This window comes from Flavobacterium fluviatile (assembly GCF_010645065.1).
GTDB classification, from domain to species: domain Bacteria; phylum Bacteroidota; class Bacteroidia; order Flavobacteriales; family Flavobacteriaceae; genus Flavobacterium; species Flavobacterium fluviatile.
In genome coordinates this window covers 1-57,671 of sequence record NZ_JAADZW010000009.1, presented here as the reverse complement: position 1 = coordinate 57,671, position 57,671 = coordinate 1, and the positions used below count along the sequence as shown (strand labels likewise).

Sequence of the window (57,671 nt, the reverse complement as noted above, 5' to 3'; positions counted from 1 at the left end):
TATGGTCATCTTTATCTAATTCAGGATCATAATTTTCCCTGATGTACCAGTCCTGTTTATGGACGATCGTGAAATCAGGCAAGGTCTTAATGGCCTTGTGCCAGGCAGAATGAATCGCTTCATACTCGGCGGAGGCCACCGTGAAGAGTTCCGGCAGCCGGACTTCAAAGCAGGCGGTAATATCGGCATCCTTGGAAAGGATGCAGTTGTTCTCTACTGCCAGCAGCGGAAATCTGCTTTCCAGTGTTGTGGTCTTGGCTGTATTTCTCATACCGTAGTGGGTTTAGGAGTTGACCTTAAACAGCGACGTGGTGGTTTGCGGCAGATGATGTAGCAGGGATGCCTTTTTTTTGCACCGATTTTCATCAGTCCGTGTTCACCGTACTTTCTGTTGAGCGAGAAGGTCTGCCATACAATCAGCGAAGCACCGCCTGCCCCAAGAAAAAGACAGATATAGGAACTGGTTCCGGCCATATACAGGATCATGACCAGGATAAGTATTGCCAGCAGTCCGCCCGCGAAAATGAAAAGGTACTGCGCCTTGAGCCCCCTGAATTCAACTGTCCTTCCAATACCTTTGTTAATGTTGTACGTATCCATAGTGCAGGGTTAAAGGAAGAAGGAGCGCAATATTGTAGCCGCTACAATAAGGAAGATACAGGCCCCGAACCAGCTTGCCGCAGTTTTTGAGGTGTCGGGATCACCGCTGCTGAATTTGTTATACACTTTAACCCCGCCAATTAACCCTACTACTGCGCCTATGGCATAGATAAGCTGAGTGGCAGGGTCAAAATAGGAGGTGACCATCTGGGTGGCTTCCGTGATACCTGCCGTACCATTTCCCTGTGCAGATAACTGAAAAGATGACAGCACAACGATTGCTGCCTGCAGGATTTTTTTTCTTTGTTTTTTCATCATTAAACACTTTAGATTGTTACTGTATTCCCGCACTATGCGGGCTCTGAGGACAAAAGTGTGATGAAAATTGAATGCCCACAGTGAAGTGGCTTTCTGTGGAACTAATTGGCAGCCAGATGTAGGAAATGTAATTTTGAGGCAAAAAAAACGCCGAAACTACAGCGTTTCGACGTTTAAATTTTTATTTAAAAGCAAGTGATAAAATTAGCATTGTTGTGTCCTTTAGCACTTAATTCCCCTAATAAATCAATCATTAAATAATAAAGGGGATTTTGTCCTCAGACAAAATCCCCAATATCAAAATCATTGAAATCATTTTTCCGCAGATAAGAAGAACCGGAATCCTTTTCAGAGGAAAGGCTACCGTCCAGCAGCTCTGCTATTTTTCGGGAAGCACTTTCCATGGAGTTTTCCAGCAGGCTGAATAATTCGGTTCCTTGTATTTTTTGAACTAATGCAATGGCTGTTTCCTTTTGGGATGGCTCCAGCCTGTCCTTTATTAGCAGCATCCCTACAGCGCTTAGTTCCTCGAAGGTAACCCCTTGGGCAAAACCGTCATTCCATGCCGACATTCCATAACCGTTCCATTCTTCTTCCTCCTCTTCCAAATCGGGCTGATTTCTGAAAACATCGTCCAGTTCTTCCTGCGGAATTTCTATATCAAAATCTTCTTTGTCGATTTCAATATCAAAATTACCGGTTTGTTGTTTCTTGCTGCTGCTTGGGCGCTCAGGGACACTTTTTGGCGTCGAAAGGCATTGTACCGTTTTAGGCTGTCCCATAACATTGGGCAGTTTATGATTGGGTTCCCCCCGAACAGGCTTTTCCTTTTTCCTTATCTGAATACTAATTTTATCATGCAGCAGCAAGGCTATTACAACCAAAAGGCATATCAGAATCAACGTTTCCATAATTAAAATATAGGTTTATACTTATCATTAAAACTTGAGATAATCTGCTCGCCAAACTCCTGAAAATGATATTCGAGCAGATTGTCCAGATACGCGTAAATGCTGATCTTATCCTCTCCAATAACCTGCACAATACGGGTAAGCTTCTCATGAAAATCTGGCCGAATATATACTGTTTTTCCTTCACGGGCATTGGTTTCGGACTTTTTAAAAAAGAGGCTTTCGTAATTTTCTTCAGCTGGTTTTTTGATTTTGGCGCGCTCTTTTGGAAAATCTTTTTCCTTGGATTTTTTTATCACGTCTCTAGGTTGCTCGGAAGGAAGCTGCAAACCTTCTTTTTTTACGCCCTCTACCATCAAGTTCATCATCATCTCCTCGTTTATTTCAGGAATGGCTTTTTTGTTATTGTATTTTTCCATGATGCTATAATTGGGTGATTTGTAAAAATTCTTTCATAAACTGGTCCAGACGGCAAGTGCTCATCAGCCGCTCATCAGGGGGCATCAGGGTGGAACGAAAAACAGTTCTGGCATCTGCTTCGCTTTCTTTGCGAAAACGTGTGCTGTTCATGATCTGGCAATCCATTAGGCTCAGGCCCAGCTCATCAATAAGTTTGTTATAGACCTCGTACAGAGGGGAGCGTTCACGGCCGTCTACCTGATTCCAAAACAGGTTAATTGTTTTTATGGACGTATCCCCTTTTTTCATAATAACATCCTTCATAAGCTGGGTAAAAATAAGGGTGCTTTCCATCACCACACGGTCCGCTGTGATCGGCGTAAAAATGTGATGCATACCCGCCAGGGCTTTCAAAATGCCAGTAGTGTTTACTGTTCCCGGAAGATCAAAAAAGATATAATCAACAGGAGCTGATAGAGAATCTACAAAGTCATGTGCCGCCTGAAGCACTCCTTCGGCTTTATGCTGAAAGATCGGATACGCTTTCTTGTTGATAGCTGTAAACTGCCTGAAAGCAGTCTTTTTTAAAAACTCATTTTCCATGACCATTGCTAAATCACGTTCTTTCATTTTCATGAGACTGTGCTGCGGGAAGTCGGCGTCGAATACCGCCACATTGTAGCCAAGGCGGTAATGAAGGGTACTGGCGGCAAGCGCCGTAAATGTACTTTTGCCTACACCTCCCTTTTGGGAGGAAAAAGCAACGAATACGGGTTGGTTTTCTGTTTTCATTTTTTATGTATTTAATATTTACTTATATCTGTGCGCACAGTTGTATGTACCTTGGTGGACCTTTCAGTGTGCACTTATGCACTTGGCCGTATGCTTGCATGATGTGGTATTTATGTATTTACAAGAGTAGATGCATTTTTATCGAGTTATATACATTGGTATGTATTTGTGATTCTATTTAAATACAAACCCAAATCTGTAAATCTGGCCCTGTGCAGCTGCTTACATAATTGATAAATTACGTCCCAACATACTTACATCCCTGCGCCTTTTTGCACATACAAAGAAATGCAGGTATATATGTGCTTCATTTTAGATGGCACTAATTGGCGTTCAAAGACTTTTTTTGGTATTCTGTTGATTTATAGTGCTTTGATAGAGAGTGCTTTCTTTTGTACTGTGATATTAGTAACGGACTTATGCAAAAACAAATAAACATTTCTGGCAATAAAGAGGACAGCGTCAGGCTGTCTTTCCCTCTATATTTAATCCGTCCCGAAGGGCGGATTTTTGTGTTCGCCAGAACACGGCAAGTTGTGTTTTGAGGCACTCGAAACTGAGTTCGTGCCCCAAAACAACTTGCCCTTCCGGGGGCTGGAAAAACCTTCCGAAGTCAGGTTTTATTAAAGAAGTTATAATCGATTTAAGATGAAAGAAGAAAATAAAAGAAGAGGCGGCAAAGGGGGCAGGAATCCGAAAATTGATCCCAGCATACACAGACATGTTTTTCGTCTGACTGAAAAGGAAAATGCGAAACTGTTATCGCTATATGAATCGTCGGGAATGCACAATAAGGCAAAATTTATCATCTCACTTTTATTTGGAAAAGAAGTGAAGACAGTTAAAATAGACAAGGGAACAGTTGATTTTTATATGCGGCTGACCTCATTTCATAGCCAGTTCCGGTCAGCAGGAGTAAATTATAATCAGGTTGTGAAACTTTTGTACCGTAATTTTTCGGAGAAAAAGGCGGCAGCGTACTTGTACAAGTTGGAAAAACAGACTGCCGAATTTGCCGCATTGTGCCAAAAAATTATCCTGATAGTACAGGAATTTGAAGATAAACATTTTAAAAAGCACCCTTAAAATGATAGCAAAAATTGGAAGAGGCAGCAATTTGTATGGAGCATTGGCATACAATCAGCTCAAAGTACAAAAAGAAAAAGCACAGGTCCTGTTTACCAGCAAGATGATTGAAACTGCAACTGGCACATATTCAACTGCACAGTTGGCACGGTCCTTTGAGCCTTATTTGCTGGCCAACCGCAATACGGAAAAACCAGTACTGCATATTTCACTTAACCCTGACCCGAAGGATAATGTCAACGATGAAAGATTTATCGCAATAGCAGAGCACTACATGCAGGAAATGGGATACGGGCAGCAGCCTTTTGCAGTATTCAAACACACCGATATTGAGCGTGAACATATCCATATAGTAACAATCTGCGTGGATGAAGAGGGCAAGAAGATTTCGGATAAGTTTGAGAGGAGAAGATCTATGGCTGTTTGTCGCGAACTGGAAAGAAAATATGAACTGATATCCGCGCAGGACAAAGCACATAGACAGCAGGACAAAATTTTCAAGCCGGTAGATTACAGGGCAGGGAATGTCAAAAGTCAAATAGCATCGGTAATCAGGCACCTTCCCAAATACTACCAATTTCAGACTTTGGGCGAATACAATGCCCTTCTTTCGCTGTTTAATATCACTACAGAAAAAGTGGAAAGCCAATTACACGGAAAAATCAGGCAGGGCTTAGTATATCTTCCATTAAACGAAAATGGAGAGCGGGCAGGACATCCGCTGAAAGCTTCCTTATTTGGAAAGAATGCAGGACTTTCCGCTTTGGATGTCCATTTTGGCAGATGCAAAAAAGCTTTAAAAGAAAATTCAGGAACATTAAAACTTAAAGATACAATACGGATTGCATTACATTCAACTGATAACGAAATGGATTTTAAAAATAAGCTAATCCAGCAGGGCATAAATACAGTAGTTCGCAGAAACGAAACGGGACGTATTTATGGCATCACTTTTATTGACCATAATTTCAGGACAGTATGGAACGGTTCGCGCTTAGGAACAGAATTTTCAGCTAACCCTATTAACAAGCATTGGAGTAATAACTTAAAACAAAATGCAAAGGAATCGGCAACAGCCAGTTCAAAAAAAGTTGCACATAATTTTGATGATCTTCCTTATGAAAATCCATATAAACATTTAAAGTTTCTCAATAATGAAACTGGTGTTGTAAGCCAGGAAAACAATTCTTCATTAGAAGCTTTCGGAGGGATGCTGCCCGAAGCGCATGGGGAAGATTATGCGGAGGATGCTTTTGCTGCTAAAATGAAGAAGAAAAGAAAACGGAATAGGGATAAATAAATATAATGTTATAGTAAACATGCAACTATAAAGATACTCTCAATCCCAAAGCATAACTCCAATACAGGATCCTCGGCGGCATGTGTCTTAAACTGGTATATACCATAGATATATAATGAACAAATTATAAATGCTCCCCAGGTAAGTCCAATGTAAAAAGCACCCTGTTGTTCTCCATAATCGAACATTGATGAGACTATTGCTTTTAGCACTAAAGCGGGTATAATGCAAGATATAAGTACACAGAATGCCCATGGCAATATCCAAAGCTTGTTGTTCTTTGCGCGCAGACCTATGACAGTTCCTTTGAAGAAATAAATGATGCAGAAAATAAGGTAGGTAAATAACAGAGCAAAACCCAAAATTCTAAATTGGCGGGTTTCTTCTCCTAACAGATTTTGGGACAATACAAATCCGGCATAAAAAGAGATCCCGACAATAACAGCAATTTTTAACACAAAAAATAGTAGGGAGGCTATCCCAAACATTAATCCCATTGCAGCCTGGCTTTCCTTTCTTGCCAGAACCTCATATTCTTCATCAGTTTCTCCCGGTAATGCATCCCGATTATCGTAACTCATCTTAATTGTGCTTGTCAGTGAATATTTAATAATTGTAAATGGTTGATTTACATTGCTGTAAAATTAATAAAAAAAGCAATATGAATTCTGAATCTCATTTTATAGAATAAGCAACAGACGGTCAAACAATTCCAATATCTGCCTCAATAGGAAAGCGGCATGTCCCAGCATTTAAATTCACTCCCCAAACATTAAATATTTTAAAATGCAGGGTGAAGATGATTTAAGAGGGCTTGCCAAGATAATGGCTTTTATGAGAGCAGTAAGTATTCTGATAGTACTGATGCATTTATACTGGTACTGCTATGGCTTTTTTCTGGAAAGGGGATGGGCAATAGAAACCATTAATACCATTTTAGGCAGTTTCGACCGTAAGGCAGGTTTGTTTGCTGCTACACTTTATACGAAAATTTTTGCGGTATTATTATTGGCTTTAAGCTGTCTGGGAACAAAGGGAGTAAAAAATGAGAAGATTACCTGGCCGAAGATCTACAGTGCTTTTGGCATTGGCTTTGTACTTTTCTTTTTAAATACCCCGCTTTTGAGGCTGCCAAACCAAACAGCACCTTTCTTTTATATTCTGACTCTGGGATTGGGCTATGTAGCTTTAATGCTGGCGGGAATCTGGAGCAGTCGTCTATTAAAAACGAATCTAATGGATGATGTCTTCAACAACGAGAACGAGAGTTTTCAGCAGGAGACCAAACTCATGCAAAATGAATTTTCGGTCAATCTTCCCACCAGATTTTATTATAAAAACAAATGGAATGACGGTTGGATTAATATTGTAAATCCATTTAGGGCAACAATTGTCCTGGGTACACCCGGATCTGGTAAATCATATGCGATAATTAACAATTATATCAAGCAGCAGATTGAAAAAGGCTTTTCAATGTATATCTATGACTTCAAGTTTGACGACCTTTCCACAATTGCCTACAATCATTTATTAAAACATCATAACAAGTACAAAGTCAAACCAAAATTCTATGTGATCAACTTTGATGACCCAAGAAAAAGCCACCGGTGCAATCCCCTGAATCCCGATTTCATGACCGATATTTCGGATGCCTACGAGGCTGCATATACCATAATGCTTAACCTTAACAGGAGCTGGATACAGAAACAGGGGGATTTTTTTGTAGAAAGCCCGATTATACTTTTGGCCGCCATTATATGGTTTCTTAAAATCTATGAAAATGGAAAGCACTGTACGTTTCCGCACGCCATTGAGTTGCTGAATAAAAAGTACTCAGACGTATTTACTATCCTTACCTCATATCCAGAGCTGGAAAATTATTTATCACCATTCATGGATGCTTGGCAGGGCGGGGCGCAGGACCAGCTGCAAGGCCAGATTGCTTCGGCCAAAATACCACTGTCACGTATGATCTCCCCAAGCCTTTACTGGGTTATGACCGGAGATGATTTTTCGCTGGATATTAATAATCCCAAGGAGCCGAAAATTCTATGCGTAGGTAATAATCCCGATCGTCAGAATATTTATTCTGCAGCATTAGGATTGTATAATTCACGTATTGTAAAACTGATCAATAAAAAAGGGCAGTTAAAGAGTTCGGTTATCATAGATGAGCTGCCAACTATATATTTTCGCGGTCTCGATAATCTTATAGCTACTGCCCGTAGTAATAAAGTTGCTGTCTGTTTAGGATTTCAGGATTTTTCACAATTGAACCGGGATTACGGGGACAAGGAAAGTAAGGTTATCCAAAATACAGTGGGCAACATTTTCAGCGGTCAGGTGGTGGGTGAAACAGCGAAGAGCCTTTCGGAACGTTTCGGTAAAGTATTGCAGAAAAGACAAAGCATGAGCATCAATCGAAATGATACGTCTACCTCAGTATCTACCCAGTTAGACAGCCTTATACCGGCTTCCAAAATTTCTACATTGACGCAAGGTTTTTTTGTCGGAGCTGTGTCGGACAATTTTGACCAGCGAATTGAGCAGAAAATTTTCCATGCTGAAATTGTTGTAGATAATGCAAAGATTGCCGCTGAAAACAAAACCTGTCAAAGGATACCACAGATCTTATCCTTTGTTGACGAAAGCGGAACAGATGACATGAAAAAAGAAATTGATAGCAATTATAAACAGATAAAAAGAGATATAATTATCGTTATTGAAATGGAACTAGACCGTATTAAAAACGACCCCCAATTACAGCATTTAGTGCAAAAAGAGCAGAAAAAATGACCATCAATAATTTGATGGTCATTCCTGCGTATCTACCTTATATTTTTATAAATCATTATAAAACTTATCATTTACTGAAATCAAAAAAGCTTCCCGCTTTTTCGTTTAATGCGATGCAGGCATTGAATTTCTTTCCTGTTTTGCTTTTCATGTCCTTTATTAGGGATGTTTTACCTTTATTGACAAGATTGTCAATTTCAGATAAGCTTAAATGAACTCCACAAATATTTCTGAACTGTATCCAGTTGCATGCTTCATCTTTGCATTTGACAATTTTATCACTAATAATAAGTTGGTGGATTTTGCACTTTGGACATACAAGTTGGGGGATGTTGCTCTCTGCAATAGAAGTTTGTAGTAATTCAGAAGTGATCAAGACTGTGTATGTTCTGATATCGTTTTGAAAAGCTGCTGCATCATTGTGGTTATTCTCAATTTTCTCTAAGGCAGCTTCCCAATCTACCGTCATACTTACATCGGCAATTTTCTTGTCTTTTACCAGTTCATACACTTTTAGTCCTTTCGGAGTAGGTACCAGTGATTTTCCTTCCCGTTGTATGTAATCACGAGAAAAGAGTGTCTCTATGATGCCAGATCTTGTTGCTGCCGTACCAATACCCATATTTTGTAAAGGACTGTATTGTTCCTTGTTCTCGACTTCTTTACCGGCAGTTTCCATTGCAGATAAAAGTCCTGCCTCTGTGAAGAGAGCCCGAGGGTTCGTTTGCTTTTCCAGAACGCTAGCTCTTTTTATTTTAAGTTCATCACCAATATTCAATTCGGGAAGTTCTTGCTGAGGGTCATTGTCATAAAAACTGCCCCTGATCGCACGCCATCCTGATTCTAGAATTCTGCTTCCCCTCAGGCTGAAATCATAATGTAAAACCTGTAATGCAATTTGGGTTACTTCCTTGATACATGGCTGTGAAATTGCTTCGAGCATTCTAAAAGCAATCATATTATAAACTGCGTTTTCCTTTGCTGGCAGGGCAGAAGGTATTTTCTCGGTAGTCAGCAGGCCATGATGATCGGTTACACGCAGGTCATTCACTATGCGTTTGTTGAATTGGCCCCATTTAACTTTGGACACTGCCTGCCTGAAGGCTTCGCGGTCCAGCAAAACTCTGATCAGTCCGGGAATTTCTGCCCACATATCTTCAGGAAGGAATCTGCTTCCGGTGCGTGGGTAGGTAATAAATTTCTTTTCATAGAGGCTTTGTGCAATATTTAGCGTTTCCTCCGCAGAAAGATTAAGTTTTGTACTTGCTTCTTTTTGCAGGCCAGTCAGATCAAACAGTAAGGGTGGATGTTCAGCCATGTTTTTGGTTTCTGCAGCTGTGACAAAAGCGGTATTTCCAATCCTTGCGATTGATTTTAACACGTTGTCTGCCGCTTTTTTATCTTCCCATTTGTTTTGTGACAGGCTTTTAAAGTCAGTGAATTCTTTGGAATGTAATAATTCTAACTGCCAGAATTTCTTTATTGAGAAGTTTTTATTTTCAAGATAACGCCTGCATATCAAACCGAGTACAGGAGTCTGTACCCTTCCAAGTGAATAGATTCCATCACCTGCGGCAATGCTCAATGCCTGCGACGCATTGATCCCTAATAGCCAGTCAGCCTGGCTTCTCACTTGTGCACATTTATACAGCGCGTCAAAATCACTGCCGGGCTTTAGATTGTCAAATCCCCGCTTAATAGCTTTTTCAGTAAGTGAGCTAATCCATAGTCGCTCAAATGGCTTACTGCATTTGAGGAACTCGTAGATGTTTCGGAATATTAATTCACCCTCACGTCCGGCATCAGTTGCTGCAATAATCTTTTCACTCAGGCCAATAGCACGTTCTATTATTCTTAGCTGCTTTTTCGCTCCTGGATCAACAGCATGGCCTTTGTTATTTTTTGTTTTACGGATCGTCAACAAAAAAGGGTTTGGCATTATCGGGAGTGCTGATTTCTGAAATCCTGAAATTCCGTAATCTGCCGGCATACCCAGTTCTAATAAATGTCCGAATGCCCATGTAACAAAATAGCCGTTACCGGTCAGGTAGCCATCTTTTTTTTCGGTGGCTCCGAGCAGTACGGCTATTTCCCTTGCTACACTGGGCTTCTCTGCAATAATTGTTATCATATGTTATTACATTTTACGCCCTTTTGATTTAGCAGGTGCATCGGATTCTTCCTGATGTTCCTGCTGTTTTTTTTCATCAGGAACTGTTTGCCCTGATTTTAAAGGTTCCTTTATGTTCTTAGTTGCTTCGTTCGTTTTGCCTTCGGAATTGACTGCGGTTTGTGTTTTATGTGCTTCCGAAGGTTTTATTTGTTCTTTGATTTTATCTGGATTTTGGAATGAAAATTCTGTTTTATTGGTTTCTTTGTTGTAAGTGATATATCCATTATATTCCTTGCCTTTTTTATCCACGAGGCCGCTGATATAAACCGTGTGGCCCTCTTTGAGCTTTTGATATTGTTCATTATCGAGTTCCTTGTCCCTAAAGTTTTTTGGTGCTCCCTGAGTTTGGTTCTGCTGGTTGTTAGGAGTATTTCTGTCAAAGAGAAATTCTACAAAGCGTTTATCGGCATTGAACTGAACCGATGCATCAAACGTTTTTCCTTTATTGGAGACCATACCTTCTATTGGAAGCGGTTTACCTTCCAGCAATGTTTGCTTTTGCTCTTCGTTAAGCTTTACTCCTTTAATTTCATCAGGGATTTTAATGAAATCCGTGCGCAGGGCCACCACTTCATTGGTTAGTCTGTCTATACTGATAATGGAGGGGCTGATTTCATTGTTTTTCGGATTGGTGAGATTTACTATTCGTCCCATATTGCCACTTTGCAGAAGATTGTCTTTATCTTCCTTGCTGAACTCATGACCGAAAAAAGGAAAATTCAGATTGGGTGATTTTCGGATGCCGTGAATGGCCAGCACGACCTGTCCTTCGTCGTTTTGTTTAAGGGATAGGCGTGCATCCATTCGGGTTATGGCAGTACCCAGGTTAAGGCTTACTGGTACAAGCTCATTTGTTTTGTATCCCTTTAGTAAAGGATCAAGCAAATTTAGTTTTTCAAGTTTCTCTTTGCTTAAGCCAAGATTGTTTAATGTTTCCCAATCGATCTGTTCCGGTTTGTATTTGTATTCGCTGGTTTCCGGATTTGTCTGTGTTGTTTCCATATTGTTTTTATTTTCTTGTTTATATTCCTTTTTTACTTCGTGCTGTTTCATTAATTGTTCACCTTCAGGTGTGGGATGATCTAAGTGTTTCTGCATATCTTTTGAAGTATCAACAGCCAGCAGCGCCGGGATTTTGAAAAACGAAAAATTAGTTGGGTTTTTCAGCTGGCTTAAAAAATTCGAAAAGAAATTCGAAAACAAATCACCCTGTTTATCTACCCGCATAAACTGATTCTCATTTTTCCGGGTAGGATCAACGGTTTCCAGATTGCCATCTTGGTCAATGCCTTTTACGGCCAGGATTTTCTTTTTCTCTTTATCGAAAACCAGCAGTATATCCGATAATTCTTCGTGAGTACTAAGTGTCTCTTTAATTTGTTCACTCATAATTTTAAATTTTAAATTCATTGGCGAAATTAAATAGTGAAAAAGTGCTGACTAAAAGCTGGAACCTTTTGGCGCCATTTTTCATTGGCTGTCATATGTTTTTGGCATTCGCAGATTAAAACTCTCTCGGATGAACTGGTGTACGTCAGATAATTTATAATAGATTTTTCCACTGATAGTGTAATAGGGCAGCCTGCCCGAAGATCGATACCGCTGAAGTGACCTGGAACTTATTTTCAGCATTTGCAATATATCCTGATTGTCCAATAGCTCTTCTCCGTCAACACTTCCGCGCTTTTTTTCAAGTTCATTTATATGCGCGCTCATAAGATCGAATCGTTCTATGATTCGTTCCATCCAGGAAATGAATTCCATTCTGTCTATATTCATGGCTGTGTGTTTTGCATTAGTGAAGCAAAGTTGCTACGTGCAAAATTTTTTCATTGCCAATGCCAGCCAATGTAAAATGCTGTTTTGTGAAAATTTTAACGGTTACACTAATTATACAACTATGTTGATTTGTTGGGACAGATGAACATGCAGAAGCGATTATGTATTATTGGCCACTCAATGCCAATTGCATCACATTGGTAGAGAATTGCAAGTTTCAAAATGCGCTACAGCTCTTTTTCCATGTGCTGTTTAAGCGATGATTTCAGCTGATCCAGAAATATACTTTTGCTGTCGGTCCTGTCTTTCATCCTATGGAAGGCATGATGGACATCACCGAGCTGTATCCTGAACAGCAACTGAAAGACCATACTAATTTTACGAATTCCCGCTTTTCCGTGAGAAATGCTGCCCGATGCATGAAGTGCATAAATTAATTCGATCAGAGCATTCTTTGAATCTGTCCAGAAAAAATCTCTGTTAGCTGTGTTTCCATCTGAAAAAATACTGGTTTGCTGGGTGTCAGGTTCAATTTTAGAGATCAGGTAGCTGTAAAGAAGTTCATTGGCAATTATCCGCGCTACTTTATAATCGTAATAGGTAGAAAATTGAGTGTCAATTTCAAACACAAAACTATTAACTCCTTCATGAAGATCTATTTTTCCCAGACAAAAAAAATGGTGGTCCCATTCGGTTCTTCCTGAGCGATAGTACCGATAGAAGTCAGTAGTATAAAAGTGGTCTTTATATTCCTGTTTTAGCAAATTAAGCTCGTTTGAAAAATATTTGTGATGCATTTTGCCGCTTACAACAGGACAGGATGCTTCAATGCGGAAGACTTTATTATAGAATATGAGTTTTCCGAGTATTTGGGGTTTAATACTTTTAAAAAAATTAATTTCTTCACTTTCATCAGAGAATCCATTTTCTAAAACATTTTTTTTTACCGTACTAAGCAAGTTTCGAAGTACAGTAGTCATATGGTAGGATTTTTCAATTATATGTTCAGGATCTAAGCTGAATTGCTGTTCTGCTTTTCGAATAACCTGAAGTGCGTTCTCACATGTAGATCTTATCATGACAACAGAATTTAGATTTATTTGAACAAGGAAAAGCTGGGGCATTGCTGCCCGGAAATTTATGACGACTTTTCGCTGGAATTATAATTTAGCTCGATAAGCGCGGAATATTGGTTTCATTCTGCAGTGTCTGCATAAGTTCCATAGCGTAGTTATCCCTGGCCTGCACATAAGCCACTTTAGATTTTATAGAAGCACCAATTTTTTTCTTCTCAAAGGTTGCAGATATACCAAAATCGATTCGTCCAATTCCAAGCTCTCTTGCTCGTTTGATCGTTTGGTACAAAAGCTGTCTGTACAAGTTGAAGCCGTCGCCAGCAATGTAGTCCATACCGATAAGTTCAGGCACATACACAATTCCTGAATTTTTATAGCAGAACATTATCCCGATGAAATCTTTTTCAGCTGAATCCTTTAGGGTCAAAATTATGAACTCCCAGTTTGAACAGCTGTTCATATTTTCAAATATTTCCCTACTGTACGAAAAGGTATTTATGGCTAGGTTGCGGTCCTTTACATTGCAATATAACTCGTAAGCCCTTTCTAACTCTGTTTGATTGAGACAATCTTTTATTTGCACATCGTAGAATTTTTCATACGGTACTATTTCCCTATTGAAATGCTGACGGGAACGGGTTGAAAGCAGAGAAGCATAATTGTCAATTGCTGGCCAGTTTTCATTTTCTATAACACATGATTCGGGCATATCAATTCTAAAATACCCTTGGTTTCTTATCATTTCATCCCAGTGGAATCCGGGCTCAAAATCACGCAGAATGAGCATATCCGCCCCTAGAGAGTTGTATGATTCTTCCAGCTTAATCAGGAGCATTCTCAGTGATTGCCCTGCCAGCGTATGACTCTCGTCAATGTAGCAGTGCTGCCCCTCGGTAAATAGCGATCCTATACTTAGTACTTTGGAAGTCATGTGCATAGCATCGGTTTTCCGAATTTCTTCAAGGTGTCTAGATACCGACTCAGTGGACAGCATATCATCTTTCCAGATTCCGAATGTGCAGAAAGTCATTAGGACAACCTGCATGTTTTGGTCGCGGATTATATAATAAAAGAAATCCCATTTATTGGTCTGATCCTGGCTATTGGAGAACGTTTTCTCGAGATACTGCATTCCCTCCCAATCAAGGATATTATGAGTTCCCAAATACTTGTTCCACTCCTGTTTATTGATGTTCTGAATACTTGTTTGTTTTTCAATATGGAGCAGTTCTGAGTGCTGTTTTTTAGATGTGAGTTTTGTACTGATATCCATTCTAAAAGCTTGGCGTATTTTTTCATTACTGCTTCCTGTTTCTTCCACTGCTTTTTGGAAGTGGTAATCCATCGCACGGGCAAGTTCTGTTATATCTTTAATTTGATTATGTGCCGATATAGTGATACGGATTCCCGTATTTTTTATAGGCACAGCGGGATAAATACCAAGGTTAAGATAAAAGCCCTCCGTAAAAAGACGCTTGGTAAAATTATAAGCAGTAGCTGGAGTACCCATTCCTAGAAAGAAAACGGGGGAATCGTTTTCAGAGACTAAGGGCAGGCTGCTGTTTGAAAGAAGGGTACTGAAATGTGCTGTTTTTTTTGCAAGTTCAGCCTGGTGCTCATATATTTCCTCCGATAGATGTATGTCACAGGATGCGATTGCAGCGGCAACTGATGCCGGTTCAAGTTGCGCAGAGAAGGTTAGGGGGCCGCCAAAAGTCTTAATTTTTTCACGTAATTTACGATCGCTGCAGAAAAATGTAGCGCCGCTTGCACCAAAAGTCTTACTCAGCGTACTGACAACGACAATGTTTTCTTCCAGTGCACCAATAGCATCAAAGATGAAACCAGTACCATTTTTACCCTTCCAGCTCATTCCATGAACATCATCAAAATAGAGGTGGAACTGCGGATACTTTCGGGAAAGCTTCATAAGATCCTGTACTGGTGCATAGTCTCCGTACATAGAATAAACGCCATCGGCCATGTACCAGATTTTGCCGGATTTGCCACTGAGCATGCGAATTTTGTCTTCAAGCATTTCGAGATTGTTATGGCGTATCATTTCTACCGGTATTCCTCTAAGCTTAAGGATCTGACAGGCATTTTGCACACTCCAGTGCGACTGATGGTCTAGAATTACTGCATCTTCATCTCTTATCAGGGTAGGTATTATTGCCATATGGCACAGGGTACTGTTCTTAGTTATGATTGGCTGTATATTATACATCAATTCAATCTTGCTTTCAAGTTCTGCATACAACGGATGTGAAAGGTAAGTTTTAGAAAGCGGGAACTGTGTTCCATAATTATTGATAGCGTTTATTGCAGCCTCTTTTAGCCTTTTATCCTGTTCAAGACCCAGATATCCGGTAGTACCGAAATGGAGCATTTCGCTTCCTTTAATTTTTATGGTTCGCCCATTTAGAGATGTACCTTCTGCATGAAGATGTAATAGGCCTTGATCCTTTGCGCTGGAAAAAACAGTATCTACTGTGTCGATAAAATTGTTGTGTTTTATTTTTGCCATTTCTATAAATTTTTTAGTTTAGATTTGTGTTTTTGTAAATGTCTGAAAATTAGATATCTAAAATTCATTATAAAAATTGAAAGCGCTTTTACTTACAGATATTTTATTCCCAATTTGGCAAAGGTAATTCCCGATTTGACAACAAATCACGATGTTTTGCAAGAAATAATCCACATTTGACAATGATAATGTTTCTAAATCTTTATATTTTTGTTAAATTTCAAGTTTAAATAAAACAGGTCATGATCGCCTCACATGAATCTTTTGAAAATCAAAATGCACGTTTTTGGATTGAAAAGGGAATCCTCTTTTTCGAATATAAAGCTAATACAGCAATAGATTTACAAGTCGCCGTGCGTGTAGTTGCAGACAGGATTGCATTTCAAAATGAAAGGCTGCTTCCTATATTTTGTGATACAAGGGGGATAGCTTCTATTGACAAGGCAGCCAGGGATTATCTAGCCAAATCGGGATCTCTGCTTGCCAAAGCAGTAGCTCTCATTGGCGGTGAAAATGTTTCTATGACTATGAGCACATTTTATCTTGAAATAAGCAAGCCTTCGGTGCCAACCCGAATTTTTGACAGCAAGCAAGAGGCCTTGGATTATCTTAAGGGCTTTCTCTAAAAATAAATCTAGTAGCAAGTCGTACATAACTAAAGTTAGAACTAATGAAACGACCCCACAATCGCCAGCGGATTATATCCATGCACAAAATGCTGTTTGAAATGGCACGGGGAAATTTCAATGGACAGATACCTTTGAGCAGCTATGATGATGAGATCGAAACCTTAGTTGTGCTGGTCAATATGGTTGCTGAAGAGCTTAAAGAATCCGCGTTTCATTCAGGATTTGTCAATCCTTATATTACCCACAGGATGGTAACACCTGCAACCTTTATTTTAGATGAGAATCACTACATTCAAGATGTGAACCAAGGCGCCTTGCAAATTTTAGGTTATGATGCGACAGAAATGCTTAAAATGCCAATTCAGGATTTCTTGTGGGATGATTTCAGAAATATGTCTGATCTGGAGAGAAGAGACTTAGAAGATCTTCTTTTAGCAGGTGAAATCATTACGCTAAATTTTATAACCTTCAAAAAGCTGACTGTAACCGCTGTGTGTTCAGTATCCCGGTTATCGCAGGGTAAATTTACAGTCCTTAGTTTTGTTACTCCATTTCTGAAAATCAATGAAAGTACTTCGGAACCTTTCGAAATAAAATTAAACAAACATCATAACTTCCGAAAAACTGATGCACGCCTAATGCAAGGAGTATACGATTACGTATTAGCGAATCTGGCAGAGCCATTGCCTTCTATAAAAGAACTGGCCAGGCAATTCGGTACCAATGATTTTAAACTGAAAGATGGATTTAGATATTTTTTCCATACAAGCATCTACCAGTTTTATACAGAGGAAAGACTCAAAAGAGCATATCTAATGATAGAGCAAACAGATATTCCTTTAAAAAACATTTCGTTTATGAACGGTTTCAATAGCTATCCTAACTTTTCTAAGTCATTTAAAAAGCGATTTGGCTTTTCTCCAAAAGAACTCGGCCGCAACAAAACAGGTGACTTTTTTTCAGCTATTGATTTTAATCCTTCTTAATTAATTATCGCTCCCGATTGTATAAGTGTTATTCTTTTGAAATTCAGAATTTTACATTGTGGAACTCAACGAGCTTAGGTATGACACTTACTAAAAATCAAGAATTTAAAAAATATGTAGTAGAGGGTATTTGCCTTCTCTATACATTGCTTTTTGTTTATGCAGCGGTAAGCAAATTATTAGATTTTGAAAACTTTCAGGTACAGCTTGGACAATCGCCTCTCTTAAGTCCATTTGCAATATGGATATCGTGGATCGTACCAATTGCAGAATTAATAATTGCACTGGCCTTAATTATTCCAAAATTTCGTAGTATAGGTCTTTTAGCAGCTCTAAGTTTAATGATTATGTTCACTACATATATTTTTGTTATACTGCATTTTAGTTCATTTGTTCCGTGTTCTTGTGGCGGAATATTAGAAAAAATGACTTGGAATATACACTTAATTTTTAACGTTGTATTTATTGTATTGGCAGCTATGGCCATAGTTATGCATTTTAAAAACAGGCAAGAGGGTACATCAGGAAATATAAGATTCTTTCCGGTTAGAATCATTTTAATAATAGTTGTTTTCAGTACAGCTGCTATAGTTGTCTTATTTCTCTCCTCAGAAGAAATAATGCATCACCAAAATCCCTTTATCAGGAGGTATCCGCAACATCCCATAGCACTTAAAACGACGATAGATTTAAAATTCAACTCCTACTACTTTGCAGGACATGCCAATCAAAAAATTTATCTGGGCAATTTTACCGATCCATTGCATATGTTGGAGATTGATCCAATTTCTAACCAGAGAAAACGAATAAAAATAATAGTGCACAGCAAAGACAAACATTACAAAATGGTAAAGATTGTCATTAAAGGATCTTATTTTTATCTAATGGATGGCAATATACCTTTTATATTAAGAGGAGGTACAGCCGACTGGAGAATAACAAAAGAATTCAAATCCTGTCCTTATTTCTCCATTGCACAGCCCATAGATAGTTCCACTATTGCTTTTAGGTCAGGCAGGGGTAAAAATGCAGAACATGTTTTAGGTGTTTTTAATCCTGATAGTATTCCAAATAAGAACTATAATGAAAAGCTTTTGCAAAAGCAGTTAGATGGTGTCTTTGATACAGACGGAATACTTATGGGCAGTGAAAATCAGAAGGGCATGGTGTATCTGTATTATTATCGAAATGAGTTTATTGCAGCAGATAAAAAAGGAAACCTTCTTTCTCGGGGGCATACCATTGATACCATATCGAAAGCTCAGATTAAAGTAGCTTTTCTGAAAGATAGAGGAGAGCGAAAAATGGCAGCACCTCCCTTGGTTGTTAATGAATCGGCTGTTATCAGTCAAAATTTACTTTTTGTTCAGTCCAGAATACCAGGGCGTTTTGAACCGGAAAAACTATGGAAACAGGCAGAAATAATAGATGTATATAATTTAAGCAACAATACCTATTTACTAAGTTTGGCGGTATATAAAAGTCAGAATAAAAAACTGCAATATTTTTACGTCACGTCAACTCATTTTTATGCATTAGTAAGCAATGAGCTTATTATTTATGATTTGAAAAAAATAATAAGGAAAGAAATGAAAGATATTGGATTGAGAAAAATTCGATAGATAAAATATACTGGCCGGTATCAGGAATAAGATCGAATACCTGTATAAAAAAGTAGATCAAAGTTCTAATTAAATAATTATTATTATGAAAACGATGTTAAAAAAAATAATGCCCGTTGCTGTTTTTGCATTGGGTATTACCGGAGCTTTTGTAACAACTTCAATGCAAAGTGCTTCTACGGATGCTGCCCCTCAACTAGGGTACATCCTCGATGCAAATAATGAATGTAGTGATGTTGAAGTAACCTGTAGTGATATTCCTAAACAGGTCTGTAGACAAAACGTGACGTCCGGTCCTCAGGCTTTTGCCAAAGATGAGGATGGGAATTGTAATCAGGTTACTTACCGTCCTTAAAACAAATAAGTAACGTTTTTTAAAAAAGAGCAATGCAGTTCTGAAAAAGAACTGCATTGTTTTTTATTAGAATCAGTTCGTTCCATCTCTCACCCATTCAGCAGAATGGTTGTCCTTGAGATAATAATCAAACCATTGCTTTATGCGATTGGTTAAATCTGCATGTTGTAGCGGGTCGCTAATCACATGCCCCTGATTAGGATAAAGCAGCATAATATTTTTTTTGTTTAGCCTTCGCAGGGCAAGATAATATTCTATACTTTGATGAGAATCCACCTGTTCATCCTGTTTTCCTGACCATAGCAATAGTGGCGTGGTCACATTTTGCACATGGTCAATTGGAGAACTTTGCTGATAAAGTAACGGAGCTTCAAAAGGAGTTTTACCCATTCTCCATTGCTGGGTTTGAAAACGCCACATATCAGGTTTTCCGTTATTTTGATTTACCGTCAGGTAAAAGCTTTTTAAATCAGTAATACCGCCTCCTGCAACAGCGGTGGCAAAAAGTGGGGTTTGGGTAATAATAAACGAAGTTTCATATCCTCCAAAAGAATGCCCCGTAAGCCCTATCTTATTCGGATCTATAAGCCCGAGGGAAATCACCTTCTCTGTAGAACTAATAACACAATCCACAGTAGAAGGTCCTACGTTCTGTTTTTCATGCATGATATCAGGCAAAAGGACAAAATACCCCTGTGTAGTATAGTCCGTGATATTGAATCCTATACCATTTATATACCCGGGATTCGTATAATAATGTAGCTCCTTCGATAGTATTTCATAAATGCTTACAATCATAGGATACTTTTTTGTGGGGTCATAATTTGCGGGATAATACAATACACCTTTTAAGTTTTGCTTTTTAGAATTTTCATAGCGAATCAGTTCAGACCTCCCCCAATAATATTTTTTTTGTTGGGTATTGCTTTGCACAATTACTTTTGTGACTGAACCTTTCTTCATAAACAATACCTGCGGAGACAAATCAAACCGCTGTTCCCTGCAGAACAAGTTGCGCTGTTGGGTATCGTAATACAGTTGATCGATGTAGCTATCCTGATAAATAACTTTTTTTGCACCAGTGGCAGAAGTCCATTTAAAAAATCCCGTTTTCCCATCGTCTCCTTCGGCAGTTAAATAAAATCCTTTATTCAAATCAAAATAAGGAATAACCTTCCCCTCATACATAAAATCTAAAGGAGATATATTGGGTCTTGGAGCGATCCTGTATTTAATTTTCGATTCCTTTCCACGGGTTAACCTTCTGTGGGAACTTCCATCAGGAGCAACAGCCCACAGATCATATTGGTCATAAAGCAGAATTTCGCTTTCTTCTTTGCTCCAGCCAGGATTTCCGCAAAGGGCATCCGGTGCCAGGCTTTCTTCTTTCGCGGTAAATTTTCCGCCTATAGCCTGAGTGACATTAGTATGGCTGTCTTTGCTAAAGTTATAAACCCACCAGTTATCCTCTTTGAAATAGGCAATATATTTTCCCTGTGGAGAAGGGACAATAGAGAATGGATGAGGATAGTGTGCTTTCAAAAATAGTTTTTTCTCAAGTGTTTCAAGATTCACCAGATAATAATCCCTGAGTCCTTCCTGTTCATATTGGGGCTCATAAGCTTTTGGATTCGATAAAAGAGCGTATTGCTGTTTGCCCGAAAGAATGATTTTAGGTAAATCCGGGGTCGTTAATGGAACACAAATCCCAACTAAAGGTTTCCATAAAGCAATTCTGGTGCTTTTTTCAGGATCGCCGTTTCTGTATTGTTGAGGATAAATCCATTTGTCATTGGCGTTCCAGACTTCAACCGCTGGCTTTTCTTTTTGCTGTAAAGGATCACTTTGTTTTCTGATGCCGAAAAAGATGCGTTGTAGGTCGTAAGATATGACAAGCTTATAAAAAGAATGGGAAACAATATTGGTCTTAGTTGGAAAGCCCGGCTGTTCAGCTGGATCCAGATGATACAATTGTTTGTTTTCAAAAACATAGTAATAGAGCGAATTATGCGATGCGTTCTCAGAAATAGAAAAACAAGCCAGCGACTTTCCTTCTTTTTGCCACGTAAAATTGCTGAATCTATTTTCAGAATCGGAAACTAAATAGTGCTCGTTTTTGAGATTATGAAGATCAATCAGTAAAAGGTTATGTTTTTTATTAATAATTGTACTGCAAACTAATTGACCGCCGTCCGGACTTAAAGAAAACGATTCTACATTCTGAATTTCCTTCACTGTTTTACTTAATGGTGTTTTTAGTAAAAGCTGTTTCAAAGAGTTATGAATTAGCAGCAGATCATTTGTTTCTGAATAGCTATATTGACTCACCCAGTCTATACTTTCAGATTGTCCGGTTTTTAAATTCCGAATATATAAACCTGTTTTAGTAAGGCAGACAAAGCCATTATTTTTGGTAAAAGTCGAAAAATTGCCATTAGGATAACTATAAGTTTTGTTGGTAGATACATGGCGAACAAACAGCGTATCAATCCCGTTGTCATAGGTTATTTTGTAGCTTACCCAGTTTTCATCAGGCGAGACTTTATCGATACGCAATTCTCCCCATAACTTATAATCGGCTTGGGTCAATTGCTTTTTTTGCACCACCTGCCCCCATAAGGGACAGGCTACTAATGGCAAAATAAATAATAAAACTAGCATTGCGAATAGTCGCAAAATTTTAAACCCAATAAGAGCGATGTACTTTTCTATATCGTAATTGGACATTATTATTTTTTTAATACCCCGGGTTTTGAGGCCGTAGGTTAGGATTGACACTCAGCTCAGTTTGCGGAATTGGGAACAATTGATCTGTTGTTTGCCAGCCTGCCTTTATACCTGATAAAGCAGAATCAAGCTTGTCAAAGCGTTTCAAATCAAAAAAGCGATGCCCATACTCTGTAAAAAATTCCCATTTTCTTTCCTGTAATACAGCATCTAAAATCTCCTCTTTGCTCTCGGCAGTGGTATCCGACAGTCCGGCACGATGTCTGATGATGTTCAGGTCTTCCTTAGCGCCTATTAAATCTCCTTGTTGTGCTCTTGCTTCGGCTCTGATCAGGTATTGCTCTCCAAGGCGAAGTACGATTGAATATTCTTTAGAGGCAGTACTTACTAAACGTTCTTTATATTTATAAGCATGGTACCACGTTGAGGTACCTTTGGTAACGGTTTTAATCCAGCTTGTTTTGCGCAAATCAGTAGATGAAAAAGAATGTACCAAAGCAGGAGTTAAGGAAGTAAGTGAAGGAGGTCCTGCAACAAAAATAAAAGTAGTACCCTCTTTAGTGTTTTGTGTAGCAGTAGCCGATTGCAATTGCCAGATCGTCTCTTTAGAGCCAAGCAAAAAAACGTCGTCTGTTTTCTGCGTTAAGGTATAAACAGCATTTTGGTTAATCAGGGCAGAAGCTTCATTGGACGCTTCTGCAAATGAATTGTTATATAGATAGACCCGCGCCAGCAATGCCCTTGCTGCTAATTGATTGGGTCTTATTCTTAGGCTAGAAGTGTACGTTTCAGGCAATAGAAGTACAGCTTTCTCCAAGTCACTTATAATCTTTTCATATACTTTTTCGGTTGGCATCCGGCTCACAACACTGTTTATTTTGTAATCAGTTTGTGTAATGTACGGAACATCGCCATAAAGGTTCACAAGATAAAAATGCAGCAGTGCTCTTATAAAGAGTGCTTCTCCCTGCAATAGCTTTTTATGTTCTTCCGTTAGGTCAGTACTATTGGCTGTGCCCTCAAGAATCGAATTAGCGGCATAAATCTGATTGTAAGTAGTATTCCAATAATCGCTTACGGAAGAATTAGAAGCCAGAAGAATATTGTTGTAAAAGTTATAAGTGGCATTCGCAGGATTGCCGTAACAGATAAGCTCATCAGTATAATTGCCAAGCTGATTGGATAATCCACTACTAATACCTGTCAATAATCCCTTATCCCTTATTTTGGCATAGATATCAGTCAGGGCAGCAGTGGCAGTTGCATTGGTTTCAAAAACACTCTCGTTGTTGAGTTGGCTTTTAGGCAAATCAACTTCCACAAACGAATCGCAGGAGACAAACCAAAACAAGAAGAAAGGAAGCCGTAGTAAATGTACATAGGGTGGTAATGTCGTTTTCATATAATAGTGCTTTAAAAGGTTAATTGAATTCCGGCAGTTAGTACTTTAAGAGGGGGCAGATAGCCCGAACTTGTAAACTCAGGGTCACCGTCTTCGTATTTGGTAAAAGTCAAAAGATTCTGTCCCTGCAGCATTATTTTGCATTGGGTCTGTTTAGTTGACAACGGAATCTCATAAGACAAAGCAATATTTTTCAAACGGATATAAGAAGCATCCGTTATAAACGCATCACTTTGATAATACAGGTAATCTGCCGTAATGGCGCCAGCATTGGCACTCGTGGTATAGACCTGATAAGTGCTGTTATCACCCGGCGTAGTCCAGCTTTCCACCATTCTGGCAGGCTGATTAGACATTTGTCCGGCAAAACCCATTGGATAAGTAGTGTTTTTCTGTTTCACAAACTGAAGCAGGAAATCCAGTTTCCAGTTGTGATAGCCCAATTGGTTCTGGAGTCCCCCAAAATAGGTAGGGTTCAGGTCAGTTACAATTTGCTTGTCATCAGGAAAAGAAATAATCCCGTCATTATTAAGGTCAACAAAATCATAAACGCCCGTTTGCGGGTTGATTCCCTTGTACTGATAGCGGAGTTCAATGTTTAGTGGCTCACCAATTCGGTATTGCTGATTATATGCAGAACTTTCAAGACCCGGAAAACGAAGCAGTATATTACGGGCAAAAGTCAGGTTAAGGCTTGTAGTCCAATTAAAGTTGGCACCATTAAAATTGACAGTCCTCAGCGTAAACTCAAATCCCGTATTCTCCACGGTAGCATCAAGGTTAGAATTCAATACCGTAAAGCCTGTCGTACCCGCAAGCGGAACACCTGTCAACTGGTTCGAAGATCGATTCTGATACCACGCAGCAGTAGTAAAAATCCGGTCTTGCAAAAATCCCAGTTCCATTGCCAGTTCGAGTTTTTTATTGGTTTCCCATCCAAAATTTGCATTAAAAAGGCGCGTTGGTTGCAAACCTGCTGTATTGCTGTAGCTGGTCGTTGAGGTAGTATAGGTATTCAAAAACTGATAATCCCCAATCTGGTCATTTCCGGTTGTTCCGTAACTGCCTCGTATTTTACCAAAACTCAGCCAGGATGTATTTCTCAAAAAGTCCTCTTTCGAAAAAAGCCATGCAGCACCCACGGCACCAAAATTGGCAAACTGATTTCCGGGACCAAATCGGCTGGAGCCGTCACGTCTGGCGGTAAGGTTCAAAATATAACGTTCCAGATAGTTGTAATTAACTCGGCCAAAAAACGCCTGATATTTATAGAGCGTTTCATCATTCAGCAAAACTTTGACATTACTTGCAGCTGCAAGATTATAGATCAGGCTGTTCGAACTGAACCCGCTTCCTGATTCAAAAAGTTTAGTAGTAGTTTGGTTTTGAAAAGTACTTCCCAACAATACCCCTAATTTGCCACTACGCAATTTGGTTTCATAATGCAGCTGTGGTTCAGCAATCCATGAAGAGCGGTTGGTAGTATTAAAATAAATCGCCGAGGTAGCACTGCTCACATTTAGTTCAGGATTAGAAACCGTCGAAGGTGCCGTACGGGTTTCAATCGTGCTAAGATCAGTATAGCCAAAACTGCTCTTAAGGGTCAGCCCTGTAGCCAGTTCATAAGACAAAACCGTATTGGCAATAAGGTCTTTGGTTTTAGATTCAAATTTGGCATAAAGGTTTCGTAGCGGATTACTCCAGGTATTATTCTCCCAGTTCAGGCTTCCGTCTGGCTTATAGAGTGCCGGAGCATTGGGTGGCAAGGCACGTGCCTCTGATGTTAAATCAAAAGCAGGCAAATCATTGTTTTGTGAATTATACCCTGCCGAAAACGTAACCCTGAATTTGTTGTTCTCAGAATGGTGATTCAGGTTGGCTTGCAAACCGCCTTTTTTATAAAGAAAATCCCCGGGAAAAACCGTTGTCTCCTGATGGTAATTTCCACTAAGCAAAAACTGGGTATGTTCAGATCCTCCTGATAACGTTCCCTGAATATCATGCAGTACAGAGGTACCTCCCAGAAGTTCCTTCTGCCAGTCCGTATAGCGGTTTTGGTCCCATGTACCGTTGATGTCATAGTCGGCAGCGCCATAGGTATTCAGTCCATCATTTACAAACGCCTGCCTGCGCATGGCAAGATATTGTTCAGTATTCATAAGTTTCATGAATTTGGTAACCGTTCCCGCACCGCTTGAAGCATTAACAGTAAAAGAAGTTTTGCCTGCCTTTCCTTTTTTGGTAGTGATCAAAACCACGCCGTTAGCACCTCGTGAACCATAGATAGCCGTAGCATCAGCATCTTTAAGAACCTCAATACTTTCTATAGTATCAGGATTAATACTGTTAAGCGGACTAGTAACAGTTGGGTAAGTAGAGGCTGTCTGATTATAGCCGATAGGATCAGAGGAGTAGGGCACACCATCAATAATATACAAAGGCGCATTAGCATCAGTACGCAAACTGTTCTGCCCACGAATCTTAATATCAAATCCTCCCCCAGGAACGCCTGTAGTCTGTGTAATACTGACACCGGCCATACGTCCCTGCATGGTTGCCAGTAAGTTAATAACGGGTTGCGTTTCAATATCCTTTGATGTAATTCTTGCGATACTACCAGTTCGTTCACTTTCTTTTACAGAATAGTATCCTGCATTAATTCGAACTTCCTGTAAAGTTGTAGTGTCATATGATAATACAATATCAACCACTAAACGACCTTGTATTGGAACAAGTGTCGTTTTAAAACCTATATATGATACTACTAAAGTGTCATAAGACGAGGAGTTGATCGAGAACTGACCGCTGTAATCTGAAATTACAGGATTGTTTTTTTTATTTTTAATAGAGATTGTAACACCAGGAAGAGGATTGGTACCATCTGTGACAGTACCCTGAACTTTATGCTGTTGGGATAATACATTGCTTTGCCTAGAGTGATTTTTGGCAAGCACTGTTGAAAAAGACAAAAGAAAACCTAGAGAAATTAGGCAATAGAGAGCTCTTCCACCCATGAAAAATGAAAAATTATTCATAATTTTGTGATTGGTTAGTTAAGTACAATTTGATTAGCTATGGTCCTCTATACAAGTTTTGTCGCTGGTAGAGGGCCATTTTTTATGCATTAAGTAAACGACTTAATGTCATAATAAAATTTCTTTTTACATAAATAAACGAGTTTTAAGATTAAACTTTCTTATAATGCGAAGTCATTTTTAATATAAAGTATTGCTAAGAAATACAAGCCATGAAGAACCTAATAAAAAAGGCGCGGAACTCAGCTTATTGACTTGAGGTACTGGAAATACCGAGGAACAATAAGTGAGCCCACGCCATAGGCGTGAGCATCTTACTTATCCTCTCGTTCCTTTTAAATTTCCAGTTTTCAAGTCGAGATTCTAAGCGAATGCTTCAAATATTTTTATGTGAAGAATCGCAAATATATAAATTCAAAAACAAATATAATAAAAAAAACAAACAACTACACATATATGTGTAGGATTAATATTTTTTTATACTGCAAATTTAACATGTGGAAGAAGAAGAAATAAATAACGTACAAATTAAGCTTGGAGCTACCATAAGGAAAATTAGAGAAAAAAAAGATCAATATTCTCAATCTAAATTAGCTATTGAAATTGGTATGTCAGTAAATCAGGTTGCCAGAATAGAAAGAGGAGAAACGAATCCAACGGTAAAAACTCTAACTTTAATTGCAAAAGCCTTAAAGGTTGATATAAAAGATTTGTTTTAAGAATAAATAGATGCTTCGGCATCTTTTTTTATGCTCGAAGAAAATTTAAAACGTGTATTTACAGGATATACATTTCATTTATAAAATAATTATTTTGCAATTTATATGATAGCCATTATGGTAAACCGTAACAGAAAAGTAAAATAGTTTTGTAAGTTTGGCAAAATAATACAATCACGCGAAGCCTAAATAAATTAAATTTAACGTTCCCTTTTTTATACTTTAAAAATTTAAACATTTTTTACTTAATAATTTTTGGTAGGACATTTTTTGATATATCGTTAGATTAAAATATTAAGTTTATAATTTTAAAATAAGTCACTACATATGATTAATAAGACTCCTTATTTAAAAGAATATCGACTAACTGATGTTATAGCATTAATACAAGTATTAGGATTAGATAAAAGAGGTCATAGGGGTGAAGATGGACTTATAGAAGAATTACAAGGGCCGCCTAAGTCTTCAATAAGTTGGACGAAAATTGTTCTTGAACATCCCGAATTTTTCAGAGTTGATCAATCTAAGCAACATGGAATATCTTTAATTGCAAGGCATGTAACGGAACCTAATACTAATGGTGTACGAGAGTTATCGCATGACCTAATTAAAAAATTAATTGAAATAGCAATTGAATTGCATGATAGACAGAAAGATAGGGCAGATAATTGGAAAACATGGCTACCAGTAATTGCTGTTATTATAGCAGGCCTTTTAAATATTTTTGTAACAATTTACACAAACGGTAAATAAAACTATAGGCATTGAAAAATTAACTTGCGTGTAGTTTTCATTTATACTTATTTATGTAGTGGCATGGTAAAAGTAATTAAGTTTAAGTACATTTAAACTTTGAAAAAATAATTACTAATATTTTATTAAGACTCAATGGGAAAGCCGTTTAAAAGTGAATTGCGATCGATAAATCAAGTTTTTGAGTGGGCTTGCAAGTTAGATTTGTCAAATCTTACAACCGAGATTGACATTCTCAAAAAATATCCAATGCTTGTGGTAGGATCTGGTGGATCATTAAGTGCATGTCATTTTGTGGCCAGATTACATCAGTCACTTGGCCAAATTGGAAAAGCAATTACTCCTCTTGAACTATTCTATTCTCAAAATATCATCAACAAGTGCTCTTTACTATTTCTAAGTGCCAGTGGCAGAAATACAGATATATTAACATCATTTAAAAATGCTAACCAACAAAATCCTAAAAAATTATCTGGAATTACTTTGTCAGTAGATACACCATTAAATAAATTGACCTCTAAAATTGGAGCACAATCAATTTTAGAATTTGAAAATCCCATAGGTAAAGATGGTTTTCTGGCGACAAACTCGTTAGTAGCATTTTTTGTAATTCTTTATAGAGCATATGGAAATATAATAGGTGATGAGATTTTTAATAGTAATGACTTATTTCAACAGGAAGTTAGTAGTTTTGCTACTTTGGTTGACAAAGATTTCACGTTTAAGGTTTTGTATGGCAACTGGGGTATGCCAGTAGCAGTTGATATTGAATCAAAGTTTTCAGAAGCTGGTTTAGGAAATGTCCTTTTGTCAGATTATAGAAATTTTGGACATGGAAGACATAATTGGATAGATAAAAGAATGCAATCAACTGCAATTGTTGCGTTGATTACACCTGACGATCAAGAACTAGCAGAAAAAACTCTAGGATTATTGCCACGTGAAGTTCCAGTTTTGAGAATAAGATCAACTAGTGTAGACTCCTTTAGTGCCATTGAACTTCTGATAAAATCGTTTTACTTAACTTCAGTTATGGGGGATTTACAAAATATTGACCCTGGCAGACCTGGAGTGCCTGAATATGGTAGTAAATTATATCACCTAAATTATTTTAATTTACTTAAGAAAAACAGTAACGATTCTTCAAAAATTGCGATTCAAAGAAAATTAGGAAATCAATCTTTTTATCAATTAAAACCTGACGCGCAAGAGAAATGGCTGACAAGTTATAATAATTACAAAAAGAAACTAAATAATCAAAAATTTCATGCAGCAGTTTTTGATTACGATGGCACATTATGCCATGCCAGTGAGAGATTTAATGGCTTAAATATCCTAATGGGAAATAAACTAAATCAATTCTTAAGTAACGAAATAGTAATAGGCGTTGCAACAGGCCGAGGAAAGTCAATTAAAAACGATCTACGCAAAGTTATAGATCAAAAATATTGGGGCAATGTTGTTGTCGGTTACTATAATGGAGCTGAAATAGGATTTCTACTTGATGATCATGTTCCTTTACAAAATGATTCTATAAATTCAACGCTCCAACCATTGAGGGGCATACTCAATGCTCATTTTGGGGATGAAATAAATCTCAAATTAAAGTCAATGCAATTGACAATAGAGCTGAATCATGATTCATCGAATGAATTTATAACTGAAATTATAAAATTTGTATATCTTCAGAATATTGCCGGTCTACTGTGTGTGCAATCTGATCATTCAATTGATGTTATAATAAGGCCAGATGTTTCCAAATTAAATGTTGTAAATTATATTAAACAATTTAGCAAAAATAAAAGTCACGAAATTTTATGTTTTGGAGATAAAGGACAATTTCCTGGAAATGATTTTGAATTATTAAGTCACCCTTTTTCTCTTAGCGTTGATGAGGTATCTGCAGATTCAGAATCGTGTTGGAATTTTTCGACTGCAAGTACTAAAACGACGAACTCGACATTTGAATATTTAAACAAAACTAAAATCTTTGACGGATTTTTTAAGATTAAGATATGAAAGATAATGTTGTAAAAGCTTTACTTCATAAGGTGATAAGTGGTATACATGGAATAGATGAGGATGAAACCCAGTCATATATAAAGTACTTTCAAGCGTTAGCAAGATATAAATACGATAATTATCAGCAATATTCCGCAGGTTTACGATTTATTGAGACACTAGCCATTTGGCTTGAGCAATTTGACTCATATGACAAGAAAATAGCACTTGATTTTGTTAGGGATAGAATTGTGTATATATCTTCGTCTGAAATTAATTTAATTGCTGAGTCTTGTTTCGTAGATAAATTGCAGTATATATTAATGAAAATTACTGCTAATAATCTTAACGTTCCAAAATATAAGCTAAAATTTATAGAGGATTCAAAAGAATACGCGATTTTAAAAAGACAATCTCTTTTTTGTGGGTTAAGTGACGGTGCAAGATTGGATATTTTCAGAAGAGCCAATACTGGTATATTAAGCCATGAGCAAATTTACTTAACATATGAGTTGTCAGAACAGAGAATTTTAAAAATGCAAGACCAATTAGTTGAAGACTTAAATGGAGATTCATTTCAAATGAATTTGGATAAAAATTCGGAAGATTCAAAATTTAAAACCCTATTCCTGATAGATGATTTTTCTGCAAGTGGCACTTCGTATCTGAAATCTTCAGAAACAACTGGTGAATTAAAAGGAAAAATAGCAGGGCTGTACAGAGATTTATTTGGTGAGAGTGACAGTTCGAAAATAGAGTCAGCATTTGATACTCAAAACCTAAAGATTTATATTATACTTTATATATGTTCCACTCAAGCAAAGGACACAATTGAAAGTAACTTCGATAAACTTTTTGAATTATATAAACATAGGCCGGAGTTAATCATCATGCATGAATTAGATGGACAATACACTATTGACAAAAATGATGAAATTTTTAATGTGTGCTTAAATGATGATTACTATGATAAAGATTTAATTGAAGATAAGCATACACAAGCTAATATACAGTTAGGTTTTAGTAACTGTGCTTTACCCCTAATTCTTGAGCATAATACCCCTAATAATTCTGTTCCACTACTTTGGACCTATGAATACTCAGACATATTTAAAGGCTTATTTCCACGTATACCAAGACATCGAGTTTTATGAGAATAGATATAAATCCATTTTTTTCCCGTCCATCTGAAACTATAGGAGCAGATGACAAGTTTATACAGTTATTTAGTCCTGACGTATTAGAAATTTTTGACACGAATAAACCTCTGTGGGATATCGTAAATATTATTAGAAGTTCACCAGGTGGAGGTAAAACGACTTTGTTACGTTTGTTTACGCCTGATATATTATTAAGAATAAAAAATAAACAGAAAGACGAGCATCATTTAACGGATATTTATAAAAAACTAAAATTGCTTGGAATTTATGATGAAAAGGATAATCCTTTATTAATTGGAACTCATATTCCTTTTACCAATGAATATTCAACACTGGAATATCTTAAGATAGACGAAGCTGTTAAAAATCATCTGTTTTTTTCACTGTTAAATACAAGAATTATTCTTTCCATTTTATATTCTTTATGTAAAATTAAAGATTTAGAGTTTCCAACAGAACTGGATCAAATTATCATTAATCAAAATCCTGCAATGACTGGGTATAATCCTTTGCGTAATATCAGTAATGGGAAAAAAATATATGATTGGTGTTGTGAAAATGAAGAAAAAATCTGTAATGATATTGATAATATTTCTTTAACAGATACTCATGAAGTAGATAAAAGTATTGAACTTTATGCTCTGCATTTGTTTGATCAAAAGAATGTACTGTTAAACGGTTCCCCTCTAAAGGAGAAAATTCTTGTTATGTTAGATGACGTACATAACTTGAGTTCGAACCAAAGGGAAGTATTAATGAAAAACATTATTGATAGACGTCATGTTAATATTTGGGTTGCAGAACGCTTGCAAGCTCTAAGTATGGAAGAAATTATTTCTGAAGGGAATATTGTAAATCGTGACTTTGTTTTGGTGAATTTGGAACAATTTTGGAGTAAAGGTACTAAGTTTCAGAAGTTTGCAAGTTCTGTAGCTGAAAAAAGGCTTTCAACAATTGCTGAAGGTGAGTCAACAAATTTGTCATCCTATCTGTCTGAAATTATAGATAAAGACTATAATGATGATGCAAAAAAACATATTGAAACGATCAAAAATCGAATTAATTCAAATTTCAATAGAAGAAAATATTCGAAGTGGATCGAAACTAGAGAAAAGTACGAAGGCTCTGAAATTGAAACCTTAGTAGAATGGAAACGTTTAGAGATACTCATATATCGCGATCACGGAAAAGATCAACAACTTTTGCAATTTGACGATTTTTTAGATGAAGACGATTTGGAGAGTAAAGATGATTCTGAAATTGAGAATGGTGCGAAATTGTTTCTTCATGAAGAATTTAAACTTCCTTACTACTATGGTTTTCAAAAGATAAGCAGATTATCTTCATCAAACATTGAGCAGTTTTTGAATATTTCTGGAAAGTTGTTCGAAGCGATAAGTACAAATCAATTAAAAAAGATTTCTCAGAATAAAAGTCAACCTGTTTCAATTAGTCCTAAAAAACAAGATCAATTAATTAAAAAACTAACTGCGGAAAAGTGGAAAGAACTCGATATTCGTGTTCCATCAGCAGTCCAGATTAAAATATTCTTAGATAATATTGGTGACTTTTGTCGAGAAGAGACATTTAAGCCTAATGCATGGAATTCTCCAGGGATTAATGCAATTGCAATTACAATGTACGATAGGGCTATTCTTAAAGACAAAGCAATAAACGACGTAAATCACCCGATGCATCAGCTAGCGAAATGCATTGCTATCTGTGTCGCATATAATCTTTTAGATTTTCGTCTAAACTATAAACAAGGTTCTCCCGGAAATGAACTTATGGTAATTTACTTAAACCGAATATATTGTGCAAAATATAACTTACCTCTTAACAACGGTAAATTTAAAAGCCGTAAGTTGGTTGATTTAAAACAATTTTTATTTAGAGGAAGTGATCACAAAAATAATACATTGGACTTATAGTTATGAGATGGAAAAATTACATTTTAAATAAGCATTCAAATAACTGTATTGAATTCTGGACAGATTATTTAAATACAAAAAAAGATATTTTGTATATACATGGACTAGGATTTGATCCAAGAACACTGAACGGTATTAAAACAATTTATGGTATAAACGGTACAGGGAAACGTGATGTGTTATCAATAAGATATTTTCAAAGCGAAGAAGAAAAAGACAATGATGTTTCAAGCAAAGAAGTTAAGGATCATGAAGTTGAATTAAATGATTTTTTAAACAAAATTGACAATGTTTCAAGGACAACGACACCATTAATTACGAGAGCTGAACAAAAAAGTATTGCGTCTATAAACGCTCACAGAATTGTTGACTCCATAGATGTCTTGAAGCCATACTCCGATATTGTAGTTGATATTAGCGCAATTCCCAGAGGAGTGTTTATTCCACTTTTACATAAAATTTTAAATCTAATTGATAGTTATGAAGATACTGTAATTAATTTACATGTAATCGTTACCGAAAATTATATGCTAGACGCTTTAATACAAGATCAGGGAGTTGAACAGTCGGCGGAGTTTATACATGGGTTAAGTATTAGAGATCTAACAAATACACAAGAATTCAAAGAAGTCTGGATTGCAATTTTGGGAGAGAAACAATTGGAGCAGTATGAAAAGATCCGAAATTCGGTAAACCCTGTTTCAACATGTGTTGTACTACCTTTCCCATCAAAAAATTTACGTCGAGGAGATGAATTGATAAATCATTATCAAGATAAATTACTTAATGATAATGACTTTGATATGAAAAATATAATCTATGCCGATGAGCAAAATCCTTTTCAAGTTTATCGGCTAATAAGTAATACAATAGAAAGACATTGCCAATCTCTCAAAATTTTTGGTGGAACAAAAGTTATTGTTTCGGCACTTTCAAGTAAGCTCTTGACAATTGGTGCATTTTTAGCAGTCTATGAAAATAAATTTTTTGAGACTAAACGTAAAGATTTAAGGATAGGAATAAAGCATGTTGATTCTATAAGTCATAAATTTGCAACAGGAAGTAAAAGTGAGAAAGAAGAAATTTTAAAAAGTAATGAACTTTTTCACATGTGGATTGCTGGTGAACCATATAAAAAGTAAAAATAATTAGAATGAAAAATATTATAGGGATAGGTCTTGTTGCGTTAGATGTGGTCATGGAGAAGGATAAAGACGTTGAACCAGAATTATATGCCGGTGGGTCATGTGGAAATGTTCTAAGTATTTTATCCTATTTAGGATTTAATACTTATCCGATTGCAAGATTGGGGAATAATAAGGCAACCGAAGAAATATTGAATGATATTAAAATTTGGGGAGTTAAGACTGATTTGATTTTAAAAGGAGATGATGGAAGTACTCCCATAATTATTCAAAGATTAAGTATAGGACGAGATGGTACTCCAATTCATAGGTTTGAATTTAGAGATCCAGACACAGGTAAATATCTGCCATCATTTAAACCAGTTCTAGCCAAATCTATTGAAGATCTATATAATAAAAAAGCTTTCTGCGATTTTTTTTATTTAGATAGAATTAGCAGAAGCTCTATAGAGCTAGCGAAACTTTATAAAAAAAATGGAGCAATTATATTTTTCGAGCCTTCTTCACTAAAAGCTGATAATTCATCACTTATTAATGAGATTATAGAAATTGTAGATGTTATAAAATTTTCCTCTGATAGAATACCTAACTATAAATCAATATTTGCCAAAAGTCGTATACCGATCGAAATTGAGACCTTAGGAAAGGAAGGCATTAATTATAGAATAAATTTGGATGGTTCGAGTGATAGCTGGAAAAATATACCATCATTTAACATGTCCAAAATTATAGATTCTGCAGGTGCAGGTGATTGGACAACTGCAGGCATTATCAAGGCATTAATTGAAAACAATATAACTTCAGTAAACCAAATTAACTTTAATAAATTCGAAAATATATTAATTTACGGTCAGGCTTTGGGTACAATAAGTTGCCTATTTAAGGGAGCTCGTGGAATGATGTATAACGTGCCTTCAAGTGATTTAATTTTCATGGCAAATAATTTAATTGCGAATAACAAAAGTGAAGATTTAATTTTTAGTACCGATATTAAAGATTATAAAGGCAAAAAGATTAAAAGTATATCTTCTCTATTATTATATTGAAGTACAATCGCTAGATATTTTTGTTTAAGTAGTAAATAAAAGGCGTAATTTATAATTGTGAATTATTTCGACAATCATTTTTAAATTAAAGAAAATAAAAAGTCACAATGCACATCCCTAAATATACTGTTCCAGAATTTAGTAAACTTTCAGCAGTATTTTTAAATACCTCAGCGACTTATAAATTTTATTGGTTTCTTGCCATTCTCGAATTAGTAGACGAGGGGAATACCTATATTGAAAAGAGAAGAATTTTTTCAAGAATGATAAGCAGTTCCTGGTACACTGTAAATTATTTCCAGGTATCTTTCGGTAAACAAGATCTTATTCAGGATTCAGTGCGGGCTCTTCTGAAAATTGAGAATCTCAGCATAAGTGAAAATAAGAAAAAAATAAGTGCTGTTTTAGAAAGCTCAACTAACAAAGAAACTATTAAGATATTAAAGCATTTTGATAAAAATGTTCCACATTGGTTTATTTCATCTTGGTTTTCCGGTACCCGTAATGAAATTTATTCCCTTTCTCAGAATTTCAATCACGGATGTATTTATCGGTTAGAAAAAGATCATATTGAAATAAATCCTATGTGGATCTCCTATTTACAATTGAACTCAAAAATACTTAAGGATTTTTGTTTCTGGAATTTATCACTTTTTCTTCAAAAAAGAAATCCAAATGTTCCTGACATTCCAAATAAAATAAGCAAATCATTAGCGAGGAATTCTTTAATAAAGCAGACAAATGAATATTGGAAATTGGTTTTTAATGAATTGGGATCGATCGATTGTATTTTTACAAACACAAGGTTGCTGTTTAATGAGAAAAAATATGCTTTGGACCATTTTATTCCGCATGCATTTGTTTCTCATGATTTAATTTGGAATTTAATACCAATTGATAAAAATTTTAATTCTTTGAAAAGCGATAAACTTCCGTCATTAGATAGGTATTTTGATAAGTTTTATACATTGCAAAAAACGGCTTATGAAATAGTAAAAAGTTATAACTCTAAGAATAAATATTTGGACGAATATCTTAGCATTTTTCCTGATTTAGATGGCGACAATGGATTTGATTATTTGCAATATAAGGAAACTATTCAGCCGTTAATCACTATTGCAAGCAATAATGGCTTTTCATACATGAAAGATTAATGAAATGCATTCCCGATTTATAGTTGCATTTTTTTAAATTGAAATAAAAAGCCATTCAAAAATCTGAATGGCCAATCAAGTAAAAGTAAGAATGAATTATTTTTTAGACTCTTCGATAGAAACTTTTCTAATCTCTTAATATTTTTTCAATTTCTAACGTTGATTAAGAGTTCTCGCTCCAGATACTTTAACACCTTTTTTAATTAGTCATTAAAGTTTAAAAATGATTGGCTTTCAGAAAGAAATATGCTGTTTTGTGAAATAAAATAATTACTTTGTTCCATATTTGTACCATTGAAATGTAATATATTGACAATCAGTTACTGTTATTTTTGAAGAGGTGAAATAATTACTGATTAACATCAGTTAATAATAAATGCTAAACCGCTGTAAACTTAATGTTTACAGCGGTTTTTTTATACCTCTATTTGAGAGTTATTCTAATTTTGTGATCTATTTGTGCAATATTTGTAATGGCACTTAAAAACGTAACTCTATGCTAACAGAGTACATCCACTACGATGCTTATTAAGTTTTACGGCAAAAAAAAACAATTCCTTCGTTTCATCGCATGCAGCCGCTTAGCTGTAATGGCTTTATATATTACACATTTCACATTTTACCAAAAGGTTTCCTTTTTTGAAAACATAGTATATCAGATTTGAAATAGCGCCAAAACTATATTTTTATATACTTAACAAAAACTTAAACTGTTTTGTTCTTTATTTTTTTCAATATTCTTTTCATTTGTCTCAGCTATGATTTATGAAAAGTTTACTGCTAACATATAAAGATTATGAGCTTCAGCAACTTGCTGCAAATGGTGATACTCTTGCTTTTGAAGTAATTTTTGACCGTTATTGGAAACGTCTTTATAACTACGCTTTCAAAATTTATAAGGATGAAGCCGTATGTGAGGATATTGTGCAGGAGCTTTTTATAAGTTTATGGAACAACCTTTCTGTTACGCCAATTCTGAGTTTAGAATCATATTTAATGCGTGCTGTAAAATATAAAGTTGCGAATCATATTCGGAGTTTGAAGTTTACAAAAGAGCATGAAGATGTTTTAAATGATATTGCCATCATTCCCAAAAATAGCAGTGATCTCGAATTTAAAGAATTTGAGTCTGAACTCTTTAAAGTTATCGATACGCTTACTCCTAAATGCAAGGAAGTTTTCCTTTTGAGTCGTTTTGAAAATTGTACCAATAACGAAATTGCAAGTAAACTTAATCTTTCCGTTCACACTGTTGAAAAACATATCAGCAACGCATTAAAACATCTTAGAAATAATATAACCGACTACCAATTGTTGTTTCTTGTTACCGCATTATATATTTAATGTTAAGCCAAAAGTGCTTGTTTTAAGAAAATATTAAACCACTATTTTACACTACTTGTTCCCTTCAAAAAATGTGACTTACAGGTAAAAGCACTTATTTTGAAAAAAGAACAATTTATTGATTTAGCTCGTAAATATGCGGAAGGAACCGCTACGGAAGCTGAAATAAAGGTAGTAGAAAATTTTTTTGATACTTTCCAAAATTCGGGTATAGAGCAACCGGATTTTGTTTTAGAAGCCCGGAGAGCAATTATTTTAAAAAAAATAAAGAAGACACTGCCAATACCTCTTCATAAAAAAATAAGTCCTGTAAAACTACTGGTTAAAATTGCTGCTGCGGTACTGTTGTTTTTAGGTTTAATATACGCATTCAGTTTTCAAAATAAGACCACAGAAATTATTACCTATTCTGCTAATGAGGAGCCAAAAGAAATCAAGCTTTCTGATGGAAGTATCATAATACTCAATGCAAATAGTCAAATAAGTTTGCCTGAAAAATTTGGAAATACAAGGGAAGTTTCCTTAAAAGGACAAGCCTACTTTAAAGTACAGCGTAATCCTGAAAAACCATTTATTGTAAATACAAAAGATGTAAGTGTAAAAGTTTTAGGAACTTCTTTCGATATTAATTCTTATCGTAAGAATCAAAGTCAGGTAAGTGTATTGTCAGGCAAAGTGGAGGTTTCCTCACCCCAGGGAAAAAAAATTATACTTACCAAAGACAATCAGGCAGCTTATAAAAAAGAATCCGGATTTATCGTAACGCATCAAAACAGTTTGCCGGCAATAGCCTGGACAAACAGGACTCTGGTGTTTAAGAATCAAACCTTGCTGGAAGTGGGTAAGATTCTTCAAAAAAAATATGATGTGCAAATAGATTTTGAAAATGAAGCTATTGAAAAACAAACGCTTTCAGGAAAGTTCAAAGAACAAAATCTGGAAGTTATATTAGAAAGTATTGCCTTGCTTAAAAATTTAGAGACAGAATATTTAACCCCAAAACATATCCGTATAAGAAGAAAAATAGAAAATTAAAAATAGAAAATTAAAAAAAGAAAAATAAAAAAAGAACCGTTTCTGCTGGAACAGAAACGGAAATTAAAAAGACTACAAAACAAAATTTTTAGCCTTAAAGTAATGAATACGAAACTACAATTTTTTTTGAATCAATTAATACGCAAATATATTTATTTGCTAAGCACTCTTCTAATATCCGGCAATGTGATAGCCGCAAATTCTAGTGCTGACCAGCCTATTTCAATGAACCTGAATAATGCTTCAATCACCGAAGTATTTGAAACAATTGAAAGTAAAACGGATTATACCTTTATCTATGATGAAAAAGTATTGCAATGTTCACAGCGATTTTCAATTCACAGCGTGAGTGAACCGATCGATAAAATTTTAAATAAAATTAGCCATCAAGCCGGTTTTCAGTTTACCAAAATAAATTCAACTATTACAGTTAGAAGACTTTTGGCAGAAAATGTGATGGTGAAAGGTAAAGTCATAGATCAGACAGGAATGTCGTTGCCGGGTGCATCGGTGACACAAAAGGGAACTTCAAATAGTGTAACTACTGATTTTAATGGAAATTTCAGCATAAATGTTCCTGCCAATGCTGTTTTGGTAATTTCCTTTCTTGGTTTTGAAAATCAGGAAATATCAGCTTCCTCTTCTTTTATCACGGTGAAACTTCAGGAAAAATCAAACCAGTTGAACGATGTGGTGGTAACAGCACTCGGAATCAAACGTGAAGAGAAACGACTAGGATTTGCACAACAGACATTAAAAGCAGATGAGATCGAAAAGACAACACCAAACAACTGGTCGTCTGCTTTAAAAGGAAAAGTGGCCGGGTTAAATATTACCTCTTCTGGATCTGGACCAATTAATTCACAATCCATTATTTTAAGAGGAAACAGATCTATTGATATCAATGACAATCAGGCACTTATTGTAGTAGATGGTGTACCCATGCAGCCTCAGATGACCACTTCGGGTTCGTCAACTGCTTACATGGGCGAAGATTCTCCAATCGATTATGGGAATGGAATTTCGGATTTAAATCTTGATGATATTGAAAGTGTAACCGTCTTAAAGGGTGCCGGCGCGACGGCTTTATATGGTAGCCGTGCGGCAAATGGTGCGTTGATTATTACTACTAAGTCAGGTAAAAAAAGTAAAGGGTTAGGAGTTACTTTAAGTACTGGAGCAACGTTTGACGTGATTCAAAGATGGCCTGACTTTCAATACGAGTATGGTCAGGGAACGGGTAAAGGTTTTAATTCTGATGGCGAAATGTATTATTCGTACGGCGCTTCAGAAGATGGTGCGAGTACAAGTGGAACCAGTAGTGCTTTTGGTCCTAAATTTAGCAATCAGTATTATTACCAATACGATCCTATAGTACAAGGCCAGGGGGCGGAAAGAACATTGTGGCGAGCTTATAAAGACAATAGAAAAGACTTCTGGAACACCGGAATTACACTTAACAACAATATTTCTTTACAAGGTGGAGACGAAAATGGTTCCATGCGTGCCTCATTTGGTCATCAAAAGAACGAATGGATTATGCCAAACACGGGTTTTGAACGATTTACCGCGGCGGTAAATGCAAATTATCAAATATCCAAAAGAATTAAAATTAATACTTCTATTAATTACAATAATAGAATGAGTGATAACCTTCCATCAACTGGTTATAATAATGGTTCGATCGCTTATTTTATGATTTTTCAAAATCCGAATGTTGATTTAGACTGGTATAGAGATATCTGGATGAATGGCTTAGAGAATATTGATCAAATAAATCCGTACAGTTCTTATATCGATAATCCGTTTTTGATTGCTTATGAAGCTACCAATCCATTAGAAAGTAGTCAGTTAGTAGGAAACCTTTCGGCTACTATTGATTTAGGAAATCATTTAGACCTGATGATGAGAACATCCTTAAATACCTATAATCAAAACAGGCAGCAACGTCGTCCTTATAGTATTAACAGATATGCAAAAGGGTTTTTTAAAACTCAGGATGTTTTTATGCAGGAAGTGAATAACGATTTCTTATTATCATATAAAAACGATTTTAGTGAAAACTTTTCATTTTCTGGTTCAGTAGGAGGAAATACAAGAACTCAAAAATATAGAAAAATGGAAGCGGAGGTAGAAGGTCTTGTGGTACCGGATGTATATAAACTTACCAATGGTGTAACAACTCCTTTAGTGAGAAGGGATGATAGCAATAGAGAAGTAAACAGTTTGTACGGACTTTTATCATTTGCGTTTAAAGATTATATTTTCGTAGATATTACAGGACGTAATGACTGGTCAAGTACACTTCCTGTTCAAAACAATTCCTTTTTTTACCCGTCTGTTAATACCAGTTTTGTGCTTTCGGAAATGTTTCAAATGCCAAGAGCTATTGATTACTTAAAATACCGTTTTTCATTTGCTCAGGTGGGTAATGATACAGAGCCTTACAAAACGAGTAAATATTACGGACAATCCGATTTTCCGAGCTCGGCAGTAACGGATGTTAGTTTGTTCAATAATGGTTTCCAGCCGGAAATTACGACGAGTTTTGAAACTGGCTTTGAATTATTTATGCTAAATAAAAGAGTAAGCCTGGATGCAACTGTTTATGAAAGTAATACTAAAAATCAAATTATCACAGTGCCTTTAGATTACAGCACAGGCTATTCCAGCCGGGTAACCAATGCTGGAAATGTTAGAAACAGAGGTATAGAATTAGTTTTAGGCGGAACAATTATAGAAAATCCCGGTTTTAAATGGAAATCCACTTTAAACTGGTCGCGTAACTGGAATAAAATTTTAGAATTAGCCGATGGTGCTGATGATCAATTTGTAATTGGTGAAGGAGGAACAGCTTCATTAATTGGGAAAGTAGGTGGTACTACAACTGCTATTTATGGGTACGGTTTCGTTCGGGATCCTCAGGGAAATATTGTCTATGATGCTGCCGGACTGCCAGCTTATCCAGCCGATATTCAATATATAGGTGATGCAAGCCCGGATTGGAAAGCAGGATTTACCAATGTGTTTACAATAGGAAATTTCACAGCTAGTGTTACACTTGACGGTCAGTATGGCGGAATTATTTATTCTCAAACACATCATAAAATGATGGAACAGGGTAAATTAAAAGGGACATTGATGGGAAGAGAGCAAGGGTTTATTGTAGGTGATGGTGTGGTACAAAATGCGGATGGTTCTTATTCTGAAAATACAACTGAGGTAACGCTTCCGGATTATTATACACGCTATTACAGAAGAGCAAATATAGAATCCAACTCTTTTGATGCGTCTTTCTTAAAACTTCGCGAAATAAGTTTTGGATATGATTTTCCTAAATCCTGGCTTAAAAATACAGGAATTCAGGGGGCACAATTGTCGGTTTTTGGAAGAGACTTAGCCGTGATATCAGATTTCCCTATTTACGATCCTGAAACAGCGGCCCTTAACGGAAATACGATATTACCTGGTGTAGAAATGGGACAAATGCCTTCTCCGGCTACCTATGGGTTCAATTTAAAGTTAAACTTATAACAGAAACACATGAAAAAGATAGCAATTGTAGCGGTAATTTTAACGCTATTATTTATAAATAATGCCTGTACGGGGGATTTTGAAGAATTAAATGAAAACCCGAACCTCATAGCCGAAATTAGTCCGGGTACTTTATTAAACCCAATTCTTTACGGAATGACAAGCCATCATGCACAAAGAAGCACTGATGTAACCTTTAATCTGATGCAGGTTTCATTACCTTTTCCAAGTGTTTCAGGAGGTTTGCATCGTTATGATGTGAGCCCTAATATTGGTAATTCTTCGTGGAATACTTCGTATCGATGGTTAGCAGGTGTGCGCGAAATGCGTACCGCAGCCGAAAAAGCCGGGGATGCCAATTATGAAGCCATAGCACTTACTTTAAATGCCTGGATTTATGCGAACTTGACCGATATTTTTGGTCCTGTACCCATGACAGAGGCTGTACAAGGAGAAAATGGAGTATTATATCCAGCTTATGATACTCAACAATTTATCTACGAAACTTTATTGACTGATTTGGAAAAAGCCAATAGCTTATACGATGTGAAAGCCGGAATGATTTATGCCAGTGACATCCTTTTTCAAAATGACGTGGCAAAATGGCAAAAATTCACCAATTCCCTACACATGAGATTGCTGTTGAGAATTTCGAATAGATCAGAAACCAATGCGTTACAAAAGTTAGTATCCATCGTACAAAATCCTGCGCAATATCCGGTTTTTACTAATACTGCAGAATCAGCAATGTTGCAGGTTACCGGAGTAGGTGCGAATGTTTCTCCTTGGGGAAGACCACAGGATTTTAATAACGCGATCAAAATGGCTTCTTTTTTTATAGACAATCTGAACACTTTTAATGATCCCAGAAGAGCCGTGATGGCCACTACAGCTACTGATTTTAAAGGCGTTAATTTGGGTTATAAAGGTATTCCAAGTGCCTACACCGGTTCTGATTCTCAATTTCAATACAATGCCTCAACTTTAAATAGAAATCAGGCGGAGGCTCCTATGAAAATTATGATACTTACTTATGCTGAGGTTTGTTTTATTAAAGCCGAATTAGCGCAGCGTGGATTAATCAATGATCCCGAGACGCATTATATGAACGGCGTTAAAGCGGCAATAGAACAAGTTGGAGCGGTAACACCGGCAGATTATTTTTCAAATCCTGCTGTTGCATACGATGGATCATTAGAAAAAATAATGCTTCAAAAATATTACGCTTTATATTTTACGGATTACCAACAATGGTTCGAGTACAGAAGAACAGGTTTTCCAAAATTACCTACTACTTCGGCTATGCTCAATAATGCCGTAATGCCGGCTCGCTTTACGTACCCTACAGATCAGCTTTTGTATAATGCTGAAAATTATCAGGAAGCGGTACAAATGCTAGGAAATGATGACATAAATACAAAAGTGTGGTGGGATACTATTGATTAATTACTAAACATAAAATAGTTTAAAAATGATTAAAAAGAGTTTTATAGCGGGACTATTATTGTGTTCAGCATATCTGTCTGCACAAACAGTTACGGGCTTTGTGTATGAGGATGCTAACCGAAATGGTAAAAAAGAAAATAAAGAAAAAGGCATAGCAAATATTTCAGTAACCAACGGAAAAGAAGTAGTGCGCACCGATAAAAACGGAAAATATGCGTTGCCGCTGACTACTGAAGCTATTATTTCAGTAATAAAACCAGCCGGTTATGCAGTGGCATTAAACGAGGATAATTTACCTAAGTTTTTTTACAACCATAAACCCGAAGGTTCACCAAAATCAAAATTTGAGGGTGTAGCTCCTACAGGTAAATTGCCTGACTCAGTTGATTTTGGTTTGTATGTTACCAAAGAAAATGATGATTTTACAGCGCTTATCTTTGGAGATCCGCAGCCTTACAACTTAGAGGAAATCGATTATTTTTACAGAGGAGTAGTAGCTGAGGTAGAAGGAATCAAAAATGTGCCTTTTGGACTAAGTTTGGGAGATTTGGTTGGCAACGATTTGAGTTTATTCAATCCCTATATCAAAGCAGTTAAAAAGGTCGGAATTCCCTGGTATAACTTACTAGGAAATCACGATTTGAATTTTGATGCAACCACAGATGAAAGGGCAGATGAAACGTATGAAGCACATTTTGGTCCTGCAAATTATGCCTTTAATTACGGAAAAGTGCATTTCATTGTTTTAGATGATGTATTGTATCCGGATCCTCGTGATGCTAAGGGGTATTGGGGAGGTTTTAGGGAAGACCAATTACAGTTTGTTGAAAATGACTTAAAATTTGTACCCAAAGACCATTTAATTGTGGTGGCTTTCCATATTCCGTTGAGCGAACCTGATGATGACGCTTTTAGAGATGAAGACCGAAATAAATTGTTTCAGCTTTTAAAAGATTATCCAAACACCTTATCCTTATCGGCACATACCCACATTCAGCGTCAGGATTTTTTTGATAAAAAAGACGGATGGTTGCAGGAAAAACCGCATCATCATTACAATGTCGGGACCACTTCAGGCGATTGGTATTCGGGTAAATTAGATGAAAAAGGAATTCCAATTTCGGTAATGCGTGATGGAACCCAAAAAGGATATGCTTTTATTAATTTTAAAGGCAATCAATATACCGTAGATTACAAAGTGGCAGGTAAGCCTAAAGAACACCAGATGCAGGTTTTTGCTCCCAAAGTGGTGGCCAAGGCAAAAAATACCAAAGCGGGTGTGTATGCCAATTTCTTTATGGGGAAAGAAGGTGATAAAGTGCAATACCGAATTGACACAGGAGAATGGAAAGATATGGAATTTGTTTCTGAACAGGATCCTTCCTACGTAGAATTAGTGTACGAGTGGGATACTACAGATAAATTGATGCCAGGCAGGCGTTCGTCAAATCCAATCAAAAGTACACATGTATGGCGCGGCGACCTGAAAGCAAATTTGGAAACGGGAACTCACACCATAGAGATCAAGGCAACGGATATGTTTGGCAAAACGCATACTGCTACTAAAACTTACCGCATAGAAACTTTAGCAAAATGAGCATTGATAAATTAAAAGTTTTAGGACTACTGGCATTCTTATTTATAGCTTGTAATTCGGTTAAAAAACAACATCTGAACACTTCAAAAACAGAGGTACAGGGACATAGGGGAGACCGTGGCAATTTTCCGGAGAATAGTCTGCCAGCCTTTAAAAGTGCCGTTGAAAAAGGGGTAGATGTGATCGAATTAGATGTCGTAATTTCGAAGGATCATAAAGTAGTGGTTTCTCACGAACCTTTCATGTCTTCTCACTATGTGATGACACCTGATGGAAGTTTGATTTCAAAAGAAAACGAAAAATCGTTCAATCTCTATACGATGAATTATGACAGCATCCGCAAGTTCGATATTGGTTCAAAAGGGAATGCACTTTTTCCGCAGCAACAAAAGATAAAAACCTACAAGCCCTTATTGGCTGAGGTTTTGGATAGTATTGAGGATTATGCTAAGATGAAGCGTCACAAACCGATTCGTTATAATATTGAAATAAAATCAAACAAGGAAGAATATGGTAAAAGCCAGCCACAGCCTGATGTGTTTGTTGATTTGCTAATGCAGGTTTTGAAATCAAAAGCTATTTTGGAAAGGGTAAATATCCAATCTTTTGATCCGTTGCCTTTAAATATTTTGAGAAAAAAATATCATGAGGTTACTATTGCTTTTTTGACGAATAAACCGGGTATCGAAAAAAATCTGGCGCAGCTTGATTTCAAACCGGAAATTTATAGCCCGCATTTTAAATTGGTAAATACGCAATTTTGTGATTCACTTCGTAAAAAAGGCATAAAAATAATTCCCTGGACAGTTAATGAACCAGCAGATATCAGTGCAATGATCTCGTTTGAGGTAGATGGTATTATTAGTGATTATCCGGAAAGAGTTTTAGGAAACTGATGTAAGCTTTTTTAAACTATTAATATCCTGACAAACAACCCTGCAGATTTTATACCCTGCAGGGTTTAATTTTAAAAGTAGTAAATACTGTATTTTTATTATGTATGTTTTCCACAATCTGAAAATTGTCATTTCCTATCACGATTCTTTTTCGTAATATTACTATTGTAATTTTTTTTGAATGAGAAAGATCAAATACAAGAAAGGCCGTAAACTACAGCATGTCACATTAGAGTACACAGGTTCGCATAAGGAACTTGAGACTGAAATGCAACTTTTTGTATATAATGACCAAGACGTAGTTGAATATGAGAAGTTTACGGTTTTAGCCTTAAATTCCTGCTTTGATTATACTAAAAACAACTGGCTTAACATTCACGGATTGAACAATCTTAATGTGCTTAAAACCATCGGGGCTCATTTTAAGCTGGACGATTTTTTACTTGCCGATATTTTAAATACTTCCAAAAGAACCAAACTCGAAGAACGGGACGATATTATATTTTTTAATATAAAATCACTTTTGCCTTCTGAATATTCAGATGGTCTTAAAGTAGAACAGCTTAGTTTTATTTTAAAAGACGGAATACTGATTTCGTTTCAGGAAAAACGAAGTGATTTCTTTACACACATACGCGATCGACTGCGTACTCATGCCGGAATCGTCAGAACCAAAAAGGTAGATTATCTGCTTTATTTATTGCTGGATGCCGTAATGGAAAACTTTTACATTACTATCGAAGATGAGGAAGACAGCATCGAAGAATTAATCGATTTAACCAAAAAAGGGGCTGATCCGATTATTCTGGAAAAGATTGAAAACCACCGTGATAACTTTAATTTCTTAAAACGTTCTATAGTGCCGCTTCGGGATTCTTTATATTATTTAAAAACAATCAAAGACGATGATGAAAATTCACTTATTCAAAAAGAGACATTTAACTTCTTTGTCAGGCTGCATCAAAAAAGTCTGGAACTTTTAGAGCAGATTGAGTCGGATATGAGTTCTCTTGAAAGTGCTTCGAATTTCTATTTTTCTGAACAAAGCCGGAAAATGAACGAAATCATGAAAACACTGACCATCATTTCGGCGATTTTTATTCCGCTTACTTTTATTGTTGGAGTTTACGGAATGAATTTCGAAAATATGCCTGAGCTTAAAACCAAAAATGGCTATTTTATCGTTATGGGAGGCATGTTTTTATTAGTGATAGCTTTGATTATTTATTTCAAAAAAAGGCGATGGTTTTAGCTTTTTTAATTGTAAAAAATATGTTCAGTTTTAAAAATATATCTTATGAGTAAAGCAATTTACATAGCAACAAGTGATCAGAATAGCGGAAAATCAATAATTACACTCGGTTTAATGAGCCTTTTGATTGGTAAGACCGCAAAAGTAGGCTATTTCAGGCCTATTGTAGAAGATTTTGTCGATGGGGAACAAGACAACCACATTGAGACGGTTTTATCACATTTTAACCTTGATATTACGTTTGAAGATGCTTATGCCATCACCAAAAGCAAATTAATAAAGAAGAAAAACAAAGGTAAAATAGGAGAGGTTTTAGATTTGATTATTGAAAAATATAAAAAACTCGAAGAACGCCTCGATTTTGTTTTGGTAGAAGGAACCAGTTTTACCGGCGAGGGGACTTCAATCGAATTAGATCTGAATGTGTTAATTGCTAAAAACCTGGGGATTCCAACTATAATTATTGGTTCTGGTGTTGGTAAAACTTTAGATGAATTAGTGGATAGTTTATATTTGGTTTACGATTCTTTTAAAGTGAAGGAAGTTGAAGTTTTATCGGTTTTTGCAAATAAAGTTCAGCCTGAAAATATCGAACTGGTTACAAAAGGACTGCAAAAAAGTCTGCCTGAAAATGTTTTGGTAAATACGATTCCGATGATTTCTAGTTTAGAAAACCCAACGATGCAGGAAATTGTAAATGAACTGGATGCCAGGGTTTTATTTGGAGAAAATTATTTAAATAATGAGATTGGGCACTACAGTGTCGGAGCTATGCAGTTGCACAATTATCTGGTCCATCTGCACGATAATGCTTTGGTGATAACGCCCGGTGACCGTTCAGATATTATTTTAGGGGCTTTGCAGGCTAATGAATCGGCTAATTATCCTACGATTTCCGGAATTATCTTAACCGGAAATATTTTTCCGGAAGAAAGTATTCTGAAACTTATAGAAGGGCTTTCTCCTGTCGTTCCGATTATTACTGTTGATGGCGGAACTTATAATATTACCAATAAAATTGGGGCTATCAAATCTGAGATTTATGCCAATAACACTTATAAAATAGAAACATCGATCAGTACATTTGAGAAATATGTTGACATTATACCTTTATCTGAAAGAGTAATTACGTTTAAGGCTGAAGGTATGACACCAAAAATGTTTCAGTACAATATGGTGAAGAGAGCTAAGCAGCATCGTAAACACATCGTTTTACCTGAAGGAAATGATGACCGGATTATTACTGCAGCTTCCAGATTATTGGCAATGGATGTAGTGGATATTTCAATTATCGGTGATAAAAAACAAATTGAAAATAAAGTTGCCGAACTCGGTCTTACATTTGATTTTTCGAAAGTAAAAATTATCAATCCAATCGAATCTGAATATTATGAAGATTATGCCAATACCTATTATGAGCTTAGAAAAGAAAAAAATGTGAGTATTACCATGGCAAGGGATTTAATGGAAGATGTTTCATATTTTGGAACTATGATGGTGTATAAAGGCTATGCAGACGGAATGGTATCGGGAGCAGCACATACCACACAACATACCATTTTACCGGCATTGCAATTCATCAAAACAAAACCGAATTCATCTGTGGTTTCATCCGTATTTTTTATGTGCCTTGAAGACAGGGTATCTGTTTTTGGCGATTGTGCTATCAATCCAAATCCAACTGCGGAACAACTGGCAGAAATCGCTATTTCATCAGCGGAGTCAAGTGCTGCTTTCGGAATTGAACCCAAAATTGCGATGCTTTCTTATTCTTCAGGATCTTCAGGAAAAGGAGACGAAGTCGAAAAAGTTCGTACTGCTACAGAAATAGTAAAACAAAAACGACCTGACTTAAAAATAGAAGGTCCAATTCAGTATGATGCTGCAGTAGATCGCGCGGTAGGAAAAAGCAAAATGCCGGATTCTGAAGTGGCAGGGCAGGCGAGTGTGTTGATTTTTCCTGATTTAAATACCGGAAATAATACTTATAAAGCCGTTCAGCGAGAAACAGGTGCTTTGGCAATCGGACCAATGCTGCAGGGATTAAACAAACCAGTAAACGATTTAAGCAGGGGCTGTACCGTAGATGATATTATAAACACAGTCGTAATTACAGCCATTCAGGCGCAGGGACTTTAATTCAAAACTGACAAAACAAAAAAATGAAGAATGAAATCAATTTTAATTTTTTCGCAGTTTTTACTTTCATTATCTAAGAACGATAATCAAAACAAGAAAATATCTGGAAAATACAAAGTAGAGTTTCGTAATAATTCTTATCAAAATTTTATAATTGATTTTCGGGAAAATGATTATACAAAAACAAATTTTAAGGAAGAAACTATTGGAAAAGGTAAAATTGTAAAAAATGTAAATGAAAATGAAGAAAGTATTATAATTCTACAAACTATATAATTTACAATAAAACTTTGGAATCAAATTATATGCAAATTTGGTTTACCAAAAAAGATACAATACAATTTGCAATTTATGATCAGAATGAGCCTCACTTTGCAATGGATGGAGGTATTATGATTAAAATTAAAAATTAGAAACTTAAGCTTTTAGCAAATAACTCAGAACCTTAGAACCTTAGCATCTTAGAACCTTTAAAAAAATGAAAATACTTATAATAAACTCAGGAAGTTCATCAATAAAATATCAATTAATGGTTATGCCGGAAAATGAAGTGATTTGTAGCGGTATGATTGACAGAATTGGATTAGAAAGTTCAAATGTTACTTTTAAGGCTTCGTCCAATTCGTACGAAGAAACACTGCCGATTGCAACACATAAAATAGGTTTGCAAAAGGTAGCCAATATGCTTTTGGATCCTCAAAAAGGAGTTATTAAATCGACTTCTGAAATTGATGCAGTAGGACATCGCGTGGTTCACGGCGGAAGTACTTTTACTGAAACCGTAAAAATTGATGAAAAAGTAAAATCAAATATCAAACAGCTTTTTGAATTGGCGCCATTGCATAATCCTGCCAATTTAGAAGGAATTAATGTTGCAGAGGAGATTTTTAATTCGGCAGAACAAATCGCTGTTTTTGATACGGCTTTTCATCAGACAATACCGGAAGTGGCGTATAAATATGCTATTCCGAATAAATTTTTAACAGAAAATAAAGTCCGGGTTTATGGTTTTCATGGGACAAGCCATAAATATGTTTCAGAAAGAGCAATTGAATATTTAGAAAACAGCTCTAAAATAATTACCATTCATTTAGGGAACGGATGCAGTATGGCAGCTGTAAAAGATGGAAAATGTATAGATACGACAATGGGTTTTTCACCATCAAACGGTTTAATAATGGGAACACGGGCCGGTGACATAGACCAGTCGGCTATTTTTTATATGATTAAAAATTTGAATTATACGCCCGATGAAGTGAATGCTGTTTTGCTGAAACAAAGCGGTATGCTCGGTCTGACAGGTTATAGTGATTTGCGTGACATTGAAGCACAAGCCGGAAAAGGAAACAAAGATTGCCAGTTGGCACTTTTAATGAATGCTTACCGGATCAAAAAAACAATCGGGGCTTATGCCGCTGCTTTAAATGGTCTGGACGCTATCGTTTTTACAGCCGGAATAGGTGAAAATTCGTCTTATATGCGTCAGTTGGTTTGTACTGATATGGATTATTTTGGGATCGAACTGGATAAGGAAAAAAATCAAATCCGTTCAAAAGAGATCAGAGAAATCAACCAGGCGAATTCAAAAGCCAAAATTTTGGTGGTACCAACAGATGAGGAATTTGAAATTGCCAGTCAGGTTTATCATTTATTGCAAGGCAGTAATACTTTATAACAGGAATAATGACTTTGCTAATAATAGCTAATTAAAGAAAAACATTATCATAACAAACTCCCGTAATTGGGAGTTTTTTTGTGTCAATATTTAGTTACAAATTATATGTTTTAATGCGTGGAGGACAAAGTGTTAATTCATTATCTTGCGAGTTCATTTATGAAATCCCAAATACTTTATAACCAATGAAAAAAACGATTCTTTTAGTTGTTTTAGTTTTAAACGGACTGACTTCATTCGCACAGTCAAATGATGAAAAAAACATCAAATTATTCTACAAAAAAGCCTTAACCGATTCTAAATGTTATACATGGTTAGAGTATTTGTCCAACGATATCGGGGCTCGTTTATCGGGTTCTCAGAATGCTCAGTTGGCGGTTAACTATACTAAAACGCAATTAGAGAGTTTAGGTCTTGATAAAGTGTATCTGCAGGAAGTGATGGTGCCGCATTGGGTTCGTGGCGAAAAAGAAACCGCTTTTATCTTAGACGGAAAAGTAAAAACCACAGTGCCAATTTGTGCTTTGGGAGGTTCTGTTGCAACCCCAAAAACAGGACTAACAGCTGAAGTGATAGAAGTACAGGGAATAGAAGAATTGAAAACGTTAGGAGATAAAGCAAAAGGAAAAATTGTGTTTTTCAACAGACCAATGAACCCTGAAAATATTGAAACCTTCAAATCTTACGGAGCCTGTGTTGATCAGCGATTTGCAGGTGCAAAAGAAGCCGCTAAACTTGGCGCAGTCGGGACAATTGTTCGTTCAATGAATTTGCGATTAGACGATTTTCCACATACAGGAGCGCAGAGTTATGGCGATTTACCAAAGGAGCAATATATCCCGACAGCTGCAATCAGTACAAATGGGGCTGAACTGTTAAGTGCTGCTTTAAAAAGCAATCCTGCGTTGCGATTTTATTTCAAACAATCCTGCGAAACTTTGCCGGATGCTCTTTCGTACAATGTAATCGGAGAAATCAAAGGAACAGTTACACCTGAAAATATTATGGTTGTGGGCGGACATCTGGATTCCTGGGATTTGGCAGACGGTTCTCACGACGATGGAGCAGGAGTAGTGCAAAGTATGGAGGTCGTTCGTATTCTTAAAAACTTAAACTATAAACCTAAAAACACAATTCGTGTCGTTTTATTTATGAATGAAGAAAACGGCGGAAAAGGCGGAGCGAAATACGAAGAAGTTTCAAAGCAAAAGAACGAAAATCATATTTTTGCCTTAGAAAGCGATTCAGGCGGATTTACACCAAGAGGATTTTCAATAGAATCAGACGATGCTAATTTGAAGAAGATTCAGGGATTTGCACCTTTTTTTGAACCTTATCTGGTACATAGTTTCACCATTGGTCATGCAGGTTCAGATATTGGTCATTTAACTTCTAAAGCGATTGTTAAGGCAGGATTAAAACCGGATTCACAACGCTATTTTGATTATCATCATGCTGCAAATGATAAGTTTGACGCCATCAACAAAAGAGAACTTGAATTGGGTGCTGCGACTATGACAACTTTACTTTATTTGATAGATCAGGGAGGGATAGATATTATAAAAAATAATTAAGATTTATTTTGAAACTTTTTTTTAAATTAGGAGCTATTTTATTTGTCACAATAGGATTGTCACAAGAAAAATCTAAAAATATTTCCGAAAAATTATATATAAGTGAAAAGAAATATTCGATACTATTTCCTTATAACTGGTATCTTCAAAAAACAGATTCGCTGGGAAATAAATTTATGCTTCTAAGTCCAAAAAGTGATGTTAAAGATAATTTCATTGAAAACATAAGTTTATTAATTTCAGATATAGGATATTCCAAAGTTAAGCCAAAAACAATAAAAAAGATAGTAGATAAAAGATTCGGAGTAAGCAGTGAAATTATTTCTAATCGCAAGGTTTTAAAAAATGGTCTTGAAGGACAAGAAATTGTTTATAAACAGCTAATGAGCAATGGTTCTCTTGGAACTTTTTTGCAATATTATTTTATTAAAGAAAGGGATTTATACATTCTTACTTTTTGTAGTAAAAGTGAAGAATTTCTGTTTTATATGCCGATTTTTCAAAGGACATATGAACATTTTGATATTAGATAAAAGTGGATGCAATTTTTGCATAAAAAAAAAAATAGATATTTAATGGTTACTGCTTTTATAGTTTAAAAATAATTAAAGTTTCATCGCTATCGTATAATACAAAAAATAAATAGCAAGATTACTCAATAACTGCAAAATCTTAACCGCTATATCTTTTCGCTCATCATATAACTTTACAAAACGGCCTGTCAGATGAAAGAGCATAATTGCATTTAAAAGCAAAGCTGAAACAACAAACGGAAAAGCAAATACCAAAACATTAGCGTTTTTGTTGGTAAACATATAAATGCCAAATAAGACAGTGCTGATTACAAAAGTGCCAATTACCAATTCGATAGACTGGGTTTTCTCTGAAAGTTTTTTATGGATAGTCTGCATAATTTTAAATATTAAAAATGTGTTGAATCGTTTTGACAGGTACAGAAAGCATATTTGAAAAATTCAGATAATAAAAAGGGTGCGCTTTTTTGCCTCTTTTATATTGCTCAATAAAATACCGAATCTGTTTAGGGTAAAAAGGAGTACCTGAAAGTATTACCAAAAACAGATACATACTTCTCTTTCCGTTTCCCAAAAGATAATATTGCATTCCAATTTCATCTATAACTGAAATTCCGGTATTGGTTAAAACATGAATGATGTCATGATCTTCTAATTTAGGCTGCATATCAAAATGGTTTTCATTCAAAAAGTTACCTAAGCCAAGGCCTAAACTGCCTTCCGGATAGTTCAGGAGCGTTGCTTTGTCAACTTCCCAGGGTTTGTTTCGTTTAAAATATTTTTGATAAGGTATTTTTGTGTATTCGTACATTTTTTCAATAAACTGGTCTTTCATAATGATTTTGTTTTTAAAAGTTCTTTGAATTTCAAAGTAATTTTTCAATAAAAAAAGTATAAATAAAATACAACTAAATATTCGCTTATTTTCCATTTAATTTTTATTCTTAAAGTACTTTGAATTACAAAGTAAATAATAAAAAAGATAGCTGCCAAATAAAATGACGGTTATTTTTACAATAGAATAATGCTCAATTTTTATTTAAAAAGTTAAGTGTTGTTATTTATATTTGTCTGAGAAAATAAATCAGAGTTCTATAAAATTGAGTATTAATATGAAGAAATTATTTGTTGCCGTATTGTTGTTTTTTTCTGTGATTGGCGTTAAAGCACAGGTTGTAGGTCTTGAAGTTGGAGATATAGCTCCCGAAATTGATCTTCCGGATACAAAAGGTGAAAAGATAGCACTTTCATCTTTAAGAGGAGGATTAGTATTAGTTGACTTTTGGGCTTCATGGTGCGGACCTTGTATCAAAGAACAGCCTGAATTATTGAAACTATACAGCGCATATCCTGGAAAATTAGATATTTACGGGGTTTCATTAGATACCAAAAAAACTTCGTGGACAGGAGTGATAACAAAACTCAAACTTCCGTGGACACAGGTAAGCGATTTAAAATACTGGAGCTCTGCAGCAGCAACCGATTATATGGTACAAGCGTTGCCATTCAATGTTTTAGTAGATAAAAACGGAATTATACTGGCAAAAAACATCCATGGCAATAAATTAAATGAACTGGTAAAAGAATTGCTGACGCAATAATTACTTTATAGAAATTTGCAGATCAATTAATTTCCCATTGATCTGCAAATTTTAATTCTGCTTAATATATTTTGACACATCCACCATTGTCGCAACCCAAATATCTTTTTTTCTTTTCTTTAAATTTCCAGTAATTTGCGGTGTTCTTCCAAATCGATATTCAGAGGGTGCTCACCACCGACACCATGAAAAAGAAAAACAATAAAAGAGCCTTTTTTTTCAGCTTCTTCGACCTCTGCTATCATTTGCTCGGCTGTACTTCCGTTTTCAAAAAAGGAGTTTATATTAGAAAAATCAACTTCTTTCTTGTTTAAATAACCCGGTGAAACCCCACGGGCAGCGACAAAATCGTTTTTTATAAAATTATAATACAACGTATCTTTAATAGTGAAATCACCGCAAGGGTAGGCAAAAGTACGTTCATTTTTTCCGTCAATAGCTTTTAGTAAAGTATTCGTAATTCTAATTTCATTGACTGCTCTGGCGACAGTATATTTCGATAAATCATTTTCAGATGTTACAAATTCTCTTCCGGGTAAGTTACCATTACAAGGATGGTTTAAGGTATGGTTTCCAAGTTCATGTCCTTGTTTGGCTGCATTTCTCCATTCTTCAATTCTCTGGGAAACAACAGGTGAGGAGCCTATCAGATAAAAAGTCCCTTTAAACTGATACGAATTCAGCATCGGGATAACTTTGTCCAGATGAACATTTAAGGCATCATCATATGTCAGCACAACGGCACATTTTTTACCGTTCCAGTTTCTGCTTTGTTCCTGTGCAAAAATGGCTGATGAAAACAGAGAAATAATTATGGGAATTAGTATTTTTTTGAGGTTTCTGTTTGATAGTTGATAAAGAAAGCTGGTCATGTTAGTATGTTTTATTTAGTAGTTTTGGCTGGAAATATAGGAAAAAAAACTTCATGCAAAAGGACAAAAGGTATTGTTTTATTTCTTCGGTCTTTGGAAGATTACTTCAGATAGAAAATAGCTATATTTACACTCCCTTATTATTTATCTCATGGAAGAAAATAAACATGTAACGATATACGATATTGCCAAAAAATTAAATTTAGCAACTTCAACAATTTCCAGGGCTTTACAGGACCATCATACGATTAGTGATAAAACAATAAAGAAAGTAAAAAAGACGGCTGAAGAAATGGGTTTTGTGCCCAATACTCTGGCAGCAGGTTTACGTGGAAACAAAACCAAAACGATAGGTGTTTTGATTCCGACCGTTACCCAGCCTTTTTTATCTTCATTAATCAGCGGTATCGAAATTGCCGCTCAAAAGTCCGGTTATACGGTTATCATTATGCAGTCGCACGACTCGGCCGAGGAAGAAGCAAATATGGCTAAGTCTTTATACAGCAATCGTGTAAGTGGTGTTATTTGTTCATTGGCCATGGAAACCAGGGATACTTCACATTTTTTGCAATTTTCGAACAATAATATTCCGCTTGTTTTTGTCGACAGGGTTCCTAAGGATTTCAATACTTTCAGGGTCATAATCGATAATTATTCAGCTGGTTATAAAGCGACCAAACATCTTATAGATCAGGGCTGTACCCGAATCGCGCATCTAACTGCAGGATCTGAATTTGGTAATTTGTATAATGAAAGAAGAAGAGGCTATGTTGAAGCTTTAAAAGATCATAATTTGCCTGTGGATGAAGAACTGATCGTCAATTTAAAGTCAGTTACCTATGAAGAAGGAGTGAAGGCAAGCAATAAGTTGTTTGATTTGAAACCCATTCCGGATGGTATTTTTGCTGCCGGGGATATAATCGCTGTAAGTGCTGTGCAGACAGCGAAAAAGAGAGGAATAAAAGTTCCGGATGATATTGCGGTTATAGGTTTTAACAATGATCCTATTTCTCAAATTATTGATCCGCCTTTATCAACCATTACACATCCTGCAGAAAAAATGGGTAAAGCTGCTGCCGAAATTATCATTAAAAATCTAAAAAAAGCTAAAGGTGATGAGGTTAAGGAAATTACTTTCTTAAATACGGAGGTGCTGGCACGTGAGTCTTCGAATAGGAATAGTTAGAAACAATTTATGAGAACGAATAAAGCTAAAAAACATGACAATCTAATAGACCGAGAAGTTGAAAAATCTATTTCAAAATTCTCTCAGCATATGATGTCAAACTCGAAATGGGTAAAACTATTAGAAGAATTCGTTAAAAACACTTCTACAATTTTAAAAATCGAATTTAAAAAAGTACAAAATGACCAAATTGGCGAATTATACATAGATGAAGAAACTACATTTGGATTTGATTATTGGCAAAATGGTTTTGAAGGTTGTAATTCAATTGGCGGATGGTTAACATTTAAAGAAATTGAATTTATAGTTTTTCCGGAAATTGTTGATGCGAACAAAAATATTAAGCAAGATTTAAAAGAAATTGAAAAATTAATCAATAGTATAGGGGAATTTTCTTTAGAAATCAATAAAGACAATCTAAAATTAAATTGTTATAGAAAATAAAAACTGCTGGTAACTGCTTATATGGTAGAGATTACGAATTTCCATAATTAATTTAAGTTGCTAGTTAATCGATTTGTTCAACTGAAGTCCAAAGACAAATAAAGTAAGCTTTATCAGAAAG

The 57,671-nt window shown here is 36.0% G+C and carries 48 protein-coding genes (1 of these 48 running past the window's edge); 30 read left to right on the top strand and 18 right to left on the bottom strand.

Features of this window, described 5'->3' with window-relative positions; translation table 11 throughout:
- The 6 genes from GXM17_RS11290 to GXM17_RS11265 form a co-directional block, all read right to left on the bottom strand.
- A protein-coding gene (locus tag GXM17_RS11290; protein ID WP_163399443.1) for a TraG family conjugative transposon ATPase crosses the window boundary here: on the bottom strand, positions 1 to 271 show its 5' portion. The gene continues 2,234 nt to the left of window position 1, outside the view; the window shows 271 of its 2,505 coding nt (coding positions 1–271); its start codon is at positions 269 to 271; its stop codon lies off the left edge, out of view.
- Complete coding sequence (locus tag GXM17_RS11285) at positions 268 to 600, bottom strand: DUF4133 domain-containing protein (protein ID WP_163399442.1); 333 nt, start codon at positions 598 to 600, stop codon at positions 268 to 270. The genes GXM17_RS11290 and GXM17_RS11285 overlap by 4 nt, the downstream gene beginning before the upstream one ends.
- Positions 601 to 609: 9 nt before the next feature.
- Positions 610 to 915 carry a DUF4134 domain-containing protein gene (locus tag GXM17_RS11280; protein WP_163394886.1) on the bottom strand — a complete coding sequence of 102 codons (306 nt, stop codon included), beginning with the start codon at positions 913 to 915 and terminating at the stop codon, positions 610 to 612.
- Between the two features lie 281 nt (positions 916 to 1,196).
- Complete coding sequence (locus GXM17_RS11275) at positions 1,197 to 1,829, bottom strand: conjugal transfer protein TraD (RefSeq protein ID WP_163399441.1); 633 nt, start codon at positions 1,827 to 1,829, stop codon at positions 1,197 to 1,199.
- 2 nt (positions 1,830 to 1,831) lie between these two features.
- Positions 1,832 to 2,248 carry a DUF3408 domain-containing protein gene (locus tag GXM17_RS11270; RefSeq protein WP_163399440.1) on the bottom strand — a complete coding sequence of 139 codons (417 nt, stop codon included), beginning with the start codon at positions 2,246 to 2,248 and terminating at the stop codon, positions 1,832 to 1,834.
- A gap of 4 nt (positions 2,249 to 2,252) precedes the next feature.
- Entirely contained in the window at positions 2,253 to 3,020 is a 768-nt protein-coding gene (locus GXM17_RS11265) for a ParA family protein (protein WP_163399439.1), read from the bottom strand.
- Positions 3,021 to 3,668: 648 nt separating this feature from the next.
- Here GXM17_RS11265 and mobA point away from each other — a divergent pair.
- Both mobA and mobB read left to right on the top strand, forming a co-directional pair.
- Positions 3,669 to 4,106 (top strand): conjugal transfer protein MobA, encoded by a 438-nt coding sequence (gene mobA / locus GXM17_RS11260; RefSeq protein WP_163399438.1) that lies wholly within the window; start codon positions 3,669 to 3,671, stop codon positions 4,104 to 4,106.
- A gap of 1 nt (position 4,107) precedes the next feature.
- Entirely contained in the window at positions 4,108 to 5,406 is a 1,299-nt protein-coding gene (mobB, locus tag GXM17_RS11255; protein ID WP_163399437.1) for a conjugal transfer protein MobB, read from the top strand.
- Between the two features lie 8 nt (positions 5,407 to 5,414).
- Here the strand turns inward: mobB and GXM17_RS11250 are convergent, their stop codons facing one another.
- Positions 5,415 to 5,987 (bottom strand): hypothetical protein, encoded by a 573-nt coding sequence (locus GXM17_RS11250; RefSeq protein ID WP_163399436.1) that lies wholly within the window; start codon positions 5,985 to 5,987, stop codon positions 5,415 to 5,417.
- 205 nt (positions 5,988 to 6,192) lie between these two features.
- Between GXM17_RS11250 and mobC the strand changes: the two genes are divergently transcribed.
- Positions 6,193 to 8,202, top strand: coding sequence for a conjugal transfer protein MobC (mobC, locus tag GXM17_RS11245; protein ID WP_163399435.1), 2,010 nt, complete (start codon positions 6,193 to 6,195; stop codon positions 8,200 to 8,202).
- Between the two features lie 67 nt (positions 8,203 to 8,269).
- Here the strand turns inward: mobC and GXM17_RS11240 are convergent, their stop codons facing one another.
- The 5 genes from GXM17_RS11240 to GXM17_RS11220 form a co-directional block, all read right to left on the bottom strand.
- Positions 8,270 to 10,333: a type IA DNA topoisomerase gene (locus tag GXM17_RS11240; RefSeq protein ID WP_163399434.1), complete on the bottom strand. Its 2,064-nt coding sequence runs from the start codon at positions 10,331 to 10,333 to the stop codon at positions 8,270 to 8,272.
- A 6-nt stretch (positions 10,334 to 10,339) separates the two neighbouring features.
- Positions 10,340 to 11,764, bottom strand: a complete 1,425-nt coding sequence (locus tag GXM17_RS11235) for a DUF3945 domain-containing protein (protein WP_163399433.1) — start codon at positions 11,762 to 11,764, stop codon at positions 10,340 to 10,342.
- An 81-nt stretch (positions 11,765 to 11,845) separates the two neighbouring features.
- Positions 11,846 to 12,154, bottom strand: a complete 309-nt coding sequence (locus GXM17_RS11230) for a helix-turn-helix domain-containing protein (protein WP_163399432.1) — start codon at positions 12,152 to 12,154, stop codon at positions 11,846 to 11,848.
- Positions 12,155 to 12,381: 227 nt separating this feature from the next.
- Entirely contained in the window at positions 12,382 to 13,233 is an 852-nt protein-coding gene (locus GXM17_RS11225) for an RteC domain-containing protein (RefSeq protein WP_163399431.1), read from the bottom strand.
- Positions 13,234 to 13,321: 88 nt separating this feature from the next.
- A complete protein-coding gene (locus tag GXM17_RS11220) occupies positions 13,322 to 15,757 on the bottom strand; it encodes a bifunctional aminotransferase class I/II-fold pyridoxal phosphate-dependent enzyme/GNAT family N-acetyltransferase (RefSeq protein WP_163399430.1) in 2,436 nt (811 codons plus the stop codon).
- A 242-nt stretch (positions 15,758 to 15,999) separates the two neighbouring features.
- Here GXM17_RS11220 and GXM17_RS11215 point away from each other — a divergent pair, with 242 nt between their 5' ends.
- The 4 genes from GXM17_RS11215 (at position 16,000) to GXM17_RS11200 (ending at position 19,349) form a co-directional block, all read left to right on the top strand.
- Entirely contained in the window at positions 16,000 to 16,383 is a 384-nt protein-coding gene (locus tag GXM17_RS11215) for a DUF7793 family protein (RefSeq protein ID WP_163399429.1), read from the top strand.
- Between the two features lie 44 nt (positions 16,384 to 16,427).
- On the top strand, positions 16,428 to 17,372 hold the full coding sequence (locus tag GXM17_RS11210) for a helix-turn-helix domain-containing protein (protein ID WP_163399428.1): 945 nt from the start codon (positions 16,428 to 16,430) through the stop codon (positions 17,370 to 17,372).
- Between the two features lie 80 nt (positions 17,373 to 17,452).
- Positions 17,453 to 18,994 carry a MauE/DoxX family redox-associated membrane protein gene (locus GXM17_RS11205; protein WP_163399427.1) on the top strand — a complete coding sequence of 514 codons (1,542 nt, stop codon included), beginning with the start codon at positions 17,453 to 17,455 and terminating at the stop codon, positions 18,992 to 18,994.
- A gap of 85 nt (positions 18,995 to 19,079) precedes the next feature.
- Positions 19,080 to 19,349, top strand: coding sequence for a DUF6520 family protein (locus GXM17_RS11200; RefSeq protein ID WP_163399426.1), 270 nt, complete (start codon positions 19,080 to 19,082; stop codon positions 19,347 to 19,349).
- A gap of 72 nt (positions 19,350 to 19,421) precedes the next feature.
- Here GXM17_RS11200 and GXM17_RS11195 read toward each other — a convergent pair whose 3' ends face one another.
- The 3 genes from GXM17_RS11195 to GXM17_RS11185 are packed head-to-tail and all read right to left on the bottom strand — an operon-like array spanning position 19,422 to position 26,513.
- Positions 19,422 to 22,076: an alpha/beta hydrolase family protein gene (locus tag GXM17_RS11195; protein ID WP_163399425.1), complete on the bottom strand. Its 2,655-nt coding sequence runs from the start codon at positions 22,074 to 22,076 to the stop codon at positions 19,422 to 19,424.
- A 10-nt stretch (positions 22,077 to 22,086) separates the two neighbouring features.
- Entirely contained in the window at positions 22,087 to 23,478 is a 1,392-nt protein-coding gene (locus tag GXM17_RS11190) for a RagB/SusD family nutrient uptake outer membrane protein (protein WP_163399424.1), read from the bottom strand.
- A gap of 11 nt (positions 23,479 to 23,489) precedes the next feature.
- Entirely contained in the window at positions 23,490 to 26,513 is a 3,024-nt protein-coding gene (locus tag GXM17_RS11185) for a SusC/RagA family TonB-linked outer membrane protein (protein ID WP_163399423.1), read from the bottom strand.
- Positions 26,514 to 27,010: 497 nt separating this feature from the next.
- On the opposite strand from GXM17_RS11185, the gene GXM17_RS11180 reads away from it, so the two are divergent.
- The 20 genes from GXM17_RS11180 (at position 27,011) to GXM17_RS11085 (ending at position 53,447) form a co-directional block, all read left to right on the top strand.
- Entirely contained in the window at positions 27,011 to 27,232 is a 222-nt protein-coding gene (locus tag GXM17_RS11180; protein ID WP_163399422.1) for a helix-turn-helix domain-containing protein, read from the top strand.
- 327 nt (positions 27,233 to 27,559) lie between these two features.
- A complete protein-coding gene (locus GXM17_RS11175) occupies positions 27,560 to 27,985 on the top strand; it encodes a hypothetical protein (protein WP_163399421.1) in 426 nt (141 codons plus the stop codon).
- Between the two features lie 135 nt (positions 27,986 to 28,120).
- Positions 28,121 to 30,004, top strand: a complete 1,884-nt coding sequence (locus tag GXM17_RS11170; protein WP_163399420.1) for a hypothetical protein — start codon at positions 28,121 to 28,123, stop codon at positions 30,002 to 30,004.
- Positions 30,001 to 31,140, top strand: a complete 1,140-nt coding sequence (locus GXM17_RS11165) for a phosphoribosyltransferase-like protein (RefSeq protein ID WP_163399419.1) — start codon at positions 30,001 to 30,003, stop codon at positions 31,138 to 31,140. The genes GXM17_RS11170 and GXM17_RS11165 overlap by 4 nt, the downstream gene beginning before the upstream one ends.
- A complete protein-coding gene (locus GXM17_RS11160) occupies positions 31,137 to 33,077 on the top strand; it encodes an ORC-CDC6 family AAA ATPase (protein WP_163399418.1) in 1,941 nt (646 codons plus the stop codon). The genes GXM17_RS11165 and GXM17_RS11160 overlap by 4 nt, the downstream gene beginning before the upstream one ends.
- A 2-nt stretch (positions 33,078 to 33,079) precedes the next feature.
- On the top strand, positions 33,080 to 34,219 hold the full coding sequence (locus GXM17_RS11155) for a hypothetical protein (RefSeq protein WP_163399417.1): 1,140 nt from the start codon (positions 33,080 to 33,082) through the stop codon (positions 34,217 to 34,219).
- Positions 34,220 to 34,230: 11 nt separating this feature from the next.
- On the top strand, positions 34,231 to 35,268 hold the full coding sequence (locus tag GXM17_RS11150; protein WP_163399416.1) for a carbohydrate kinase family protein: 1,038 nt from the start codon (positions 34,231 to 34,233) through the stop codon (positions 35,266 to 35,268).
- Positions 35,269 to 35,375: 107 nt separating this feature from the next.
- On the top strand, positions 35,376 to 36,422 hold the full coding sequence (locus GXM17_RS11145) for an HNH endonuclease domain-containing protein (RefSeq protein ID WP_163399415.1): 1,047 nt from the start codon (positions 35,376 to 35,378) through the stop codon (positions 36,420 to 36,422).
- Between the two features lie 765 nt (positions 36,423 to 37,187).
- Positions 37,188 to 37,766: an RNA polymerase sigma-70 factor gene (locus GXM17_RS11140; protein ID WP_163399414.1), complete on the top strand. Its 579-nt coding sequence runs from the start codon at positions 37,188 to 37,190 to the stop codon at positions 37,764 to 37,766.
- Between the two features lie 99 nt (positions 37,767 to 37,865).
- Positions 37,866 to 38,801, top strand: a complete 936-nt coding sequence (locus GXM17_RS11135; RefSeq protein ID WP_163399413.1) for a FecR family protein — start codon at positions 37,866 to 37,868, stop codon at positions 38,799 to 38,801.
- Positions 38,802 to 38,987: 186 nt separating this feature from the next.
- Positions 38,988 to 42,335, top strand: a complete 3,348-nt coding sequence (locus tag GXM17_RS11130) for a SusC/RagA family TonB-linked outer membrane protein (protein ID WP_341872905.1) — start codon at positions 38,988 to 38,990, stop codon at positions 42,333 to 42,335.
- Between the two features lie 9 nt (positions 42,336 to 42,344).
- Positions 42,345 to 43,781, top strand: a complete 1,437-nt coding sequence (locus GXM17_RS11125; RefSeq protein ID WP_163399411.1) for a SusD/RagB family nutrient-binding outer membrane lipoprotein — start codon at positions 42,345 to 42,347, stop codon at positions 43,779 to 43,781.
- 25 nt (positions 43,782 to 43,806) lie between these two features.
- Entirely contained in the window at positions 43,807 to 45,378 is a 1,572-nt protein-coding gene (locus tag GXM17_RS11120; protein ID WP_163399410.1) for a calcineurin-like phosphoesterase C-terminal domain-containing protein, read from the top strand.
- On the top strand, positions 45,375 to 46,274 hold the full coding sequence (locus GXM17_RS11115) for a glycerophosphodiester phosphodiesterase family protein (RefSeq protein WP_163399409.1): 900 nt from the start codon (positions 45,375 to 45,377) through the stop codon (positions 46,272 to 46,274). The genes GXM17_RS11120 and GXM17_RS11115 overlap by 4 nt, the downstream gene beginning before the upstream one ends.
- Before the next feature lie 181 nt (positions 46,275 to 46,455).
- A complete protein-coding gene (corA, locus tag GXM17_RS11110) occupies positions 46,456 to 47,526 on the top strand; it encodes a magnesium/cobalt transporter CorA (RefSeq protein ID WP_163399408.1) in 1,071 nt (356 codons plus the stop codon).
- Positions 47,527 to 47,571: 45 nt separating this feature from the next.
- Positions 47,572 to 49,665, top strand: a complete 2,094-nt coding sequence (gene pta / locus GXM17_RS11105) for a phosphate acetyltransferase (RefSeq protein ID WP_163399407.1) — start codon at positions 47,572 to 47,574, stop codon at positions 49,663 to 49,665.
- Between the two features lie 30 nt (positions 49,666 to 49,695).
- Entirely contained in the window at positions 49,696 to 49,941 is a 246-nt protein-coding gene (locus GXM17_RS11100) for a hypothetical protein (protein ID WP_163399406.1), read from the top strand.
- A 202-nt stretch (positions 49,942 to 50,143) separates the two neighbouring features.
- A complete protein-coding gene (locus tag GXM17_RS11095; RefSeq protein ID WP_163399405.1) occupies positions 50,144 to 51,340 on the top strand; it encodes an acetate/propionate family kinase in 1,197 nt (398 codons plus the stop codon).
- Between the two features lie 185 nt (positions 51,341 to 51,525).
- Complete coding sequence (locus GXM17_RS11090) at positions 51,526 to 52,914, top strand: M20/M25/M40 family metallo-hydrolase (RefSeq protein ID WP_163399404.1); 1,389 nt, start codon at positions 51,526 to 51,528, stop codon at positions 52,912 to 52,914.
- An 8-nt stretch (positions 52,915 to 52,922) separates the two neighbouring features.
- Positions 52,923 to 53,447 (top strand): PsbP-related protein, encoded by a 525-nt coding sequence (locus GXM17_RS11085; RefSeq protein ID WP_163399403.1) that lies wholly within the window; start codon positions 52,923 to 52,925, stop codon positions 53,445 to 53,447.
- A gap of 72 nt (positions 53,448 to 53,519) precedes the next feature.
- On the opposite strand, the gene GXM17_RS11080 is transcribed toward GXM17_RS11085, so the two are convergent.
- Together GXM17_RS11080 and GXM17_RS11075 are read right to left on the bottom strand one after the other, a co-directional pair.
- The gene (locus GXM17_RS11080) at positions 53,520 to 53,825 is read right to left on the bottom strand and encodes a hypothetical protein (protein ID WP_163399402.1); all 306 of its coding nucleotides are present in this window, start codon (positions 53,823 to 53,825) and stop codon (positions 53,520 to 53,522) included.
- 4 nt (positions 53,826 to 53,829) lie between these two features.
- Positions 53,830 to 54,282 carry a hypothetical protein gene (locus GXM17_RS11075; RefSeq protein WP_163399401.1) on the bottom strand — a complete coding sequence of 151 codons (453 nt, stop codon included), beginning with the start codon at positions 54,280 to 54,282 and terminating at the stop codon, positions 53,830 to 53,832.
- Between the two features lie 277 nt (positions 54,283 to 54,559).
- Between GXM17_RS11075 and GXM17_RS11070 the strand changes: the two genes are divergently transcribed.
- Complete coding sequence (locus GXM17_RS11070) at positions 54,560 to 55,048, top strand: TlpA family protein disulfide reductase (protein ID WP_163399400.1); 489 nt, start codon at positions 54,560 to 54,562, stop codon at positions 55,046 to 55,048.
- 119 nt (positions 55,049 to 55,167) lie between these two features.
- On the opposite strand, the gene GXM17_RS11065 is transcribed toward GXM17_RS11070, so the two are convergent.
- The gene (locus tag GXM17_RS11065; protein ID WP_208796435.1) at positions 55,168 to 55,920 is read right to left on the bottom strand and encodes a polysaccharide deacetylase family protein; all 753 of its coding nucleotides are present in this window, start codon (positions 55,918 to 55,920) and stop codon (positions 55,168 to 55,170) included.
- Between the two features lie 151 nt (positions 55,921 to 56,071).
- Between GXM17_RS11065 and GXM17_RS11060 the strand changes: the two genes are divergently transcribed.
- The gene (locus GXM17_RS11060) at positions 56,072 to 57,106 is read left to right on the top strand and encodes a LacI family DNA-binding transcriptional regulator (protein ID WP_163399399.1); all 1,035 of its coding nucleotides are present in this window, start codon (positions 56,072 to 56,074) and stop codon (positions 57,104 to 57,106) included.
- A 9-nt stretch (positions 57,107 to 57,115) separates the two neighbouring features.
- Complete coding sequence (locus GXM17_RS11055) at positions 57,116 to 57,550, top strand: hypothetical protein (protein ID WP_163399398.1); 435 nt, start codon at positions 57,116 to 57,118, stop codon at positions 57,548 to 57,550.
- Positions 57,551 to 57,671 lie beyond the last annotated feature (121 nt).

Excerpts from the sequence above, each read along its gene's own strand:
- GXM17_RS11270 (WP_163399440.1), bottom strand. The coding sequence starts at position 2,248 with ATGGAAAAATACAATAACAAAAAAGCCATTCCTGAAATAAACGAGGAG.
- GXM17_RS11185 (WP_163399423.1), bottom strand. The coding sequence starts at position 26,513 with ATGAATAATTTTTCATTTTTCATGGGTGGAAGAGCTCTCTATTGCCTA.
- GXM17_RS11165 (WP_163399419.1), top strand. The coding sequence starts at position 30,001 with ATGAAAGATAATGTTGTAAAAGCTTTACTTCATAAGGTGATAAGTGGT.
- mobC (WP_163399435.1), top strand. The coding sequence starts at position 6,193 with ATGCAGGGTGAAGATGATTTAAGAGGGCTTGCCAAGATAATGGCTTTT.
- GXM17_RS11060 (WP_163399399.1), top strand. The coding sequence starts at position 56,072 with ATGGAAGAAAATAAACATGTAACGATATACGATATTGCCAAAAAATTA.
- GXM17_RS11235 (WP_163399433.1), bottom strand. The coding sequence starts at position 11,764 with ATGAGTGAACAAATTAAAGAGACACTTAGTACTCACGAAGAATTATCG.
- GXM17_RS11140 (WP_163399414.1), top strand. The coding sequence starts at position 37,188 with ATGAAAAGTTTACTGCTAACATATAAAGATTATGAGCTTCAGCAACTT.
- GXM17_RS11070 (WP_163399400.1), top strand. The coding sequence starts at position 54,560 with ATGAAGAAATTATTTGTTGCCGTATTGTTGTTTTTTTCTGTGATTGGC.
- GXM17_RS11285 (WP_163399442.1), bottom strand. The coding sequence starts at position 600 with ATGGATACGTACAACATTAACAAAGGTATTGGAAGGACAGTTGAATTC.
- GXM17_RS11265 (WP_163399439.1), bottom strand. The coding sequence starts at position 3,020 with ATGAAAACAGAAAACCAACCCGTATTCGTTGCTTTTTCCTCCCAAAAG.
- GXM17_RS11055 (WP_163399398.1), top strand. The coding sequence starts at position 57,116 with ATGAGAACGAATAAAGCTAAAAAACATGACAATCTAATAGACCGAGAA.
- GXM17_RS11275 (WP_163399441.1), bottom strand. The coding sequence starts at position 1,829 with ATGGAAACGTTGATTCTGATATGCCTTTTGGTTGTAATAGCCTTGCTG.
- GXM17_RS11240 (WP_163399434.1), bottom strand. The coding sequence starts at position 10,333 with ATGATAACAATTATTGCAGAGAAGCCCAGTGTAGCAAGGGAAATAGCC.
- mobA (WP_163399438.1), top strand. The coding sequence starts at position 3,669 with ATGAAAGAAGAAAATAAAAGAAGAGGCGGCAAAGGGGGCAGGAATCCG.
- GXM17_RS11230 (WP_163399432.1), bottom strand. The coding sequence starts at position 12,154 with ATGAATATAGACAGAATGGAATTCATTTCCTGGATGGAACGAATCATA.
- GXM17_RS11195 (WP_163399425.1), bottom strand. The coding sequence starts at position 22,076 with ATGTCCAATTACGATATAGAAAAGTACATCGCTCTTATTGGGTTTAAA.
- GXM17_RS11215 (WP_163399429.1), top strand. The coding sequence starts at position 16,000 with ATGATCGCCTCACATGAATCTTTTGAAAATCAAAATGCACGTTTTTGG.
- GXM17_RS11155 (WP_163399417.1), top strand. The coding sequence starts at position 33,080 with ATGAGATGGAAAAATTACATTTTAAATAAGCATTCAAATAACTGTATT.
- GXM17_RS11145 (WP_163399415.1), top strand. The coding sequence starts at position 35,376 with ATGCACATCCCTAAATATACTGTTCCAGAATTTAGTAAACTTTCAGCA.
- GXM17_RS11095 (WP_163399405.1), top strand. The coding sequence starts at position 50,144 with ATGAAAATACTTATAATAAACTCAGGAAGTTCATCAATAAAATATCAA.
- GXM17_RS11160 (WP_163399418.1), top strand. The coding sequence starts at position 31,137 with ATGAGAATAGATATAAATCCATTTTTTTCCCGTCCATCTGAAACTATA.
- GXM17_RS11190 (WP_163399424.1), bottom strand. The coding sequence starts at position 23,478 with ATGAAAACGACATTACCACCCTATGTACATTTACTACGGCTTCCTTTC.
- corA (WP_163399408.1), top strand. The coding sequence starts at position 46,456 with ATGAGAAAGATCAAATACAAGAAAGGCCGTAAACTACAGCATGTCACA.
- GXM17_RS11100 (WP_163399406.1), top strand. The coding sequence starts at position 49,696 with ATGAAATCAATTTTAATTTTTTCGCAGTTTTTACTTTCATTATCTAAG.
- GXM17_RS11065 (WP_208796435.1), bottom strand. The coding sequence starts at position 55,920 with ATGACCAGCTTTCTTTATCAACTATCAAACAGAAACCTCAAAAAAATA.
- pta (WP_163399407.1), top strand. The coding sequence starts at position 47,572 with ATGAGTAAAGCAATTTACATAGCAACAAGTGATCAGAATAGCGGAAAA.
- GXM17_RS11170 (WP_163399420.1), top strand. The coding sequence starts at position 28,121 with ATGGGAAAGCCGTTTAAAAGTGAATTGCGATCGATAAATCAAGTTTTT.
- GXM17_RS11200 (WP_163399426.1), top strand. The coding sequence starts at position 19,080 with ATGAAAACGATGTTAAAAAAAATAATGCCCGTTGCTGTTTTTGCATTG.
- GXM17_RS11220 (WP_163399430.1), bottom strand. The coding sequence starts at position 15,757 with ATGGCAAAAATAAAACACAACAATTTTATCGACACAGTAGATACTGTT.
- GXM17_RS11115 (WP_163399409.1), top strand. The coding sequence starts at position 45,375 with ATGAGCATTGATAAATTAAAAGTTTTAGGACTACTGGCATTCTTATTT.
- GXM17_RS11080 (WP_163399402.1), bottom strand. The coding sequence starts at position 53,825 with ATGCAGACTATCCATAAAAAACTTTCAGAGAAAACCCAGTCTATCGAA.
- GXM17_RS11210 (WP_163399428.1), top strand. The coding sequence starts at position 16,428 with ATGAAACGACCCCACAATCGCCAGCGGATTATATCCATGCACAAAATG.
- GXM17_RS11225 (WP_163399431.1), bottom strand. The coding sequence starts at position 13,233 with ATGATAAGATCTACATGTGAGAACGCACTTCAGGTTATTCGAAAAGCA.
- GXM17_RS11120 (WP_163399410.1), top strand. The coding sequence starts at position 43,807 with ATGATTAAAAAGAGTTTTATAGCGGGACTATTATTGTGTTCAGCATAT.
- GXM17_RS11280 (WP_163394886.1), bottom strand. The coding sequence starts at position 915 with ATGAAAAAACAAAGAAAAAAAATCCTGCAGGCAGCAATCGTTGTGCTG.
- GXM17_RS11075 (WP_163399401.1), bottom strand. The coding sequence starts at position 54,282 with ATGAAAGACCAGTTTATTGAAAAAATGTACGAATACACAAAAATACCT.
- mobB (WP_163399437.1), top strand. The coding sequence starts at position 4,108 with ATGATAGCAAAAATTGGAAGAGGCAGCAATTTGTATGGAGCATTGGCA.
- GXM17_RS11250 (WP_163399436.1), bottom strand. The coding sequence starts at position 5,987 with ATGAGTTACGATAATCGGGATGCATTACCGGGAGAAACTGATGAAGAA.
- GXM17_RS11150 (WP_163399416.1), top strand. The coding sequence starts at position 34,231 with ATGAAAAATATTATAGGGATAGGTCTTGTTGCGTTAGATGTGGTCATG.
- GXM17_RS11125 (WP_163399411.1), top strand. The coding sequence starts at position 42,345 with ATGAAAAAGATAGCAATTGTAGCGGTAATTTTAACGCTATTATTTATA.
- GXM17_RS11175 (WP_163399421.1), top strand. The coding sequence starts at position 27,560 with ATGATTAATAAGACTCCTTATTTAAAAGAATATCGACTAACTGATGTT.
- GXM17_RS11090 (WP_163399404.1), top strand. The coding sequence starts at position 51,526 with ATGAAAAAAACGATTCTTTTAGTTGTTTTAGTTTTAAACGGACTGACT.
- GXM17_RS11205 (WP_163399427.1), top strand. The coding sequence starts at position 17,453 with ATGACACTTACTAAAAATCAAGAATTTAAAAAATATGTAGTAGAGGGT.